Below are 44,433 nucleotides of genomic sequence, written 5' to 3' on the forward strand. Positions count from 1 at the left end.
TAGATGCTAGATGCTAGATGCTAGATGCTAGATGCTAGATGCTAGATGCTAGATGCTAGATGTGAAAAATGGAAGTGTTGCATTTACACTGTAAATAAATGGCGAACCAATATTTAGAGGTTTGCTTTAACTAAAATGAGATATTTTAAAATATCTAAAAGCTCTGAAAAAAGAGTGATCAACAATTAAAATATCGATACGTACTTAGTTGAAAGTGCACTTATTTGATCTGTCCAATTCAAGCTGTGATTCGATTGATTAAAATAAGGCAGAACCTTTACCTTGCCTTATTGATATTAAAAACCATGATAGCGGCTGTGTCATATGGTGAATCAGTTAGATAATAAATAGAAATAAAAAAACCAGTACCTCTGTACTGGTTTTTCATGAAAAACAATATTTACAGTGTAAATAATCTATACCGTTTCTAACTGTGTATATTTCTCAGTGATAAAGCCTTGATAACCACTGACAAATAAATCAGATAATCGCTCAAGTTGTGTTTCTGTTTCAACTCGAGTAGCAATGGCCTTAATATCTAAGCTATGTGCGGTTCGGCATATAGAAGACAACACGGCTGATTTTGTTTGGTCGTTTAATTGATAAGTATATGCGTAGTCGATTTTGACATAATCAGGATTAATTTCTTTTAAGTAATTTAATGATTGAAAATGACGTCCATAGTTATCTATTCCCACGCCGAAGTGGTAGCGTTTAATAATACTGCACAACAAGCTTGTCGCATCTGTGTTTCTGATACAACTGATTTCTTGTAATTCAAAAAATAGTCGAGAGGCTATCTGAGTATTATTACTTAATAGTTTATCTAACCAACGGGTAAAACTGGGATCTCCAATACTGCTATTAGTGATGTTAATTGCAAATGGACCTATTGTTCTGTCGGCATTTAGTCGGTTAACTATTGTTACAATGACATGGCGATCAAACCAACTTCCGATCTTCAAATCTTCGATGGCCCCTAAAAACTGACCAGCAGAATAAAAGTCTTTATTTTTTTGTATCGCAGTAAATACTTCATAGTGGTAAACACTTTTATTTTCTAATGTTGCAGGTTGAAATTTATATTGAAATAAATCTTCATTAATTGCTTGCTCCAACAATTGTTTCCATTGTTGTTTGCCTAAGCTGTTATGACTATTAGGATCTTTTATTAAAGCAATGGATTGATGAGGAGTAAGCTTTGCTTGCGTTAATGCGTTATCTAACTGTGTTAATAATTGGCTAGGAGTGATTTGTGCCTCGTTATAGACTAAACCAATATCTGTGGTTGATGGGCTATTTATTTTTGAATTATTAACGATATCGTCAAATATTTTAAGCACGATTTTTCCGAGTAATTCTAATTTTTCTGAAGAAAGGTTAGGGATGAGAATTGCAAACTCATCGCGAGATAACCGTGCAATCGTGGTGTAATTATAGCTAATGACATCATTTAAACGTGCTGAGATTTGTTTTATCAGTTTATCACCGGCTTGATAACCTTCATGCTCATAATAATCACTAATTAAGGTTGTTTGGATTAGCGCTAGACCACCTTTATGTGATTCATCCAACCAAGAGCTAATTTGGTGGATAAAGAAACTACGATTGCCCAATCCAGATATAGGATCAAGATAAGCTTGTTCTCGCAGTTTTACTGCTTCGTTTGCTTGGCTTTTGAAATTCACATCTAATTGATAACTAAGCTTATTAAATGCTCTTACAATTGTTTTAATATCTGACTCATCAGGCAGTGATAAAGGTGCTTGGTTTAAATTATCTATATTATAAGCACGATTTGTTAGCGTGCGTAATGATGTGAAATGTTTTTTACTGATAAAATAAATCGCACTGCTACCTATAAGCATGAGTATTAAATGAGAAATAATGGTATTGCTGAATAATTGCCAATATTTTGTATATGCCCAACGTGATGAGGCACTCAGCTCTAAAATGCCAACATCTAAGCTATCATTATTGATGGTTCTTTTTTCAAAATGTTCTGGGATCGTAATTAATGATTGAAACCACTGTGGAACATTATTGATATCACGGTTATTATCTATTCTTATTAAAGGTGTTGAATCTGCAAATAACAATGATGCGTGGTTATATTGCTGTGCGGGGAACAGATAATTAAGCGTATCAATGAGCTTGATTTCTTGTTGTTGTGAAATTATTAAACTATCAAGAATGGATAATTTATCCGGTAATGTAGAAAGTGCACGGTTTATATCTTCATGTGCAACTGTTATATGCTGATCATTAATTACATGGTAGCCAGTATATAACTGCGTACCTGCAGAAATGCCAAGTACTGAACACATGAGTGTTGTAATACTTATTATTTGTCGTTTAAAGAGTGTCATAGTCTGAGCACCAAGGTAGAGTACTAGCCCAACATAAACAGTAAAAGAGAGATATCTTATGCTGACTAAATCATTGTTTTTGTATTAGTCTAATTTATCAAAAGTCGCATCATGCAACTGTACTGTTTGTCATTTATTGTTGAATTTCGATAGATGTGTCTATTTGTTTTTGCAAATAAGACCTGTATTCATAAGAAAATAGTGTTTGCTTCCAAAAGGAAGTCACAATATTGTAGAGAATAAATCATTTATACTTGTTGGAGATGAAAATGGAATTATCAGATATTCGTAGGGAGTATGCCAAAGGAGGGCTACGACGAGATGATTTACCGAGTGATCCGCTAGTTTTATTTGAACGATGGTTAAAACAAGCAGTGGAAGCACAGCTACCAGATCCAACAGCAATGACAGTTGCAACCGTTGATGGTTCTGGTCAACCTTTTCAGCGTATCGTTTTACTTAAACATTTTGATGAGCAAGGTTTTGTTTTTTATACTAATCTTGGTAGCCGTAAAGCTCAGCAACTTGCTATTAATAACAAAATCAGCTTACATTTTCCTTGGCATATGATGGAAAGACAAGTACATATTACTGGTCATGTAGAAGCGTTATCAAAGCGAGAAGTGTTAACCTATTTTTCTTCGCGTCCTAAAGAGAGCCAAGTTGCCGCATGGGCCAGTAAGCAAAGCCAACGCTTAACGGCAAGACAAGCATTAGAAGGAAAGTATTTTGAGCTGAAGCAAAAGTTTCTTGCAGGAGAGATACCAGTCCCCACGTTTTGGGGAGGCTTTCGCGTTAAATTTAATTCGATTGAATTTTGGCAAGGTGGTGAACACCGTTTACATGATCGTTTTTTATATCATGATCAAGCGGAAGAGTGGATAATTGATCGATTAGCACCATAACAATAAAAGAGTAACTGACTACTCTTTTATTGTATTAATCTTTCAAAACAATAGATAGCTGAGTTTTCAACATACTTTCAGGTATATTTGAGCCATAACCTAACTCTAATGCCAAATCTAAAAGCTCTCCTTTAGAATTGGCATTAAACTTCTCACGTAAACGTAAGACGTAATTTTCAATTGTTTTTACTGCGACTCCTAACGTATTCGCAATATATTGTGGTTTCTTACCATACAGAAGAAGAAATAATACTTCGGACTCTCGTGTATTTAATCCAATCTCTTCTTTTTTGATGTTAATTCTTAGCTGAGTAGGATCTTTTTGCTGTTGAGTTATCCCTATAGCACGACATAACCAATGACCTACTTCTAATACAGCTGTATCTTTTAACTCTATGCCTGAAAAAATAGTCCCAATGACTTGGTTATTATGATCTCGCCATGGCGTTTTGGTAAAAAGGTGAGCACGCCACTTACCATCGTGATAAGGATGAATATCAAGAACACGGATTGTTTTTTCTGTTTCAATCACTATTTGATCTTGTTCTACATACTTAGCTGCACAATCTCTTGTTGTTGCAGGCATTTGATAATCAGTTTTACCTATACAGTCTAAATGATTATCAAACCCAATCATTTTTCCATATTCAGGATTTGCATAAACAAATGTTGAATTTATATCTTTGCAACCCCAACAACCGGGCAACTGATCAAAAATTTGGGGTGAAAATGGGGCGTTTTTATAATTCATATATTGCCTAAATATACAGCCAGCAAAGACATTTTAATAACTTTATTGGCTTTGTAAATATATAGGTAACAAGGTGCTTATATATTAGGCAAAAAATTAAAAAAAAGCCGGCCATTAAGGCCGGCAAAACAAGAATTGGCTCTTAGAGCATAATTCTGTACGACGTGTAGAAGAGGTAATCAGAAAAAGAAGTGAGGGTACATCTTCGATTTTTCTGATTTATCCTTTCGGATAATGTTCATTTTCTAGATGAAACCATCTGAACAACGAACGGGTGTAACTATAACTAAGCTTCTATTTACAAAATAGGGGGGAAATCACCTATTGACAAAATGATAGTTACAAGAACTATCCCAAAAAAGGATGGTTATGGGCTTATTTATAACTAAGTTCTTTGCCAATTTAGCTTAAATCCAAATTTTATATGATTATCGGTCATTTTTATTTCATTTAGGATTATCTTCCAGATTGAAGATGACATATTTTTAGCGATAGGAAATTTTTTATAATAAAGCTCTAAGGCTTGTTGTTCATTGCTTGAGGGGATTAATTCAATAGAGCCAGAAAACTGTACACCTTGAATATCACTAATTTCATGCGGTTCAGGTGCTATTGTACCAGCAATATTGCGATTCTTTAGCATCAGGCTTCCATGTCGGCTATCTGGTGAAGTCAGAATATACAATGCCATATTGTCACTATCGGCAATATAATAGCAGTTAGCACACCAAATATTATCGTTAAAACTAGCGCATAATGTCAGTAAATGATGTTCGGTAATAAAATGTTGAATATGCATTAATTCGTTCATCGTATCAGTACCCCTATTGTTTTATTTAGTTAACTTTACCCTGCCTTGTTTGGTAAGAACAATACACATAGGAGTCTCTTTCGTGACATAAATGATTTAACTCTTTGTTTTTATAACGGAACGATGATCATGTGAACTGAGTTAACGGTCATTGTCAAATGGACTGGAAAGATGATCAAGGATGATCTTGTGAGTAAATCAGACAAAAATAAAGGAAATCAGCGAGTTTTTGATACCTATTTTGTGTATATGAATTCAGTGAACTTTTTCTGTATGGAAGCATGATCATGGAATAATCTGACATTGATCATTTATATTTTACGGCATTTTAATTCAAGAAAATAATAACTTAGACAAGGATCTATTGGGTGAACCGTGTAGGTAAAACTTGTCGTGATCCTAAGATTATTCTTAAATGCGAAGGATATATCTCATAAATGAGATCACTCAATAATGTTAATTAAATATACTCAACGTTGCTGAGTTTATTTTCATAATAAAAATAAAATGAAAGAAAATAACATTAACTTATTGATTTATAGTCTTAGTGGATTTAATTATGCGACGCATTGTAAGAGTGATTGCTGCTCTATTTCTTTTTTCAAATATACTTCTTTCATTTCTTCCTTTCGCTTATTCAGCTGAAGATGGCAGTGTTACTGGCATGGCGAGCGTGCTTGATGATAATGACAATATTTCGAATCCTTCCTCTGTAAGTGGTCATTTAACATTGACGAAAACGGTACAAAATATTACTCAAAATATACCGGCAAGTATAAGTACGGTAGCAGATCCTGGTGATATTTTAGAATACCGTATCCAATTTACGAATACTGGCGTTAGTGATATTCGAGATATGATACTGCATGATAGCACGCCAGAATTTACCAGTACTCAGCAAGCAGTCACCTGCGACGCATTATTACTCCCTTCTTCATTGAGCTGTAAAATAGCAACACCTCATGGCAATAATCGTGTCGGCTATAAAGGCGATATTCTTTGGTCTTTAGAGGGCGCGCTCTCTGGTGGTGAATCAGGTTTAGTGGTGTACCGAGTGAAAATAAACAATTGAAGTAATTGTTTATATCGCAATATTGGCAATGAAAATACTGGAACAATGATCAAGGTCTAATGCTTATAGACAGTGACTTTAGTTTATTGTGACTTAGCCGATAATCACACATATGAGTCCGCTACTTGAGTTAGTGATTATGTTTGATGTTACTTGGCTGTTTATTATTCCTATTATCGTTTTAGGCTGGTTGATTTCACGTTACTTTGTAACCAGAAATATGCAGCAGCAAGAGAAGCAGCAGCAAAGACAGAAAGACATTAAATATAAACAAGTGTTAGAGAAGGCCAAACAGGCTGAACGAGAAGAAAAAATTTATAAAGCCAGTACAGGGCATATACCGAGTCAGTTATCTTTAGCAAAAGAATGTGAAGTGACGAATCCTGTTGCGGCAATTGAATGGTATGAAAAAGCGGCGGCGCAAGATAATGAAATGGCGCAATATGCCTTGGCACGTTTGTATCGTCGAGATCCGTTGGATCAACAAGCAATGCTAAAAGCTAATTACTGGCAAGCGTTTATTGATGTAAAGCAAAAATCACCTGAATCATTGTTTCATTTTGGCTTGTTACTGATCCAAGGTAAAGGGGTCGAGGCTGATCCTACTTCGGGTATTGATTATATTCAGCAAGCTGCAATTGACGGTTTTCTTCCTGCTTTACTGTTTCTTTCTGATTGGTATGTAGTTGAAGAAACCGATCATTACTTACCACAACAAGCCTTTTATTGGCGGATACAAGCAGCCAAACACAATGATCTTGATGGTTTAATGAAAACGGCATTTTGCTATAAAGCCGGGCTAGGTGTTGCAAGGGATGTGGAGCGCGTCAAATACTGGTTAGAGCGAGCAGCGGAACATAATCATTCTGAAGCGCAATATTTAGTAGGCAAGATGCATTTAGATTCTTGTGCTAATGATGCCGCCATTGCTTATATTTGGTTTTCAATGGCATATGCTGGCGGTTATAAAAAAGCAAGGGTAGCAAGAGATGAAGCTGCTCCTCTCATTGGTATTGAATCTATCCTAAATGTTCAAAATATAGCGAAGGAAGTCTATAAAGTATTAAAGAAACAGCCAGTTATTCCTCATTCAATTATTACTTTCTTAGACGATTGCTATGGTCGAAAAGGGTATCGTCCAACTCTCGCTGATATTGAATTACTAGGTGAGACTCAAGATGACATGAATGATGATCAAGAAATATCAATAAAGGAAGATATAGCAATATCGATGACAGAGCCTAACGCTATAGAAACGGATAACGCAGAGGAAAAGCCCACAATGAAACCAGATGATTGGACGACATCATGGGGATCATCATCGTCAGATATGATGCTTCAAACAACATCGATAGCTAGCGATGAAATAAAGAAGTAAAACGCAAACAGCCCAAACCATGTTGAGCTGTCTTTATTTAATATTATGACTCAGAGGACTAATATACTTTCGGGTGTTTATGATGGTGTTTTTTGCAAGTACCATTATAAAAGGATTTCAAGCTACATTGTGTACCTTGTTTATTAAAGTGGCACTTATTACCAATAGCAGTCCCTTTATGTTTTACACAATAGTTGACCCATTTTTGCTTCTTGTCTTGTTTATGCTGTGAACAGTTACCTTCTTTGTAAGCCCATTCATCACACATTTGACCGCTAGGTAGGCGACAGTAACCTTGACCGTCTACAATAACAGATTGACCACCATGGTGTTCACAATAGACAGAAGCAGGGTTACCGTGTGGGCCGCTAGCACAAGCGGTCGCTGAAATTAATAGTCCAATCAGTAATAAAAACTTTTTCATGTTAATTTTCTCTTTTTAATAATGACTGAAATTAGAATAAAATCGGTTTGTCAGTAGATGGTTTGCACTGACCACGTAGATACTCCCATCCATCACATTGGCTACCGTTCTTGAAATGACAAACGCCAGCTTGGCTACCATCTTTATTCGTTGTTATTTGGTAATTACCACCGTGTTCAACACAGTATGTTGCTGCAGGATTTGCCATGTTTGCAGTTGGTTGAGTAGGCAGTGTTTTACAACCAACCAATGAGGCTGAAGCAATAAGAGAAAGTAATAATAGTTTCTTTTTCATGATCTAATCCTAATTTAAACGATAGCTTCGTTTTACACGCCTATTCACGTGATGAATGATTTAGGAGTATTCTGTATTTAAAACACCGTTCAAATGTCAGGGGAATGACAAAAGACAATAATCAATAAGATTGTCGATTATTCATTAAAGGTGAATAGACAGGATTGATAGCTGATATACGGTAATAAGGTAAGGGCTAAAGATTTGAATAAAAAATACAGCTTAACATTTGCTAAGCTGTATTGTTTAAAAGTGATTAATCAGGGGGAAGAGACTAATCACTTAGTAAACGCGATTACCTTTTTTACGATTACACTTGTGATTATAGAAATCTTCTAGATCACATGTTGTATTCCATTTAGCAAATTTACATACGTCACCGGTAGCAAATCCACCTTTTTTAACACAGTGGTCGACTAATTTTTGCTTATGTGTTTTACCTGATGGCTTACATTGGCCTTTCATAAATGCATATTCTTCACATGTACTACCGTCGTTAAAGACGCAATAGCCTTTTTCTCCATCGCCACCCATCGGAGTACGGATTTCAACATGACCACCATGTTGAACACAGAAATCTGATGCTGGGTTACCGAATGCAAAAACAGAGCCTGAAAGCAGTAAACCAACAACAAGTAGTAATTTTTTCATCATTAACCTTCCGATATTAATAATAGAGTAATTGGTCGATTATTTATTGTGTGCACCGTAAACGAAGGAGCATCGTTTAAATAATGACGTTGTTCAATGACGAGCCATTCATAGAGTGAATGCATTAAGCGCATTGTTAATTAAAAACACTATGTAAATGTCAGGGGGATGAAAGGGACGGGTTATTAGATTGTTAGAAGTGTGTGCCGTTTTAGAAGGCTTTATTTTTATCATCGGTTATTAGAGCAAGATTAAACTGAAATCTTGCTCTAATAATATTAGGCATATTTTTTGATAAATGTCGTCAATATATCAAGGGCATTTTTATTCCCCTGTTGCTCTGCCAGCAAATAATCGTAAATTGCATTTTCATGATCTGCGACTAACGTAAATAAAGTGAGATGTTCTGTGGCTTCATCAGCCTGTTGTTGGTAGCGCTGCTGATAGGGAGCAACCCATGGCACCATGGTATCGACTAATTCTTTCCAAGGTAATGGCAGCCACTTGTTGGCATCTTCGAGGCCTTTTTTTTCCATATCTCGGTCATAATCAGGGCAAATTTGTCCAAGTGCTTCTAATCCATCTTTTAAGCGTTGTGCTGTTAGCTTTTCAACTTTTATTAATGTTTGCCATTTGTTGTTATGGCTATCGTCACTATACTTTTCAGCAAAGGCATTAAAAAAAACAATGCCATAAAGTTCACCTAAATAAGCGTTATAGAGTTGAGCAATCATTGTTGTTGTGTCCCAAAAGATTAATACATTTTAATAATACGCTTTTTATAAAAATAAGCACAAAGAAGGTTTTATATGGAGTCCTCTATTTTTCCCTCTTGGTTAGGAGGATATGAAATTAACCGCTATCTCACTAATCCTAATATAAAAGTTGGAGATCACAGTTATTATTCAGGTTATTACCATCAACATCATTTTGAAGATCAATGTGTTCATTATCTACTAGGTGATAAATCTAGCATTGAAGTTTGGCAGTCAGGCCTTTTTGGCGATGTTGATCAATTAATTATTGGTAGGTATTGCTCAATTGCCACGGGAGTCGTGTTTATGTTGTCGGGTAATCAAGGGCACCGAACTGATTGGATCTCGACGTTCCCTTTCGATTTTCAAGAATTTGGTGATGGTGTAAAAACTGGAATCCAACGTGCTGGTGATACTGTTGTTGGTAACGATGTTTGGTTTGGGGCTGAATGCGTTATTTTACCAGGAGTAAAGATAGCGGATGGTGCCGTTATTGGAACCCGTGCCGTAGTGACGAAAGATGTAGAACCCTACTCAGTTGTTGTGGGTAATCCCTCTCGCTGTGTTAAAAAACGATTTACTGAGCAGCAGATCGCTTTGTTGTTAGAAATGCAGTGGTGGAACTGGCCTAAATCGGCATTAAAAGCAGCAATGCCATTGATGTGTAGCGCTCAAGTTGATGATCTCTATCAATATTATCTAGCCAATATCAAATAATATTACAAATATTAAATTAATTACTTAATTATTTCATTAAGGCATTGGATATTTGGTGTCAGTTATTTCTATATGCTTTTTGGTTATTAAAATTCAGCTACTATTGAAATATTACATAGATTTACAATTATTTAATGCTGAAAATCCGTATTTTATGGTTAACTCTACGGTAAATGATCAACTAAATTTGAAACACTGATGCATTTTTATGCTAAAAAAATCGATTTATAGTTAAAAAGTTGATCTAAACCAGTGAAAATTCAATTTTTGAGTTTTTTTTAAAACAAAAGTTGAGACTTTCAAATTAAATTGAGTAAGATGGTTAGGCAAGCTTGTTGAGAGATATATTTTCTGACATTTTCAGTGAGCTAGCTTCAAAGTGGATAGTGATATCCGAAATTTGCCCTTAAAAATATTGATGAGATAACCATGAGCAATTCTTTAGTTCTTGTAATCAATTCTGGTAGTTCTTCACTTAAATTTGCTTTAATTGATACTGTCAACGGTGAAGCTACGTTAAGCGGCCTTGGTGAGTGCTTCGGCCTCCCTGAAGCAGTAGTTAGCTGGAAAGTAAATGGTGAAAAGCACGAATATAAACTTGATGGTTTAGAGCATCACCATCAGCAAGCGATTGACCGTATTGTAGATTTAGTAAATGAACTTGGTCTAAAAGAAGATATCGTTGCTGTGGGTCACCGTGTTGTTCAAGGTGGTAACTTATTTGATCATACTGTTAAGATTGATGAAAAAGTTATCGCTGATATTGAATCACTAAGCGATTTAGCGCCACTACATAACCCAGCACACGTTATTGGCATGCGTGCAGCAAGTAAGGCATTCCCAACTTTGTCTCAGTATGCAATCTTTGATACTGCATTCCACCAGACAATGCCTGAAAAAGCATATACATACGCAATTTCTCAAGAAGTTAGCAAAGAGTACAACATTCGTCGTTACGGTTTCCATGGTACTAGCCACTACTTTGTAACGCGCGAAGCGGCGAAAGTGGTTAATAAGCCAGTTGACGCATCAAGCTTTATTTCTGTTCACCTAGGTAACGGCGCATCAGTATGTGTGGTTAAAAATGGTGAAAGTATTGATACATCAATGGGTTTCACACCGTTAGCTGGCTTAATGATGGGTACACGTTGTGGTGATATCGATCCAAGTGTACTTGAGTACCTATTAAAGAAAGGCTGGACTAAAGAGCGTCTAGAGAAAGAGCTAGTGACTAATTCTGGCTTCCTAGGTGTATCTGGCTTTACAAGCGATTGTCGCGGCATTATTGAAGCAATGGAAGATGAAAACCATCCTCATTATCATGGTGCTAAGCTAGCGTTTGAGCTATTTACTTACCGTGTTGCAAAATACATTGCGTCATACATGGTTGCATTAGATGAATTAGATGCAATTATTTTCACTGGTGGTATTGGTGAAAATGCAATGCCTATCCGTAGTGAAATTCTTCGCTTAATGAAGATCTTCGGTTACCAAGAAGATGTAGAAGCAAACGCGGCAGCACGTTTTGGCGCTCAAGGTATTATTACTAAGCCAAACACACCACTTGCAATGGTGATCCCAACTAATGAAGAGTGGGTGATTGCAAAAGAATCAATGGCGCTATTGCACGCATAAGTGACAATGACGTACTAGATTTCCGAGTGGAACGGCTCGGATGATACTTTGGTTTGGAACCCCAAAGTATATGGAACGGAAAGACGGCTCTTTGCTTTTGCATCGAGCCGTTTTTTCGTTGTGATTGTTACCAGAAGATGTCATATATCCCCAAGAAGCTATGTACACCCACATTCGTTCTGATTATTACAAGAAGATGTCATATATCCCCCTAGAAGCTATGTACACCCAAAGTTTTGGTTACTATCAGGTAGTGTCATAAGCTTTTATAAGTTGTTATTTTTAAATATGACTGATTGATTGTTTTTATTGCTCTAAATGTAACTATTAATTCTCTTTATTCTTTTATTTTTAAAAAATAAGTTTTCGTTAACTTGTTTTTATCTATATTTCATTTTCTCGTTAATGATAAAAATATCATGATCCCAGAGATAACGGCGATCACAGGAGAAGATGCTTGTCCATATTGTTGAACAACAGACTGTTTGTGACTTCATTTTTAAGCTTATACCTAGTTGGTATTGATAATTATTTGCATTATCATGCGCTCCGCGACAAATTATGTGAATTTTTAAGGCTGTCTCTTTAATGAATACAAAAACACTCTCAGCTGTCACTTTAGCATTAACCTTTAATGCTTCTTCCTATGCCTTGGCAGATACTTCCAATGAACAAGATGTTGAACAACTAGATACCATGGTTGTTACAGCCTCAAGAATAAAACAACAAGCAGAGAAAATACCTGGTGCGGTAACAGTAATTACGGCAAAAGAAATTGAGCAACAAAAAATCGTTTCAGATGATTTGACTTCTATCATAGCGACGATGGTGCCAAGTATGACGCCTAGTCGTCAAAAAATGTCTAATCAAGGTGAAAGTCTACGTGGTCGAAACGCATTAATATTGGTTGATGGTGTCCCTCAAAATAATCCTTTGCGTAACGGTAATCGTTATGGTTATACCATCGATCCTGCAATGGTTGAAAAAATTGAGGTGATAGCTGGTGCCAGCGCAGCTCAAGGTATGGGGGCTACGGGGGGGATCATCAATTATGTGACGAAGTCAGCCAAGTCAGGTGATCATTGGAAACAAACTATTGGCACACGTTTTACAACCAATCTTCATGATGATGGTACTGGTGGTAAAGTTTATTACGCTTTGAGCCAGTTCGATAATATTTATGACTTCTACTTATCAGGATCATGGGATAGACAAGGGTTATATTATGATGGCAATAATAATCCTATTGGTATGAATTCTATCCAAGGTGAAACTCAAGATAGCACAGCAAGTGATATTTATTTTAAAGGTGGATATAACTTTGGCGAAGATTTAGATCAACGTATAGAAATGACTGTTAACCGCTATGACATTGGTAGTAATAATCATTATGTTGCTATTAAAGGCGATTTTGACCAAGGCATTCCGGGGTCCGTGGAAAAAGGGCATCCAGTAGGAGATGCTGTTTCTAATAAAGTCGCATTATACAACTTGAAATATGAGCACAACAATTTTGCAAACGGTATTTTAACTGCTCAAGTATTCTATCAAAATTATGATGCGGTATTTGGTGACGCTAACTGGGGAGCGACAAGTGCTGTTAAAAACGATCAGGGTATTATCTCTTCTGATAAATCAGGTTTTAAGCTCTCTTACGAGCGTTATGATTTATTAGACCTTGATGACTCATGGGTGTTTGGTTTCGATGGATTACAGGATAAGACGGTTCAGAAGCTGTCACATACTGGTCTCAATGTAACACCTAATATGGAGTATCAAAGTCTTGCTCCATTTATACAGGCCGACTTCCAAGCAACAGATGATTTACGTTTATCAATGGGGGCGCGCTATGAAAGTATGCGTGTTAAGTCTGCAAATGCAAAAACATTGTGGGGCTATGGCTATAACGATGTGGTTGGCGGTACGAATAATTACAGTGAAACTGTATTCAATGTGGGTGCTATCTATTCATTAACTGATCAAGTTAATGTATTTGCAGCTTTTAACCAAGGTTTTGGTTTACCTGATTATGGTCGAGTACTACGTGGTCGATGGGGGGATGATCCAACAGTTAATCACCCTATTAACTTTAACGATCTATCATCGGCTAAACCTGTCGTAACTGATAACTATGAACTTGGTGCGAACTATACTGGAGATAAGTTAAAGCTGAGTGCTAGTACATATTTATCGCTTGCTAAAAATGGTGCAAACTTGGTACTTCGTGGTGATAATTATGATGTTGATCGTCAAAAGACACAGGTCTTCGGTTATGAGCTATCTTCTAATTATCAATTATTTAATGACACAGCATTGCAACTAATGTACTCACATGTTGAAGGCCGTGTTGATACGAATGAAGATAGTCACTTAGATTCAGATATGGATCTTAAAAACCTAACGCCTGATCGTATATTGTTTGCGGTTGATCAGCGCTTTAATGACAAGTTATCGGGTCGCATGCAATATAATTATTTGTTTGATGCTAAAAAAGATAACAATGCTGTAGGTAAAGCCCAACACTTTGATGGTTATGGCCTTACTGATTTATCGGCAAGGTATGATTTGGGTAAACAAGGACGTGTGTCTCTTGGTATTGAAAACATATTCAATAAGCAATATGTGAATTATTTTAGCCAAATACGAGCTAGTGATGCTTATTATTTCTCAGGACGAGGTCGAACATTTAGTTTAAATTATGAACTCGATTTTTAAATACAGGTAGTCTTGTATAAAAATAAAGGCTAAGACAAGGGAATATCTTCTCTGAAATAAAATAGTAATTGATGAGCTGATTGTTTCATTAAACAATTAGCTCACTTTTATATGAGAAGTGAGCAAAAGTTGGTCTTGTAATACGTTGAAAGCATCTTTCTCCTATTGGCTATGAATAGCCATCAATTCTTCAATATTATAAAGGGTTATAACTTATCGAGACGTGAGTATCATGACTATTGTTTAATTATTATCTTGTGGTGTACTAAGCTTTGCGCCAGCCGTCATGATCCCATTGCTGTCGTTATTGTTATATAGCGCACAACTTTCCATTGATAAACAGCCACATTGAATACAACTGCCTAACTGGTTTTGTAGTTGTTTTAACTCATACATTTTATCTTCAAGCTTTTGATGCCAAAGTGTAGAAAGTTGTTCCCATTGTTCTTTTTTAACGTTTTCGTTTAAGGGAATATGAGCCAAGGCTTGCTTTATTTCTTGTAATGTTAAGCCTACATTTTGTGCTGCTTTGATTACGGCAATACGGCGAAGTACAGAGCGCTTATAACGGCGCTGGTTGCTCGCGGTTCTATAACTAAGAATGAGTTCTTTTTGTTCGTAAAAATGTAACGCCGAAACACTGACTCCTGCGCGTTTTGCAACTTGTCCTACACTCAATTCCATTTGATTCTCCACATCACATATCTATTTGTTCTTGTAGCCAGTTTTTAAAGGCAAGGTATTTAGGCCGTTTTTCCATCCCTTTCATGCAGGCAATATAGTAGTTTAAATCTGATGGTATAGCTGAAAAAGGGGTCACGAGTTGCCCTGATGCTAATGGTTTTTCTATTAACTGTTGACGTCCAATAGCAATGCCTAATGAGTTTATTGCCGCTGTTATATACAAATTACTTTGATTAAAACTATAGGTTTTTTGGTAACAATCAATATCACTATTGTTTGCTGTTAGCCATCTGGGCCAAGCTTTCGATTGTGTTCGGTGTATAAATGTTGCTTCTTCTAAACCCTCAATACCTTTCTCAATTAATCCTAACTGTTGTGCATATTGAGGGCTACAAACAGGGATCAGGTTTTCATTAAATAATAATTCGGTATGTAAATCAGGATGATTAGGCTTGATGTAATAAATCGCTAAGTCGATAGGCTCATACCTAAAGTCATGGATCGAGTCTTTAACTTGAATACGGACATCAAGGTTGGGGTAGCGCTTTTGAAAAGATGTTAAACGAGGGATAAGCCATGATGCCGCAAAATTATTTGAGGTACCAATAAACAACTCACCACTTAGTTCATTATGTTTGATGTCATTAAGCTCACTGTAAATAGCATCGAATGACTGTGATACAGCCATCTTTAGCCGTATACCTTCAGGAGTCAGTTCGAGTTTGCGAGTGAGCCGAATAAATAATTTAAACCCAAGCTGTTGTTCTAAATTTTTAATTCGATGACTTACCGCACTTTGAGACATATTTAAATATGATGCCGCTTTGGTAAAACTAAGCTCTCTGGCTGCAATATTAAATACATGCATATTTGCCATTAGAATTTGTTGTTTATCCATTTATCTTTCTTATGCATGAGTAAAACTCATTTATAGGCGATAACTCTTCGTTTGTTAAGGCTATTGAAACGGTTTTTAATGAATTTATCTAAACTGTGATGTTTTGCTAAAGGAAAAGAGAATGAACAAGCCATTAAAAATTGTTGTGATTGGTGCAGGCTCTAGTTATACCCCAGAACTTATTGAAGGCTTATTAGTCCGTAAAGATGAAATGCAGATTTCAGATTTATGGCTCGTTGATATTGAAGATGGATGGGAAAAAGCGCAAATCATTGCAGCGTTAGCGAAAAGAATGGTGGATCGTGCCGGTATCGATATGACAATTCACCTAACACAGGATCGACAATTAGCATTGAAAGATGCTGACTTTATTTGTTCTCAATTTCGAGCGGGTGGACTTGAAGGGCGGATAAGAGATGAAAAAATCGCTCTTAAATACGGCATGATTGGGCAAGAAACTAATGGACTTGGTGGCTTTGCTAATGCTTGTCGCACTATCCCTATTGCTCTCGATATCTGTCGGGACATTGAAGCACTATGTCCTGATGCGTGGCTTTTAAATTTCACTAACCCATCGGGTATGGTGACAGAGGCTATTTTGAAGCATACGAATGTTAAAACGGTAGGACTATGTAATGTGCCTGTAACGATGCAAAAAGGGGCGGCAGCAATCTTAGGCTGTAAAGAACAAGATTTAATGATCCAGATTGCAGGTTTGAATCACCTAGTTTGGGCAACTCAAATATTACATCAAGGGCAAGATAAACTTTCTGAAGTACTAGAGGCGGTATTAGCGGGGAACGACAGTATGGTGCCACAGAATATTCCAGCGTTCGCTTGGCCTGAAAATTTGGTTCGCTCGCTAGGTATGATCCCTTGTGCTTATCTTCGTTACTATTATCAAAGCCAAGATATGTTGGATGAAGAAGTGAAAGAGTTGCAACACCAAGATCAAGGTTGCCGTGCTGAAGTTGTAAAATCGATAGAGAAGAAATTATTTGATATTTATCGCGATCCTCACCTTGATGTAAAACCTAAAGAGTTAGAGCAACGTGGTGGTCAATATTATTCAGAAGCTGCGTGTGAATTAATGAATGCGATTCATAATGACAAGCGTTCAGTTATGCATGTTAATACTCGTAATAATGGGGCAATTTCAGGTCTTCCTGATGACTGTGCTGTTGAAGTGAGTGCGATGATCACCAGTGCTGGCCCTATTCCTTTTAATGTTGCGCCTCTGCCGACAGATACTCTGCGCTTAATTCAATTAATGAAAGAGTTTGAGACCTTAACGGTTAAAGCAGCAGTCGAAGGGGATATGAATGCGGCTATTCGCGGATTGATTTTAAACCCTATCGTACCAACAGGACATGTACTAGAGCAGGCATTAGTTGAAACGATTGAAGCGAATCGAGCATATATGCCTCAGTTTTTTCATCTGCATTAATCGTTAGTCGTATTGTTTAAGTCTCTGTAGAGGATTGGTAAATGAAATTAATAATGAATGCCGATGATTTTGGGTTAACAGAGGGGGTTAACCAAGCGATAATTCAGTGTTTACAGGCTGGCATTGTGCAATCAACAACATTAATGGTGAATCAACCGGGGACGTTAGATGCCATTGCCAGAATGAAAAAAGGTGAATGTGGCGATGCCGATGTTGGATTACATATTACATTAACGTCGGGTAAACCTGTGCTCGAACCTGAAAAGGTAAGGAGTTTAGTTGACAACAATGGCTATTTTCTTAAAAAGCCTGAGCTATTCTCTCGCCAGTTATCAGAGGTAGATCAAGAGCAAGCTTATCAAGAAATGCATGCGCAATATGCTTGTGCGTTGGCTTTAGGTTTAGAACCTAGCCATATTGATACTCACCATTTTGCAGCAACTATCCCATCGATTAAACATGCCTTTATTCGTTTTTTAAATGATATCGGTTTGCCAGCAAGACGTGTTGATGTGATGACGGAAGGAATGAGGGATTTAACGGTCGCAACACCAGATATCTTTGATATGGGCTTTTTTGATGAGGGGGTGTCGTTATCACGGTTAAAAGGTTATTTACTTGAATACCAGGCACAGTTTACTCATACATGCGTCGAATTTATGTGTCATCCTGGTTTAGCCGACGATCCATTATTACAATCATTATCAAGTTATAGTGATAAGCGCTTTGAAGAGTTACAAATTCTAACCGATCCTCAATTTAAGCTATGGTTAAAACAGCATAAGATCACGCCGACGAATTTCTCCGCATTATATTAATAAGTGATGAGCAATGTTGAGTACCGTGATAGTTACCGTTTTAATGAGTAACTATCACGGCGACTTATTTATTGCTCAATCGTGATATTCGATGTTGGGATTGAACAACAGGCTAGTACTACACCTTGTTGTTTTTCTTCTTCACTCAATGCTGCGCTGTCTTGTTGTAATACATTCCCTTTAGTCACTTTTACTTTACAGCGTCCACATAAACCTGCACGACAACCACTTTTTATTGGTAGCTCTGCCGCTTCAATTTGATCTAACAAGCTAGTTTGGTTGTTACCAGTAAATTGTTGCTGCTTATATTGGATGTTGAGTGATTGTTCTTGTTCTGGCTTGGTCAATGTTTTATTAAATAGCTCTTGATGAAAGCGATCGGTCGGTAAGCCTTGATTGCTTAGTAGCTCTTGTGCTATTTGGTTAAAACCACTGCTGCCGCATACATAAACATGGCAGTTATCTTGTACGTCAATGTTTGCAAAGTGCTCCACGCAAATACGTCCATGATAAGCATGAGATGTATCCTTATCTTGAGTTAAACAAATATGAAGACTAATTTCTGGGTGATTGCGTTGTATTTCAGCGAGCTCAGCAGAAAAAGGAATGTCTGCTTGTGTTTTACAGTAATGATAGAAAGTTAGTCCCTGAGTATTTCTCTCAGAAATTAAGCTGCGTAGCATCGACATCATAGGTGTAACGCCACTACCAGCAGAGAGCAGCAGGGTATTTTGTTGTTTGTGTGGCTTAAGGTAAAACTGACCTGATGGTTTTTCACTCCATATCGTATCACCGACTTGTAAGTTATCGTGAAGCCAGTTTGATACTGTTCCTTGCTCAATTCGTTTAACTGAAATAGTGTATTCTTGCTCTAGTGGTGATGAAGACAGCGTATAACAACGTTCAACGATATTGCCGTTAATCGCCATACGAATAGGAAGGTACTGTCCTGGCAAGTAAGGTGCTAAAGCGGTGTCTTTTTGTGCTTTAAAAGAAAAAGAAACAAAATCTTTTGCGATGATTTCACGCTTAACGCAGGTCAGGGCAACACGTTGGTCAGGGTATGTTTCTGGAGTGCGGTGCTCTAACACTTCAACCTGATCCCCCTGACGAACAATGCCTTCTTTCACCACAATGGCATTCATGCCAAAATTCACATTGGTTGGAATGACTTTATCTGAACGAAAGGTCATGAGTGTTGCAAGGGGTTCATTATTATCTGCTTTTTTTGCGGTACTAGGATCATAGTTTACTAATACACAGCGGCTACAAGGAGCCTTAATTTCAAGTTCTACTTCACCAATACGTATTCTTTTCCAGCGATCTTCAGCAAATGCGTTCACTCCAGAAACGACTAAATTGGCACGAAACTTATCCATCGAATGGATTTCCTGAGTACGCTCATTGAGCGCATTTAGTGATGCTTCAGAGACAATCATGACGGGAAAGTTATCAGCAAAACTGACTTTAACTTGTGCTTTGCCTCCTATACGCTGGCTTTCGACACCGTTATAAAGCAGTTGTGCTGGTTGCCCAATAATCTCACTGACCCATAGGTCTGCATCGCTCGATGTTGTGTAAGCTTGGCAATTATCATTCCATACTGCCGTAGAAGTCGACATAAGTGCTAATTATCCAAAGCTCAAAGAGAGTGGCGCTTTATTCGGGTAGTTAAAAAGTAAACCGTTAGACTCAATAGTTGTAGTGATCAGTAGTAGCTGAGGATAACGACGAGAGGTGATCATAGAGCCATCAGTGAGTGCAATCATAAAGCGTCGATCAAGATCAATACCCGCTGATTTAACATAAGCCTGAGATAGAGAGATTTTCTGAGTGGATTTGATGGGAAAGATATTGATTTGAGAAAGCATTTTCTTCACTGGAATGTCATCCTATTTGATAATTACGCAATTTGTAGGATGAATAGTGAGGAAGTAATGTCAGTTAAATGTCAGCTCATAGATAGCTGTTTGTTATGATCTTAAGGGTAATATTTGTTTTGTGAATATCTTTTGGGTGCTTTAAATTCATATATAGCTCGCTGAAAGTATAAGCTAAATTCTACTTTTTTCGGGTGCTTACTTTCTGTTTTAATTAACGTTGAACTAATTTTATTTGTCCTTAGATTTGTTTTTATCTTGTTTTATACAACATCCGCCAACACTGTCTTTTTTCGCTTTAATCGAAAGTTGTATGTACAAAAAGACGATAAAAAATACAAATAATACTAAAGATATAACAACATAGAGTGGAAATAATTCGCTAATACTCATGATATTCACCTGATTAATGGAAGTGCTTATCATTTAATATACTCGATTGAAACAAGAGTGATAGGTTATTTTGCATCTCATAAACGCAAACATAATAATCAAGTTATAGGTGAAATTATCACACAAAGATGCAGTTCTTTTGCTAGTGGGATAAACGTTTGAGCTTTTGTTATTTACTTAGTGGTAAGTAAACTATTGCGATTATTTATGCGTAGTTAAAGCGAATATTTAGTTTAACAATATGAATGATAGCCTAGTATTAAGTCAGTTTTATATGGTTGGTGTTATGATAGATAGATCGTATTTGGTATAGCGTTTCAATAAATGTCTAGCATTTATCATTCAAACAAAAGCGCTTATTTTCGGAAGATAAATAATCAGATTTAGAAAATATTATAAATAATTAAAGCCGATCTTGTGATCGGCTTTAATTATATTATCTCTTTGAGTGTTGTCATATCATTTTTTGTTTTTGACTGGCGACGAAATTGAGACGGTGTAATACCATATTTCTTTTTAAAAGCGTTACTGAAATAAGAAATACTGCAGAATCCTACCCGTTCAGATATTTCATTTATAGAATAATCAGTAAATGTTAAGTAGTTAAGAACGATTCCCATACGTATATCAATGATTAATTGACTAAATTTGTACCCTTCTTTTTCTAATTGACGTCGTAATGTTGATATTGTCATGTTAAGTGCATTAGCTACATCTTCTATATTCCATGACTGATGAGGTGCTTGTACAATTAGATCTGTAACAATAGTACGAATATCATTTTTACGACGAATATTAAAAATATTGGCAATGTTAATCCCGTTGCACATCAATGTATTAAGAATATATGGTAAACATTGTTTTACTAGTAATGCTTTTAAATCATGATTGAGATAAGGATAAGCGTGATTTAGTAACGTGATATTCTCCACGATAGATGATGGTATTTTATCTAGATGAAATTGATTTGAATCTTGATGTAGTGCCGGTGTCGTTTTACATAAACTAATAGCACGTTCTATTGAGGTTGAAAGATGATTATCATCAATTTCAATTTCATTAAATTTAATTCCTTCAAGCGTATATTGCGAGATATTACACGATATATGTGAGTATTTAGGAATAACCGCAATAACTTGATTGTGACAAGGAATTGAATAACCATTGATTTCTAGTGTTCCCCACGCATTATCAAAAATTAAAATACAATGTTTTTGCAGATGGAATCTTTCTAAAATGACTTTGTTATTTATGAGACCTTGTTTGAATATCATGATAAAACCGTCTTTTTATATACTGTGTATTTATAGTAATACCCATATAGACAATAGGTAAACTACTGATATTAAAAAATATAAATGAATAGAGACTTTATACCTAATGATGAGTATGAGTGATATCTCTAGTATTTGTTATGGTGAGGATTATATATAAAACAATATCTTTTAAAAGCAATTTATATGCGTTAAAAATAAAGTTTAAAAATTCCCTATGTAAGGTGTTGTTATATATATTTATTTTGTTGTCGACTTTTAATGTACTGTTTTGATTTTATTTAATTTTAATTTTAGTTTTTTTTAATAAAAATTGTTGTTTTTTTTATGTATATCTAAGATTAATTATATAAATAATAACTGTTTTTTATTTAATAATGTATTTAACTAGACATTAAATTTTTATTGGATGTATTATTATTTTATTAATGCTATGGAGGTATCATAGTATAGCTATATTTACTTTTTGTTTTAAACATATTTACTTACCTGTTGGGTAAAAAACATAACTATAAATCATTTACAGATTGAACTGGATAATAAGTAAAAACTATGTACTTAGCTAATGATTTTATATTTCTTAACATATTAATACCTAAGATGATTATAATTGGATTCATTTCAGTTATGATTTTTTTTGTAATTAAAAAAGTCATAGAAAAAACAAATTTATTAAATGAATTATGGCATCCAAGACTAATGCTTTGGTCATTATTATGTTCCTTATATGCACTTATAGTAATTTTTTCGAGTAAATAACATGAAAATAATAAATAGTATTTTAATTATTGTTGTAACGATAGGTTTTTTTATCTTAGCCATAGATAAATATAATCAAAAACTTAGTACTCGTCATGGTGTTGTGAGAGCTAATATTATTGAGATTTCTCCTGAGGTAAGTGGAAGGATAGAGTCAGTTAAAGTTAATGATAATCAAGTTGTAAAAAAAGGTGATATTCTTTTTATCATTAATAATGACGATTATTTATTAGAGGTGAAACAAGCTAGAGATAATTATAGATTAGTTAAAAAACATCTGGATGAATTAGATTTGGAAATTATATCAGCTAAAGCTTATTTAAGAAAAGCAGAGCAACAATATGAATATGCATCCAAAAGATATAAGAGGATCCAATCGTTGCATAGTAAAGAGTATATTTCTACAGATAACTTGGATAAAATAAAAACAGAGTTTTACGATGCAAAAAATAATTTCATATCAGCTAACTCAACACTACAGAAGATATCTATTGAACGTGGTGCTATAGGGAAAAATAATATTGATTTAAAAAAAGCACAATTAGATTTAGATAAAGCATTACTTAATTTAGATAGAACCGTAATTTATGCACCTACGGATGGTCGTATTGTTTCAGTGAATATTCATACAGGAGATTATGTTAATACTGGAAAAGCTGTAGTAGCAGAAGTAGATTCTGATAGTATTTGGATTGAAGGCGTTTTCCCTGAAACTGTCATCGATAAGATCAAAGTAGGAGAATTTGCCAATATTAGTTTAATGAGTAATGAAGATGTTTCTTATACTGGTTATGTTGCAAGTATTGGGACTGCAATTAACTCAAAGGAATTACCACTATCCTCTGCTCTGATACCCGATTTACCACAAGTTTTTAAGTGGGTACGATTAGCTGAAAATATCCCTGTGCATATTAAGTTAGATAACTATGTTGATACCACGGCATTTATTGTTGGACAAACTGCAACTGTAACTATATTAAAGTGATAAAATAATGCGACTACAGATATTTAAAGCATTAAGGCTTACGCTAGCGATATTGGTATCACTTTATATAGCAATGCTATTAGGTTTTAAAGAAGCTGGTTGGGCTATTACTAGTGTTCTGATTGTATCTCTTGGTTTAATTGGTGAGATACGTCGTAAATGGTGGCAACGTATTGCTGGGCATTTTTGGGGCTGTATTAGTGGTTTCTTCTTCATATGGACTCAGGGAGAACAACATTATGGTGTATTAATAATGCTTCCTTTTATTGTTGCGGTTCTTAGCTATTTATCTTTCACTCAATTTCTATTAAAAGACTTTTTTAAATGGGGGTGTGTTGGTTTTATTATTATAGTAGCAGCAAGTATTGATAATCCTTATATTGCATTCGATGTGGCTATTGAGCGTTTTTCTTGTATTGTGATTGGGTCGACAACTGCTTACCTACTATTCACTTTGGTTCCCTTAGATAGTGAAGCTAATATAGAACAATATTATAAAAGCATAATTGTTCTTGTTTCTAATTTGGCAAATATAGCAGATGAAGAACTTTTATCTACCTATGTGATATTTTCATTGAAACAATCAGCTATTAAAATGCTAATTACAGTTAATTATAAAAGTTATATTTATGAGGATAAAGAATATAGGATGATAGCTAATCGTTTATCATCTCTTGAGCAAATAGCGCGACATATTTATGTTCTTAAATACAAAAAAGAATGTACAGAAAAAATTTCAGAATGGATAAATCAATGTTTTGACGATATAAAGATTAATAAGAAATGTAGACCTTACAACAGTAGCAATGAAAACGTACTCGTTGAACTTCTCTATAAAGATTTAGTCAAGTTTCAACAAGGTTACACCTATGATAAATTAAGCCAATATCGTTGGCGTTGGCAAAATCGTATCTTTGGTGTTGGGGCTGATTCACCACTTTTTAGTGCGATTATACAATTCATTGGATCTTTTATAGCATTATTACTATGGCAAAATGGTTGGCCTAATGGGCAATCTATATTCATATTAACTTTCGTTATTTTACTTTTATGTCAATATGGTGAACGTATAAGTCCTACTATTGTTCTGAAAGGATTTATTCTAGGAACATTTTATTCATTTCCATTATTTATATTAGTTTTTCCATATATTTTAACATCTGGTGCATTTTGGATTTTCATAATTTTACTCTATTTACCATTAAGTTATTTTTACTATGGTAATTATAAAAGTAAATTTTCAAACTTTACTATTTTTGCTGCCGTCATTATTGTGAATACAAATAGTAATAATTATATTCAAAGTAATGGAAGTTTTATTGACTATATTAACTTTTTTTTATCATTAATTGCAGTAATGTTGATAAGTTGCTTTTTGTTAAGTTCTCTTGTTATTAAAAATACAGATTATAGATTAAACCAACAGTATTCTAATTGGCATAATTTAGCTATTTCATTGTTAACAAGTTCCAAACCTGATATAAAAAATATCGCTATTTTAGAGCGACAATTAGAATTAATAATGAGTTTATATAGTAAGCTTGATTATACACAAAAAATAAAATGGAAAAATAAAGTTTCATATATTCCATTAATAATGAATAAAGTTAGATGTGAAAGATGTTATTATTAACGTTCTTGTTAAAACCACTGATTATAGTTATGTGGATAATTACATCATTTATGTTTAAAAGAAGTTTAATTATTAGAGTGTTAGTTAAAAGTGGAAATATTATAAAGCCCTAATGTTTAGGGCTTTTTTTTACTTCAATATCTTGTTTTTCACATGAATTATTTTAAATAAATAATATTTTCCATTCTCTTTAACAGTAAACTCATCTCCCACTCTGCGACCAATAAGTTCTGATCCTAATGGTGATAATATCGATAAACATCGAGATGTGTTTGTGACATAACCAGGGATGCTAAGTTGATAACAATGTTCTTGATTACTAACAAGATCTTTTACTGTAATTATTGAATCAACATAAACCATATTTGAATCAAAATATTCTTTTTCAGTTCTTTCTATTTTATTTAAAAGACTTTCAAGCATGTGTGGTCTTATTGCTAATGAAAGTGAGTTCTTAATTAAACTGAGCATAATTAATCCTTTTCGATACCCAGTTATTTCAACTTTATTGAAATTAATGGGTTGTGTTAATAATAATGAGTGCGTATTCAGTTAAATACTGGAAGAGAAGAATATAACCTTTCATAAATAATCCTAATGACTTTATGGATATAGCTTATCAAATAGATAAATATATTCAAATTTGAAGGTTTTTATATTTATTAATGTGTTTGATTAAAAGTTAAGAAGTAGGTGTTGAAGTCGTTTTAATTTACAATATTTAAAACTATTTATTATATTTTTCTAGTTTTAAATAAAAAGTAACTGGTATTTGTACTTTCTATTGTTATTTAACTTAAATAAAATGAATTGAAATCTATATTAGGTTTGAGTTTTAGATAGATAATGTTAAGAGCAGTAAAGAAGAATATATGGAATGATTAAATTAATAGACTTAATAAGGTTATCGTGCTTATTTTTTATAGGTATGATGTGTTGAAAATAAAACTAGCTGTTATTAGATAAGATAATAAGGCCAAGTACTATGTACTTAGCCTATGTTAAAAGTCAGCAATCGTCTTTTTGGGGACGATATTAATTATCTAAACGGGCTTTCAGCCACACCATACGGTGGTCGGAAGAAATATCTTTGCCTTTTCCTTTACCAATGCGTTCATCGTTCATCAGCAAGTATCCCGTTTCATTCGGTGCCGGCCAGTAAACACCAGAATCAACAATGTTTAGATTACTTGATGGGATAGCGTGATCCACTTGTAAACCAAACGTGCTGGTTATGCGCTCTGGGTGTGGATTATCTTGACGACATTCACCACTTGGGAAGCAGTATTCAGCACCAAAGCTTGTCGGAACATAAGCGCCATTAGTGGCTTCTTGATTCACACGCTGGTGCTTTAATAGGGTATCAAAATCTCAAAATTTAATGTGGCAGATTTAGAAGTAATGGAAGTTAAAACCGGAACAGTCTCTTTTTTTGTTCCGTTTTTAAATGGCTTAAAGCTCCTAAAATAGAATCATCAAATAACAGGAGCTAAATCATGAAATTTTATAATCAAATTAAAGAAATCATTAACTCATCAAAACGTTACGATAAAAAAACAGGATGGTTTGCCCGTTTGATATATATTAGTCCTGAGCAGCGATTAGAAAGGCTGAACACTATTTTTGGATCAGAGCTATTAACTCAGCCCAAACCATTAACGCTCAGCCAGCAAATGAAGTTTAACGATAGTTATCTAAAGTAATGTAAGGATCTCTCTGTATGAGCCGACGAAAACTGGAACTATATGAAAATATATTTAATCGTGTCGGTCCTGGTAAAAGTAAGGTAACCATCGTAGAGATAGCCGCTTATCTTCATTGCAGTGAGCGCCATGCAAGAACCTTATTAAATCAAATGACAACATTAGGTTGGTTAACGTGGTCACCTACTGTAGGGCGAGGTAATAAAGGGATCCTCAATTGTTTATTGGAACCGATACAGGCGTGCCACAAAGAGATTGATAAAGCGACCGACAATAGTAATTTAGATTTGGTCTATAAGCTGGTGGGCTTTAATGGGCGGGATACGGCTGCCGGCTTATGGCAATATTTATCACAAGCGGTGACAGAGAAACACAACACGATCCTTGCGCCTTTTCATCGCTGTATGAAAACGTTACATCCACATTTTGTTACTGAGCGTTCTGAGCGTCATTTTATATCGGAGATTTATCAAACCTTAGTTGAAGAAAAAACCAATAAAGTGGCTGGCAATTTAGCGCATTTTTGGGAAAGTAATAGCAACCATACCGTTTGGACCTTCTACCTTCGTCCTGAAACTCAGTTTCATGATCTATCTGTCCTGACGGCGGATGATGTTGTTGCAAGCTTTAAAGGGCTTATCCATTCAGCGCAATGGCAGCGATTGTATGATCATATAGAAAAGGTTATTGCCGTTTCTTTTGATGTGGTTGAAATTCATTTATCTACCCCAGATCCTCTTTTTATTAAATTATTGTGTCGTGCTGAAACTGTAATCATGCCAAAACAGTTCGTATTTGCTAATGAATCACATTTTAAAGCCATTGGCTCGGGACCTTTCTTGTTAGCTGTAAATTCGAACAAACTATTACGCTTACAACGCTTTTCACAATATAACCGTACATCTGCATTAATTGAGAAAATTGAATTTTGGATCCACGAGAATTGGGCAGAAAGAAAGAAGTGTTATCAGAACTTTTTCTTTTTAAATGACAGTTTAAATGTGTATGAGACAGCCTGTGATTATGTCGGTTCGTTTTATTGTTTGATCGCAAATAAACAATTACAGACACAAGACGTTAAACAAAACCTAGAATCGGCATTTTTAGGAAATAAGACTCAAACAGATGCGGAATATTCTGTATATACGATAAGTCATGAGAATAATCGAGAATGTCGAGAGTATTCTAAACAGTTATTTACCTATTTTGATAAACCTGAAACATTGCAGATGAAAGAAGTAAAGTTTGGTCAGTTTCTTGATGGACTTGATATGTCGATTTTAGGAGTAAGAAAGGAAGATAATAAGTACACCAGTTTGTTTGCTTTCTTTAAATTATACCCGCACTGGGCATCGGTATTGACCTTTACACAGCAAGATTATTTACAACAGCAGATCGCTGCGATCCGTATTGAAGTGGATGCGTTACGTCAACAAGCATTGATTAGTCAGGTTATGACGTGGTTAGAACAACAACATATTTTATTTGAAATTAAGCGTGAAGGCTTAACCCTCTCGGTACCAGAGCAAATACGAGGCGTGGAGATCAACGCGAATGGGTGGTGCGATTTTTCTAAGCTTTGGATCAAACCAATGAAAGTGAAATCGGATGTTACAGCGTCAATGGAAAGTTTGATCGCCAAATATTAATAAGACGAGGAATTAGAACTCCTCGTCTTCATATATTAACGGATATTGCTATTGGTGAGGCGTACAGTGTTTTACTTCTTGCCAAGGTGAGTTTTGATATAAGGCTGGGATTTGATGGCTTGTCCACCATTTGGCGACATAGTTTTTCTCATTAAACATCACTGAATCGCCTTTTTGATAGGTATGATGTGCTTGCCATTGCTCATCTGCACATAGTGTAAGTGGTTCAGGTTTAACCATCCAATCAATCAGTTGTTTATGATTAATGAACCTTACTTCAGGTTTACTTAAGGCATAAACAATAAACTGTTCAAGTACATAACGGCGAGATTTTACTGTGGTTTCTGGTTTATCAGTATGCTCTTCACCGTTTAAATAACCATAGAAATCAGAGTGTAAGCCTAGAACTAATGGCGCTTTATTTCCAGCGAGACGTAAATCTAGGTTGTATTTATAAATTGCCAGTACATCGTTAGCATTTAGACCTGCGGCAAAGTAGGTAGGTGTTGAGTAGAGATTCCAGTCAAAGTTATCTCCCTTACCTGATTGTGTATCAAACCAAGGCACACGCGATGAGATTTTGTCACGTAATGAATATGTTAAGCCGTAATCAGCAACAACATCGTTAGGTGGCACAATCAACGTGTGTAGTGGTATTTCCCAAAGCCCTGGATAATGATTAATAGCAGGTTTCCAGCCACCATTAACCGCAGCATTATGATCTGGGCTACCGTTATCTAAAGTGTATGGCCAAAGGTTATTGGTGCCATTTTGATCTCCTGATATGCCCGCTGGAAAGCTGACATCATAACTAATACCGTTATTGACTAGTGCGGTTAATACATTGTCGTTATAAGTTAAAAATGGCGCTCGATAGCCATAAACTCTCTCCACTCCTATACCACCATCTTGCTCAGAGGTAGTTAAAAAACGGTTACATGTTTCAATTTCGTTATTCCATTGTTCTGCAGTCATGGTGCCTGCACCATCATGTGGATGGTTTTCACTATGGTTACCAATATCATGGCCTTTATATTTCATAAGCTTCCATAGATTGGTGATTGATTCATTGTCTCTTGCGGTTGCGCAGTTAACAAAGAAACTGGCTGTTAGCGGCTTACCTGCATAACTGTCATGGCCTTGTGGGTTGTTATATGACGCCAGCATATTAACAACCCAAGCTAAACCATTTTCGGTGACATTATCGTCAAATCCAAAACTGACAAACATTGGTGTTTTATCAGTATCGATGGGGGATTGTTGTGATGGCGCAATATTGTTTGTATCAGCAAAAGAGGGAAGTGCTGTTAATAATAAAGAGCATGCAAGAGTGATTTTTCTATGGTGTTGTTTGATGTAGGTGTGAAGTGTATTTTTCATTTATATCCTTTAATTTCATAGTATTGATTTTCTAGAAAGTAAGATAGCGATGTAGTTTTATAAAAAGCGAATCAGAAAGCTTTTTTAACGTTTCTTTTATTAACGTGTAGACATTCTGCTGATCGTATTTTCAGTAGTGTTATTATTTTTGTTGAAGTCGCTCGAAAGTATTTTTAAAGGGAATAAGCCATTCTTTTTTGATGCGTTACTTAAAATAAAATCTTTCTTGACCTCAAGTTAACTTGAGGAATTAAAGTACTCACATATTTTAAAACAAGAAGGAAAAAACAATGAAAGGATATGTAGAGCACATCAATATACAAGTGGCTCAGCCAGAAAAAACGATCCATTTTTTATTAACAGCGCTACCTGAATGGACGATTCGCGGGGAGGGGAAAATTGATGACTGGTTTGGTCAGCCAATGCATTGGTATCACATTGGCGATCAGGATAGCTATGTGGCGATAGGATCAGGGGGAGAAGGTCTGGTTCCTGATTGGAAGGGAAGTGCATCAGGCATTAAGCATGTTGGTATTGTGGTTGAAAGTATTGATGATACGGTAGAAAAGCTGATGAATGCTGGTTATGAAGTGGATCATTGGAGTGGTGATCATCCTTATCGTCGCAGTGTTTATTTTATCGATGATAATAATTTCGAGATCGAGTTTATTGAATATTTTACCGATGATCGAGTACTTAGAAATGATTACAGCCAATAAAGGTGAAATGAAATAAGAAAGGAGAGCACCCTTCTCTCCTTTATGGATTGAATACAAGTAAAGCGTTATAAGTATACGTTTCCACGCAGATATAAAACCGCTGATCCGGCAATAATAATGCGATCATTATCGATCATTTTACACTGTAAAACACCACCACGTTGTGAGGCTTGGTAAGCGGTTAATTCTCGTTTACCGAGCTGTTCAGCCCAATATGGCGCTAAAGCAGTGTGGATTGAACCTGTTACGGGATCTTCGTCACCGCCATTGGCTGGCCAGAAATAACGAGACACAAAATCGTATTGTGACGATTGTGCAGTGACGACTATATCGTGAGGGGCGAGCTGTTTAAGTTGCTCTGAATCGTAAACGACATCTTGTACTGCTTGTTCACTGGGCAAAACAGCAATGTAGGCTTGGCGATTTTTTAGCACCTTGGTGGGCGTAATAGATAATCCCTTGAGTAAGGCGGCTGGTGGTTCAACTTCTTCACCGGGCTGGCAAGGGAAGTTCATTTCAATATTACCATTTGTGGCTTGTTTTACTGTTAGTGTACCGACTTGCTCCGTGGTAAAAGTGATCTCGCCTTTAAGCTGGTAAAACTGATACAGAACAAAGGCAGAGGCAAGCGTTGCATGGCCACAAAAGTCAATTTCAGTCAGAGGAGAAAACCAACGTATCGCATAGGTATTATCGCCCGTTGGTTTAATAAAAGCCGTTTCAGACAGATTATTTTCAGCAGCAATATGCTGCATTAATGAGGCTTCTGGAAAAGTGGTAACTGGCATGATTGCCGCAGAATTACCTTTGAAATGTTGGTCGGTAAAAGTATCGACAACGAAAATATCCATATTATATTTTTCCCTGAATTTGATTACGAATTGACGAGTATATCGTGTCGAATCAATTTCTTGTTAATGTTGAATAAAAGTTCGCGTTCTTCATTTGTTAGTGGAGCAAAGAAGTCTTGATTGATATTAGCAATACACACGGTGGCTTTTTGCTCAATATCTTTACCTTTCTCAGTGATGACAAGATAGCGGGCTTTTTTGTTTTGTTCTGATTTATGGACGGTGATTAATTCACGTTTAATACAGTTATCGATTAAACGTTTAGTCACTGAACGTTCGCGGTGCAGTGCATCAGAAACGGCTTGTTGCGGCACTTCGCCTAAATGACTGAGCACGCGTAGTGCACCTAACATTTCTAACGTAATATCAAATTCCGTCGCCAAAGCAGAGGTGGCAATACTACGAAATTGTTTATAGGCTAATCCCATTGTAAAAGACAAACTCTCATTAAGAGAAGGGATATCAGTGTAGTTCTGTGACATGACGTTTCTTCGCCGTAGTAATGAAATAAAACAGAGCCAATATACCTAAAGTACAGCTAAGTTCCCATCCTCGAAGGAAAGTACTACTTAATCCTAACTCACTATTGGTCATATAAAGTTGGATTGGTAGCATGGTTGCGAGCAAAATATCGGGATGTAACTCTTGGTGTGGGCCTTCATCGGTATAAATTTTGTAACTGATCGCGTAAATCAGTGCAAATAACCCCAAACTATAAACAATAATATCACTTTGATAACCGGCAATAAGCAGCATAAATATCGCCGCAATGGCACATCCGCCAACTTGAGTAATAAAGCGTGATTTAACAATTTTTAAATATGTTTCTCGGCTGGTTTGGGTTGCTGCTGCAATGACTGGCACCATACAAAATGCGCCAGAAATTAGATTTACAATCATTAAAAAACCAAGTCCTAAACCAATCAAACTCACTGATATTAAGCGTTGTTGAGCGGTGACAGGGGTTGTTTTCGGTTTGAAAAAGCCAGATGTTGTTTTCGGTGGTAGTAGCCAAAAAAACAGCTTGGTTACACAGATACTAACAACAATTGCTAACCCCACTTCGTGTAAACGCTGCGGCATATCCATATTGGTATGTAGCGCAAAAACGATATTTAAAATCCAGTTTATCGTTGGCATAAACAGCGCACCCACTTTTGCGTGAGAATCTGCCCGTTTTCTTAGTTGATCGAACAGTACAATACTGATCGTCCAAATAATAAAAGGATGATCGCTAAAAACTTCAGACACGAAAACTGCACAATAAGCGGAGAGCAACACTAAGCCTAATGTTTTGCTTAATCCTTTCCAACTGTAGTCTTTTACTTTCGTCGCAATAATTATTGGAAATAGCGCAAAATAAACGTGTGAATTTATATGAAAAATCTTACCGAACATCATACAGATGCACACAATGCATGTGGTGCGCAGTACATCTGTATTCATTGAATGTTTCATATCCTACCTGTATTGTTTTTCTGCTTAGTAGATGTAGCGGAATAAGGCAATAACATGGATCCATACTGAGCTGATCACATCTAATACGGGATTACCATTCAGCACAATGACACTTGCGCGAGAGCCTGAAATAACATCTTGTTGCGGTACATTGACAGCAATACGAGTACGGATTTTTTGTTGTTCGCGGATCCAACGTGTGTCATTGGTAACGGTTGATAGTTGTGTTAATGGGTTACTCGCATCAAAAATAGCGCGATCTTGATTTTCTATTTCGCCTTTAAATACCCGACCAGGTTGAGAATCAAAACTTATCAACACATGGTTTTTAGGTTGTAAATGGGCAATGCCTTTTTCGTTAAAGTCCGCACTTAGCCAACTGTTTTTCTCATTAACGAGGAAAAGGATCGGTGTGCCTTTATTTACATAAGTCCCTGCATCTAATTGCAAGTTACTGACCGTTCCTGCTGTGTTAGTCATCACTGTTGTATTTGCGAGATCCCACTCTGCGCGATCTAATTTTGCCTGTGCGAGTTCAACGGCAGCAGTGTTTTTTTTACCTGATAACGTCGCTTTTATTTTTAGAACATCAGCTTGTGCTGCAGCAATACCACTTTTTGCTACATCCGTGGCACTGATAGCATCATCCAGTTCTTGGCGGGTTGTTAACCCTTTACGGCTGAGTGTTTGGTAGCGCTCCAATTTATGTTGCGCATTTTTCCACAATGTTTTTTTCTGTAGCACCACTTGTTGTGCTGCTGCGAGTTGCTGCCATATTCCAGCATTGGCTTCTTTTGCTTGTTGTAACTCGGCTTGTGCTTGATCGACAGCAATTTGATAAGGCTTTGCATCAATAGAAAATAACGGTTGGTTAGCGTTAACGTGTTGACCATTAATGACATAAACATGGGCGATATTTCCCGATACTTCAGGAGCAATATTCACCACTGATTTATAGAAAGTGGCTTGTGTGGTAAATGGCGACACATTATCAGCCATTAAAAGAAAAGCTGATAATGATAAAGCGAAACCGATCACGGTATATAAGAGGACTGAATAAATGTTCGTTTTCATTTTTTTGTTACCCATACAACAAAATATCTGAGCAATCATACCTCTTATAATGTTGTATGTGCAACGTTAAATATTGTTGTGTATTGTTTGGTATGGCGTTGAAAGAGGGGGTTCGAGTGTGGAGTAACAAAAAATGGCAGCTCTAACCGATAAATTTAATTGGGTAATTTGTTTTATAAATAAGACGTTAGTAGTGTTTTAGGTTGTTTTTAAATTTTTTTCCGTGTGGAAATTTGCCTAATCGGCATTTATCTACCATATTTAACTTAACCTGTATTGAGATAGTTACTCGAGCTTACGGAGGATTGGAGCTGTTTTTAAAGACTCACGGATACAGGTATCAGTGATTATTAATAGACCTCTTTGACCCGTTATTGGTAATCACTCAGTTGCATCGCGCAACATGTGAAAAGTAGACAAAGCAATACATGTAAGAGCAACAAAGTAACACCGTAAAAATTACACAGTAAAAGCTACACATGTAAAAGCTTCTAAGTGATAACTTAGTTGTTAACAATTTGGTAAGTTACACCTTTTAAAAATTTGCTTCTTCGCCAATATATAGCGGTCCGCACAAATATTGTGGGACACGGCAAGCTCAACGTAATGAGTGGCGAAGCGTAACAATATTGGTGTGCCGAGTAAGTACACTAATAGCAACACCAAGCCGCACTGCAATAGTGCGGCTTTTTATTTTTAGAGATTTATTAATAATTCAGAAAATCACAATAATTATTAATTATTCCTATTGAAAATTTTAAGATATTGAAAATAAAGTAAAAATAAATGTTATCCACAAATTCAGTGGGTAACTCTAACCAATCATCAAATATGGTTGATGGTTTTTTGTTCATTTTTGGAATGAGAGGAGATAACCATTTGACTTGTGTTATGCGTATTGTTGTATTTGGTGGTTTAATCGACAACCACTAAATAATTTAATTTGTGATAAGTTTTATAGATTTGATAATGCCTAATAGGTATTGGTAAGTGCTGCACTTGTATTCGTGATATAGATACTTTGACTGTATACGTGCACCGCGATTATTTTTTATTTGCAATAAAGTGATGGGGTGATAGGTAGCAAGTGATCTGATGACAAGGAATAAAGGAGAATTCGATGGAACACGCAGTGACAACATTTAATATCGTAAGCCTTTCTGATTCGATGACTCATCACGCTCATAATTACCACCAAATAGTAGTCGGCCTTTCTGGTCAAAGTGAATTTGATATTAAAGGGGTGAAAAAGAGTGTACTTGCTGGTGCAGGGTGTGCAGTGAGTGCTAATGTAGAACACAGTTTTTATGGTGATCAAGATAATCAGGTATTAGTCGTTAATACATCGTCACGGTGTTCAGATAATAGTATGGCTTTATTTGCAGAATCATCACGTTCTGGCTATTTCAATCTTGATTTGCGTACTCAACAACTCATCTCTTTACTTACTGCTGAAGCACAGCAATCTAAAACAGATACAGGGTTGTGTAATAGTATAAGCCAAACAATATTTTACTTATTAAAGCGCAGTCTTATTTCACCTACTCAAGAGAGACCAACCCCAAGGTTAGATATCAGTTTAATTGATAGCTATATTCAACAACACCTCGATAAGAAAATTTCGGTTGCTGAGTTAGCCAGTTTGTCTTTTTTAGCACAAAGTCAGTTTTATTTACTCTTTAAAGAGCAGGTAGGTATTACTCCCCACCAATATGTTTTACGTAAACGGCTGGAATTCGCCAAACAACTGATCCTTGTGCAACGGATGCCTCTATCTCAAGTAGCGCAGTTATGTGGTTTCTCTAGTCAAAGTAGTTTCAGTCAGGCTTTTCGTCGTTTATATGGTCAACCTCCTGCTCGTTATCAATTTCTTATTTGATCTTATTTTTTACCAGTCTTAACTACCTGCTTTAGATCTCGTATTACTGATGTACGGAGGATAACTAAAATACCTCGTAGGAATGGATAAGACGGCATTGATGTTTAACCATAATATTCTTTTCCAATAACAGTTTAATAACATTGCTATTGGGGGACATTGTATCTCAATAGCAATGTCATAGAGGAAACCTGATGTTTAAAGCCGTTGATGTACTCGATCCTTCCTTTATAGAGCAGCCCTTAGCTCAATTATGGGCATTAATATCACCACTGTATGCTGTTGATGAGTCAGAGTGGCTGACACAGTTACTGCCATTAGCAGAACCAACCGAAAAAGAACGTTTATATAGTGCTGAGCAAGCCAGTGATCTTATTGCTCGTGTTCGTGCGGATAAAAATGCGGTGCAAATGATTGATGCACTGTTATTGGAATACAGTCTAGAGACCAAAGAAGGGATCTTATTAATGTGCTTAGCTGAAGCACTGATGCGTATTCCTGATCCTGCAACTGCCGATGCCCTTATTCGCGATAAATTAAGTGTTGCTGATTGGAAATCTCACCTGAAAAACTCTGATTCGTTGTTTGTGAATGCCTCAACATGGGGGCTCATGCTAACAGGGAAAGTGGTAACGTTAGATGCCAAACAAGACGGTACACCAACGAATGTGATTAACCGCTTGGTTAATAAAATGTCAGAGCCAATGATCAGACAAGCCATGCATCAAGCGATGAAAATCATGGGGCACCAATTTGTTCTAGGGCGAGATATATCTGAGGCGATGAAAAACGGCAAACCTAAACGAGAGCAAGGGTTTACTTATTCATTCGACATGCTAGGTGAAGCAGCGCTAACCGCTCAAGATGCCGAAAAATATTACAATGACTACCTTACGGCGATTAAAGCGGTAGGGAAGGTCAATAGTGCCATTTCGACTCAATCGGTTCGTCAATCATCAGATCCTACCGTATCCATTAAGCTATCAGCATTGCATCCTCGTTACGAAGTCGCCAATGAAACGCGTGTGTTAGAGGAAATGTACCATTCTGTACTTGAGCTACTAATTTTTGCCCGAGAGCATAACGTTGGGATCACGATTGATGCTGAAGAAGCAGACAGATTAGAATTGTCATTAAAGCTGTTTGAAAAACTGTATCGCGCAAAAGAAGTGAAAGGTTGGGGGCGTTTCGGTTTAGTTGTACAAGCGTATTCGAAACGTGCTCTACCTGTATTAGCGTGGCTTGCTGCCCTTGCAAAACAACAAGCTGATGTGATTCCACTTCGATTGGTAAAAGGCGCCTATTGGGATAGTGAACTGAAACTTTGTCAGCAAGCAGGCTTTAATGGTTATCCTGTTTTTACGCGTAAAGAAGCGACAGACAGTTCTTATTTAGCCTGTGCGAGGTTTCTACTATCTGAGCCTCTAAAAGGACTGATCTACCCACAATTTGCGACTCATAATGCTCACACGATAAGTGCTATTGTCACGATGGCGAAGCATCCTTGCTTTGAATTCCAACGCCTGCATGGTATGGGGGATGCGTTATATAACCATGTGATGGATATGCATAAAACACAGGTACGTATTTATGCTCCAGTGGGGAGCCATAAAGACTTACTGCCATACCTTGTTCGTCGTTTATTAGAAAATGGTGCGAATAGTTCGTTTGTTCATCGCTTGGTTGATGCTAATTGTCCTATTGCCGATCTCACACAACATCCTGTTGATGTGCTTAAGCAACGCAAAACACTGCACAATAGCTTGATCCCATTACCGATAGATATTTTTGGCTCTGAACGTAAAAACTCATCAAGTATCAATATTGATATCGAATCACAGTGGCAGCCATTTTATCAGGCGGTACGTGCCTTTGATAAGGTGAGGTGGAAAGCATCATCGATTTTGAATGGAAAACCGACGGCTATTTTGGCTGCCGAGCGAGTTTGCGTGACAGCACCTTATGATCGTGAGGAAGTGGTTGGTGAACTGATCTATGCCACATCATTGCAAGTGGATATAGCAATAGCATCTGCCCATGACGCTTTTGCTGATTGGTCACAACGCTCTGCAAGCGAGCGTGCGAATTACTTATTACTATTAGCCGATAAACTTGAATTACATCAAGCGGAATTAGTGGCGTTGTGTCATCTCGAAGCGGGAAAAACCATCCACGATGCGATTGATGAAATTCGTGAAGCGGTGGATTTTTGCCGTTATTACGCAGAGCAAGCTCAAACGAATTTTAACAAGCCTAAACGTATCACTAGCTTTGATGGTGTCGATCAAGAGATGACCTATCAAGGGCGGGGGGTCTTTGTTTGTATTAGTCCTTGGAATTTCCCATTAGCCATTTTCTTAGGTCAAGTGTGTGCTGCTTTAGTTGCAGGTAATACGGTAGTGGCGAAACCTGCAGAGCAAACCTCATTAATAGCTTGCCGTGCTATTGAATTGCTACTGCTTACAGGTATTCCACAAGGTGTTATTCAAGTTGTAACGGGGTTGGGACGTGAAATCGGTCATCAATTGACATCTAACGAGCGTGTTGCTGGTGTAGCCTTTACAGGTTCAACACCCACAGCCCAATTGATTAATCGTACATTAATGGCACGTGATTGTGCGCCAGTCCCATTTATTGCCGAAACTGGCGGTCAAAATGCAATGATCGTTGATAGTACAGCGCTACCTGAACAAGTTGTACGTGATGTATTACGTTCAGCGTTTGCCTCTGCAGGTCAACGTTGCTCAGCATTACGTGTACTCTTTATTCAACAAGATATTGCAGAACGTGTGATCACCTTGATCAAAGGGGCGATGGCTGAGCTTAAGGTTGGGGATCCGCAATTACATGCTACCGATGTGGGACCTGTCATTGATCTTGCTGCGAAACAAAAGCTGCTTACTCATATCGAGTCGTTAAAAAACCAAGCACGATTGATTTGCCAAACGCCGCTACCTGACAGTTGTGCGAATGGCGATTTTGTTCCGCCGACGGCCATTGAAATTCAACATATTGATCTATTAGAGCAAGAGCACTTTGGCCCAATTCTCCATATTGTGCGTTTTAAGGCGAGCGAGATCGATCAAGTCGTTAATCAAATAAATCAAACGGGATTTGGTTTAACGATGGGGATACATAGTCGAAATGAGCGTACCTATAGTGAAATAGCGTCACGTGCCAAAGTTGGCAATTGTTATATCAACCGCGATCAAGTGGGAGCCGTTGTTGGTGTTCAGCCTTTTGGTGGTCGGGGGTTATCGGGGACAGGGCCAAAAGCGGGCGGGCCTCACTATTTGTATCGTTTTATGCAGTCAACGATTACGTCAATCAACGTCACTAATCAATGCGAGATGGAAGGAGTAAACAATGAAAAATGATCCGCAGTTAATGGCGTTATCTCCACAATTACAAAAATCGCTGCAAAGTAGCATTTTTGCTTCTTCTGTATGGAATGATCTGGACTTTGAAACGCGAATCGCTATTCTACGCCGCTGGGCAAAATCGCTAGATAATTCATCTGCGATGATGGTGAATTTTCAGTGTAATAATGCACAGGAAATGGTCGCTGAGATGCAAGTAATGCCAGGACCAACAGGAGAAAGTAACACGCTTTATTGTGTTGGCCGCGGTGTGTTTGTTGTTACTGCAAGTGATGATGTGGCTAACCATGTGGTGATTGCTCAAATTGCCACAGCATTGGTGTGTGGTAACAGCGTTATGTTGTGTTTATCGCCTGATCACCCTTTAAATACTAGTGTCATTCTTAGTCAACTAGAGCAAGCAGGATGTGTTGCCAATGTACTTAGTGTTATTGACTGCGCTGACTTTGATGCATTAATTCAAGCTGAAGAGGTTACAGCAGTCGCTTATAGCGGTACAGCGGATCGTGCTTTGAGCTTAGCGCGTCAATTAGCAGCGAGAAATGGACAGTTAGCACAATTAGTAGCGGAAACCGATCTTGATGATCTACCTGTTATTGGTAGCCCAAGTTACTGTTTACGCTTTATCACCGAGCGTACCAGCACTATTAATATTACAGCCGTTGGCGGTAATGCAACGTTATTAGAGCTTGGTTGTGGAGAATCAGACTAACCAGACCTTGCTTAACATGATAATAGGCCTTTGCCATGAACAAAGGCCGTTAAAAGGAAGTACGACATATGATTGAAAATAACTTCGCGATTACAGCAACCTTTGTAGCCTATCTACTAGGGATGCTAGCGATTGGTTATATTGCCTATAAACGCACATCAAGCTCCAGTGATTACTTTCTCGGTGGGCGTTCATTAGGTCCTTGGCCTTCTGCTATATCTGCAGGAGCATCGGATATGAGTGGCTGGTTATTATTAGGGTTACCGGGATACGCATATCTAGCAGGTTTTGAGTCATTATGGCTAGCTGGTGGCCTATTACTGGGGACGTGGTTGAACTGGCTGATCTGTGCTAAACGCTTACGCACGTATAGCATAACAGCAGACAACTCACTGACTTTACCTGAGTTTTTATCACGTCGATTTGATGATAATTCAAAGCTTATCCAAACGATTTCCGCCTTCTTTATTTTGCTCTTTTTCCTTTTCTATACCAGTGCTGGTTTAGTGGCAGGCGGCAAACTGTTTGAAACCGTTTTTGGTTTAGATTACACGCTCGCGCTATTTATCGGTACTTTGTGTGTTGTAACGTATACCTTATTTGGGGGATTCCTTGCGGTATCTTGGACTGATTTAGTGCAAGGTCTATTGATGTCAGCTGCACTGCTTATTGTGCCAATCGCAGCGATGAATGCCGATCCTGTTCAGCTAATGGAAACGCTTCATAACAAGAACCCTGAATTGCTCACGTTCTGGCATGATATTAAAGGTCAGCCATTATCATTTATGGTTATCTTGTCACTATTAGGTTGGGGACTCGGTTACTTTGGTCAGCCTCATATTCTTGCGCGTTTTAAAGCGACACGCTCTAACAAAGACATTGGTACAGCACGTCGTATTGCCGTGGTGTGGACGGCTTTGTCGATGATTGGTGCGTTGTTAGTTGGCTTAACGGGTATTGTTTATGTTGATGGTAACCTTGGTGGTGAATTAGCGGATAGTGAAAAGGTATTCATGTTGCTAGTGAATGCGATTTTCCATCCAGTGATGGCCGGTATTTTATTAGCGGCAATTTTGGCGGCGATCATGAGTACTGCGGATTCTCAGTTGTTAGTCTCTTCATCGGCACTGGCTGAAGATTTCTATAAACAAGTATTTCGACCACAAGCGTCAAGTAACGAAATTGTTATGGTTGGGCGTATTGCGGTGATTGCATTATCAATTGTTGCCTTTGTTTTAGCACTAAACCCTGATAGCTCTGTATTAGGCCTAGTGTCTTATGCTTGGGCGGGATTTGGTGCGGCATTTGGCCCTGTATTGTTATTAAGTTTGTACTGGAGTGGTATGAACCGTTATGGCGCGATTGCAGGTATCGTGACGGGGGCGGTAACCGTTGTGGTATGGAAGCAACTAACAGGTGGAATGTTTGACTTATATGAGATCATTCCTGGCTTTATCTTTGCTGGTGTTGCGGTTGTGGTTGTGAGTAAAGCAACAGGTCGTCCGTCAGAAGCGGTACAACAGCAATACCTGCAATATCAAAAAAATCTGGTTGAATTCGATTAATATTATCTAATATTACGCAATAAAAAATCCCTGTATCAGCTTAGCAGTACAGGGATTTTTTTATCATAGATGGCAGTGTTCGTTGCACTGGCTATACACGTAATGTTTTAGTCAATGAGTGGATACACACCGTTTTCATCATGTGTTTCTTTGCCTGTGATTGGTGGGTTAAACACACAAGCCATCACCATTTCTTTGTCTTTATAAGCACGTAAATAATGCTCATCGTGTTTATCAAGGATATATAGTGTGCCAGGTTTAATTGGGTAAGTTTCACCACCAACAACTTCAATTTCACCTTCGCCACTCATGCAGTAAACAGACTCTAAATGATTTTGATAATGAATATGGGTTTCAGTGTTCTCAAAGATTGTCGTAATGTGAAAAGAAAAACCCATCTTGTCATCTTTAAGTAGCATACGAACACTCTCCCAAGTTTCAGAAGCTACACGGCGCTCGCTATCACGACATTCATCAAGTGTTCTAACAATCATTATTTCGTCCTTAAATTATGATGCTTGTTTAAAGTCTTCTGCTACGACTTGTTCTACCGCATTTTCAAAAATACTTAAGCCTTGTTTTAGCTCTGCTGTTGTGATCGTCAGTGGGCTGAAGAACTTGACGACTTCATCGTTAGGGCCTGCTGTTTCAATGATCAAACCATTTTCAAAACAAAGCGTTGTTATTTGATCGGCTAAATCACCATCCGAGCACTCGATACCAATCATCATACCGCGACCTTTTTTCTGTACGAAGAGATCTGGGTGATCATGCAGGCATTTATCAATAACAGTTGAGATGATGTCAGAACATTCTGCAACGTGCTTTTCTAATTGGTCATCAGCCCAATAGGTTTCTAATGCTTTTGTCGCTGTCACGAATGCATGGTTGTTGCCACGGAATGTACCGTTATGTTCACCTGGATTCCAAATATCGAGTTCCGGTTTTAATAGCACGATAGCCATGGGTAAGCCGTAACCACCAATAGATTTTGAAAGGGTAACAATATCGGGTTTAATACCTGAAGGCTCAAAGCTAAAGAAAGTACCGGTACGACCACAACCTGCTTGAATATCATCAACAATCAGTAAGATATCGTTTTGCTTACAGATTGTTTCTAAACGTTGTAACCACGAGGTCGATGCAACGTTCAACCCACCTTCGCCTTGTACTGTTTCAATCAATACAGCGGCAGGCTTGTCCATTCCTGCAGAGTTATCAGCAAGCATGGTTTCAAATAACTTTAGCCCATCAATATCGGCGTAGCCTTCAAATGGGATACGCGTAACATTATTCAAGCTCATGCCTGAACCTTGGCGATGATGTTGATTGCCCGTTGCCGCAAGCGCCCCAGCAGTACAGCCGTGGAAACCATTGGTGAAAGCAACAATAGAGCTACGTTTTTTAACTTTACGTGCAAGTTTGAGTGCGGCTTCTACAGCATTAGTACCTGTAGGGCCTGTAAATTGGGTAACGTAATTAAGTTGACGAGGTGACAGAATATTACGCTCTAATACTTCAAGGAAATCAGCCTTTGCTGTAGAGTGCATATCTAAACCATGAGTGATCCCATCTTGTTCGATATAGTCGAGCAAAGCCTGTTTAAAAATAGGGTTATTATGGCCGTAGTTCAGTGATCCAGCACCGGCTAGAAAATCTAAGTAACGATCTCCTTGTTCGGTTTCAAGCCAACTCCCTTTTGCTTTAGTAAAAACGACGGGAAAACTGTTTGAGTAAGAACGAACTTTAGATTCCTGCTTCTTAAAAATATCCATAATATGGCCGTTTATTATCCTTTTTGTTTAATTTGAGTTAAAGGGATGCGATACAACAATTCCGTATCGTGCTTACCTTTAAAATGTATATTCTTGTCTAAAAATGTGCTGACTTCGCCATTGTTACTATTACGTGCATCGAGTTTTTTAAATAACGCCCATGAGGCATCGTTTTCTTCCGTAATAGTTGTTTCTATAGCGTTAATATTATTTAGAGAATCACGGTTTAACAGGTGCTCTAACATGGTATATGCGAGCCCTTTTCCTCGAAACTGAGGAGCAACGGCAACTTGCCATATAAATAGGGTATTTGGTTGATTAGGTTTTTGATAACCAGAGATAAAACCTGCTATTTCACCATCATATTTTGTTATCACACTCGTATTACTAAAGTGAGTTGTTTGAAGAAAATTACAATAAGATGAATTGGTATCGAGAGGGGGACAGTTTGCTATCAACGTAAAAACGTCATCGCCATCTTTAGCTGTTGGTTGTAAAAATGTCCATTTTTGACTCTGGTCTTCACCTGTCTCGGAAATGATTACCGAAGGTGTTGATATGTCCATATTAAGAGTCTATTCCTTTGAGCTCTAAATAATTTGACAGGTATTATTACCTACTATGATGACGTGCGATTGATTAATTGCTAAATATCTGTGCTTTATGTGAGCGTTGTCGCGTTATCTCATGTATGTGGCATGATAATAAGTGGTTAGAGTACTAAATTAATTCGTTGTGTTAAGCGCGAAGAATAAAGAAAAAAAGCAGGATTGAATATTAATATGCAAGTTGTTTTTTATTGTTTTATAGAACGCGAAAGGTGTATTGAGTGAAAATTTTGTATTTATATTGGGGTGAAAAAATTCTGTAATTAGTGAGTTATTTTATCCAAATGTCTATTTTTATATGTCGTTATTATTAGCATTATATTTCCTGATTACCACTATTTAACAGCTACTGTTAAATTATCTCCTATACTTCAAGATATTGAAGTATAGGAGTGACGTTATGCCTAAGAATTCAATCCAATTTCAGAAAG

General features: G+C 37.0%; 38 protein-coding genes and 1 pseudogene. 17 read left to right on the plus strand and 22 right to left on the minus strand.

Annotation, left to right across the window (positions count from 1 at the left end; genetic code table 11):
• Window positions 1-416: 416 nt before the first annotated feature.
• Window positions 417-2,369: an EAL domain-containing protein gene (locus I3259_RS11525; RefSeq protein WP_238029761.1), complete on the minus strand. Its 1,953-nt coding sequence runs from the start codon at window positions 2,367-2,369 to the stop codon at window positions 417-419.
• Window positions 2,370-2,638: 269 nt separating this feature from the next.
• Between I3259_RS11525 and pdxH the strand changes: the two genes are divergently transcribed.
• Entirely contained in the window at window positions 2,639-3,274 is a 636-nt protein-coding gene (pdxH, locus tag I3259_RS11530) for a pyridoxamine 5'-phosphate oxidase (RefSeq protein ID WP_238029762.1), read from the plus strand.
• A gap of 34 nt (window positions 3,275-3,308) precedes the next feature.
• On the opposite strand, the gene I3259_RS11535 is transcribed toward pdxH, so the two are convergent.
• Window positions 3,309-4,025 carry a helix-turn-helix transcriptional regulator gene (locus I3259_RS11535; protein WP_238029763.1) on the minus strand — a complete coding sequence of 239 codons (717 nt, stop codon included), beginning with the start codon at window positions 4,023-4,025 and terminating at the stop codon, window positions 3,309-3,311.
• A 385-nt stretch (window positions 4,026-4,410) separates the two neighbouring features.
• Window positions 4,411-4,836 (minus strand): hypothetical protein, encoded by a 426-nt coding sequence (locus tag I3259_RS11540; RefSeq protein WP_238029764.1) that lies wholly within the window; start codon window positions 4,834-4,836, stop codon window positions 4,411-4,413.
• Window positions 4,837-5,395: 559 nt separating this feature from the next.
• Here I3259_RS11540 and I3259_RS11545 point away from each other — a divergent pair.
• Together I3259_RS11545 and I3259_RS11550 are read left to right on the plus strand one after the other, a co-directional pair.
• A complete protein-coding gene (locus I3259_RS11545) occupies window positions 5,396-5,908 on the plus strand; it encodes a DUF11 domain-containing protein (RefSeq protein ID WP_238029765.1) in 513 nt (170 codons plus the stop codon).
• 112 nt (window positions 5,909-6,020) lie between these two features.
• On the plus strand, window positions 6,021-7,286 hold the full coding sequence (locus I3259_RS11550) for a tetratricopeptide repeat protein (protein WP_238029766.1): 1,266 nt from the start codon (window positions 6,021-6,023) through the stop codon (window positions 7,284-7,286).
• A gap of 58 nt (window positions 7,287-7,344) precedes the next feature.
• On the opposite strand, the gene I3259_RS11555 is transcribed toward I3259_RS11550, so the two are convergent.
• From I3259_RS11555 to I3259_RS11570, 4 genes are all read right to left on the minus strand, one after another.
• Window positions 7,345-7,710 (minus strand): DUF333 domain-containing protein, encoded by a 366-nt coding sequence (locus I3259_RS11555; protein ID WP_238029767.1) that lies wholly within the window; start codon window positions 7,708-7,710, stop codon window positions 7,345-7,347.
• A 31-nt stretch (window positions 7,711-7,741) separates the two neighbouring features.
• Window positions 7,742-8,005 carry a DUF333 domain-containing protein gene (locus I3259_RS11560; RefSeq protein ID WP_238029768.1) on the minus strand — a complete coding sequence of 88 codons (264 nt, stop codon included), beginning with the start codon at window positions 8,003-8,005 and terminating at the stop codon, window positions 7,742-7,744.
• A 282-nt stretch (window positions 8,006-8,287) separates the two neighbouring features.
• Complete coding sequence (locus I3259_RS11565) at window positions 8,288-8,659, minus strand: DUF333 domain-containing protein (RefSeq protein WP_238029769.1); 372 nt, start codon at window positions 8,657-8,659, stop codon at window positions 8,288-8,290.
• A gap of 275 nt (window positions 8,660-8,934) precedes the next feature.
• A complete protein-coding gene (locus tag I3259_RS11570) occupies window positions 8,935-9,390 on the minus strand; it encodes a hypothetical protein (protein WP_238029770.1) in 456 nt (151 codons plus the stop codon).
• Window positions 9,391-9,465: 75 nt separating this feature from the next.
• Here I3259_RS11570 and I3259_RS11575 point away from each other — a divergent pair, with 75 nt between their 5' ends.
• The 3 genes from I3259_RS11575 (at window position 9,466) to I3259_RS11585 (ending at window position 14,478) form a co-directional block, all read left to right on the plus strand.
• A complete protein-coding gene (locus I3259_RS11575) occupies window positions 9,466-10,128 on the plus strand; it encodes a CatB-related O-acetyltransferase (RefSeq protein WP_238029771.1) in 663 nt (220 codons plus the stop codon).
• Window positions 10,129-10,557: 429 nt separating this feature from the next.
• The gene (locus I3259_RS11580) at window positions 10,558-11,763 is read left to right on the plus strand and encodes an acetate/propionate family kinase (protein ID WP_238029772.1); all 1,206 of its coding nucleotides are present in this window, start codon (window positions 10,558-10,560) and stop codon (window positions 11,761-11,763) included.
• Between the two features lie 588 nt (window positions 11,764-12,351).
• A complete protein-coding gene (locus I3259_RS11585) occupies window positions 12,352-14,478 on the plus strand; it encodes a TonB-dependent receptor (RefSeq protein WP_238029773.1) in 2,127 nt (708 codons plus the stop codon).
• Between the two features lie 243 nt (window positions 14,479-14,721).
• Here the strand turns inward: I3259_RS11585 and soxR are convergent, their stop codons facing one another.
• Both soxR and I3259_RS11595 read right to left on the minus strand, forming a co-directional pair.
• Window positions 14,722-15,162, minus strand: a complete 441-nt coding sequence (soxR, locus tag I3259_RS11590) for a redox-sensitive transcriptional activator SoxR (RefSeq protein WP_238029774.1) — start codon at window positions 15,160-15,162, stop codon at window positions 14,722-14,724.
• Window positions 15,163-15,175: 13 nt separating this feature from the next.
• Window positions 15,176-16,060 (minus strand): LysR substrate-binding domain-containing protein, encoded by an 885-nt coding sequence (locus tag I3259_RS11595; protein ID WP_238029775.1) that lies wholly within the window; start codon window positions 16,058-16,060, stop codon window positions 15,176-15,178.
• 121 nt (window positions 16,061-16,181) lie between these two features.
• On the opposite strand from I3259_RS11595, the gene I3259_RS11600 reads away from it, so the two are divergent.
• Both I3259_RS11600 and I3259_RS11605 read left to right on the plus strand, forming a co-directional pair.
• Window positions 16,182-17,507 carry a 6-phospho-beta-glucosidase gene (locus tag I3259_RS11600; protein WP_238029776.1) on the plus strand — a complete coding sequence of 442 codons (1,326 nt, stop codon included), beginning with the start codon at window positions 16,182-16,184 and terminating at the stop codon, window positions 17,505-17,507.
• 41 nt (window positions 17,508-17,548) lie between these two features.
• Entirely contained in the window at window positions 17,549-18,325 is a 777-nt protein-coding gene (locus tag I3259_RS11605; RefSeq protein WP_238029777.1) for a carbohydrate deacetylase, read from the plus strand.
• A gap of 68 nt (window positions 18,326-18,393) precedes the next feature.
• Here I3259_RS11605 and I3259_RS11610 read toward each other — a convergent pair whose 3' ends face one another.
• The 3 genes from I3259_RS11610 to I3259_RS11620 form a co-directional block, all read right to left on the minus strand.
• Complete coding sequence (locus tag I3259_RS11610) at window positions 18,394-19,947, minus strand: MOSC domain-containing protein (RefSeq protein ID WP_238029778.1); 1,554 nt, start codon at window positions 19,945-19,947, stop codon at window positions 18,394-18,396.
• Between the two features lie 9 nt (window positions 19,948-19,956).
• Window positions 19,957-20,196 carry an MOSC N-terminal beta barrel domain-containing protein gene (locus I3259_RS11615; RefSeq protein WP_238029798.1) on the minus strand — a complete coding sequence of 80 codons (240 nt, stop codon included), beginning with the start codon at window positions 20,194-20,196 and terminating at the stop codon, window positions 19,957-19,959.
• Between the two features lie 833 nt (window positions 20,197-21,029).
• Complete coding sequence (locus tag I3259_RS11620; RefSeq protein ID WP_238029779.1) at window positions 21,030-21,872, minus strand: AraC family transcriptional regulator; 843 nt, start codon at window positions 21,870-21,872, stop codon at window positions 21,030-21,032.
• A gap of 760 nt (window positions 21,873-22,632) precedes the next feature.
• Here I3259_RS11620 and I3259_RS11625 point away from each other — a divergent pair.
• Together I3259_RS11625 and I3259_RS11630 are read left to right on the plus strand one after the other, a co-directional pair.
• Window positions 22,633-23,616 (plus strand): HlyD family secretion protein, encoded by a 984-nt coding sequence (locus tag I3259_RS11625; RefSeq protein WP_238029780.1) that lies wholly within the window; start codon window positions 22,633-22,635, stop codon window positions 23,614-23,616.
• Window positions 23,617-23,623: 7 nt separating this feature from the next.
• Window positions 23,624-25,249, plus strand: a complete 1,626-nt coding sequence (locus I3259_RS11630; RefSeq protein WP_238029781.1) for an FUSC family protein — start codon at window positions 23,624-23,626, stop codon at window positions 25,247-25,249.
• 129 nt (window positions 25,250-25,378) lie between these two features.
• On the opposite strand, the gene I3259_RS11635 is transcribed toward I3259_RS11630, so the two are convergent.
• Together I3259_RS11635 and I3259_RS11640 are read right to left on the minus strand one after the other, a co-directional pair.
• Window positions 25,379-25,720: a GreA/GreB family elongation factor gene (locus I3259_RS11635; RefSeq protein ID WP_238029782.1), complete on the minus strand. Its 342-nt coding sequence runs from the start codon at window positions 25,718-25,720 to the stop codon at window positions 25,379-25,381.
• A gap of 564 nt (window positions 25,721-26,284) precedes the next feature.
• Window positions 26,285-26,608 (minus strand): annotated as a pseudogene (locus I3259_RS11640) (endonuclease/exonuclease/phosphatase family protein); the annotation flags it as partial.
• 137 nt (window positions 26,609-26,745) lie between these two features.
• Here I3259_RS11640 and I3259_RS11645 point away from each other — a divergent pair.
• The gene (locus tag I3259_RS11645) at window positions 26,746-26,952 is read left to right on the plus strand and encodes a hypothetical protein (RefSeq protein WP_238029783.1); all 207 of its coding nucleotides are present in this window, start codon (window positions 26,746-26,748) and stop codon (window positions 26,950-26,952) included.
• Between the two features lie 17 nt (window positions 26,953-26,969).
• Window positions 26,970-28,601 carry an SgrR family transcriptional regulator gene (locus I3259_RS11650; RefSeq protein ID WP_238029784.1) on the plus strand — a complete coding sequence of 544 codons (1,632 nt, stop codon included), beginning with the start codon at window positions 26,970-26,972 and terminating at the stop codon, window positions 28,599-28,601.
• Window positions 28,602-28,649: 48 nt separating this feature from the next.
• Here the strand turns inward: I3259_RS11650 and I3259_RS11655 are convergent, their stop codons facing one another.
• Window positions 28,650-29,981 (minus strand): polysaccharide deacetylase family protein, encoded by a 1,332-nt coding sequence (locus I3259_RS11655; RefSeq protein ID WP_238029785.1) that lies wholly within the window; start codon window positions 29,979-29,981, stop codon window positions 28,650-28,652.
• A 290-nt stretch (window positions 29,982-30,271) separates the two neighbouring features.
• Here I3259_RS11655 and I3259_RS11660 point away from each other — a divergent pair, with 290 nt between their 5' ends.
• On the plus strand, window positions 30,272-30,700 hold the full coding sequence (locus I3259_RS11660) for a VOC family protein (RefSeq protein WP_238029786.1): 429 nt from the start codon (window positions 30,272-30,274) through the stop codon (window positions 30,698-30,700).
• 65 nt (window positions 30,701-30,765) lie between these two features.
• On the opposite strand, the gene I3259_RS11665 is transcribed toward I3259_RS11660, so the two are convergent.
• The 4 genes from I3259_RS11665 to I3259_RS11680 are packed head-to-tail and all read right to left on the minus strand — an operon-like array spanning window position 30,766 to window position 34,083.
• Window positions 30,766-31,551 (minus strand): PhzF family phenazine biosynthesis protein, encoded by a 786-nt coding sequence (locus I3259_RS11665; protein WP_238029787.1) that lies wholly within the window; start codon window positions 31,549-31,551, stop codon window positions 30,766-30,768.
• Between the two features lie 23 nt (window positions 31,552-31,574).
• Window positions 31,575-32,033 (minus strand): MarR family winged helix-turn-helix transcriptional regulator, encoded by a 459-nt coding sequence (locus I3259_RS11670; RefSeq protein WP_238029788.1) that lies wholly within the window; start codon window positions 32,031-32,033, stop codon window positions 31,575-31,577.
• A complete protein-coding gene (locus tag I3259_RS11675; protein ID WP_269130215.1) occupies window positions 32,014-33,009 on the minus strand; it encodes a DUF2955 domain-containing protein in 996 nt (331 codons plus the stop codon). The genes I3259_RS11670 and I3259_RS11675 overlap by 20 nt, the downstream gene beginning before the upstream one ends.
• A 24-nt stretch (window positions 33,010-33,033) precedes the next feature.
• A complete protein-coding gene (locus I3259_RS11680; RefSeq protein WP_238029790.1) occupies window positions 33,034-34,083 on the minus strand; it encodes an HlyD family secretion protein in 1,050 nt (349 codons plus the stop codon).
• A 1,120-nt stretch (window positions 34,084-35,203) separates the two neighbouring features.
• On the opposite strand from I3259_RS11680, the gene I3259_RS11685 reads away from it, so the two are divergent.
• The 4 genes from I3259_RS11685 (at window position 35,204) to putP (ending at window position 41,619) form a co-directional block, all read left to right on the plus strand.
• Window positions 35,204-35,962, plus strand: a complete 759-nt coding sequence (locus I3259_RS11685; protein WP_238029791.1) for an AraC family transcriptional regulator — start codon at window positions 35,204-35,206, stop codon at window positions 35,960-35,962.
• Window positions 35,963-36,156: 194 nt separating this feature from the next.
• Window positions 36,157-39,339: a bifunctional proline dehydrogenase/L-glutamate gamma-semialdehyde dehydrogenase PutA gene (putA, locus tag I3259_RS11690; RefSeq protein WP_238029792.1), complete on the plus strand. Its 3,183-nt coding sequence runs from the start codon at window positions 36,157-36,159 to the stop codon at window positions 39,337-39,339.
• Window positions 39,329-40,054, plus strand: a complete 726-nt coding sequence (locus tag I3259_RS11695; protein ID WP_238029793.1) for an aldehyde dehydrogenase family protein — start codon at window positions 39,329-39,331, stop codon at window positions 40,052-40,054. The genes putA and I3259_RS11695 overlap by 11 nt, the downstream gene beginning before the upstream one ends.
• 68 nt (window positions 40,055-40,122) lie before the next feature.
• Window positions 40,123-41,619 carry a sodium/proline symporter PutP gene (gene putP / locus I3259_RS11700; RefSeq protein WP_238029794.1) on the plus strand — a complete coding sequence of 499 codons (1,497 nt, stop codon included), beginning with the start codon at window positions 40,123-40,125 and terminating at the stop codon, window positions 41,617-41,619.
• A gap of 107 nt (window positions 41,620-41,726) precedes the next feature.
• Here putP and I3259_RS11705 read toward each other — a convergent pair whose 3' ends face one another.
• The 3 genes from I3259_RS11705 to ectA are packed head-to-tail and all read right to left on the minus strand — an operon-like array spanning window position 41,727 to window position 43,960.
• The gene (locus tag I3259_RS11705; protein WP_238029795.1) at window positions 41,727-42,113 is read right to left on the minus strand and encodes an ectoine synthase; all 387 of its coding nucleotides are present in this window, start codon (window positions 42,111-42,113) and stop codon (window positions 41,727-41,729) included.
• A gap of 15 nt (window positions 42,114-42,128) precedes the next feature.
• The gene (ectB, locus tag I3259_RS11710) at window positions 42,129-43,394 is read right to left on the minus strand and encodes a diaminobutyrate--2-oxoglutarate transaminase (RefSeq protein ID WP_238029796.1); all 1,266 of its coding nucleotides are present in this window, start codon (window positions 43,392-43,394) and stop codon (window positions 42,129-42,131) included.
• A 14-nt stretch (window positions 43,395-43,408) separates the two neighbouring features.
• Window positions 43,409-43,960 (minus strand): diaminobutyrate acetyltransferase, encoded by a 552-nt coding sequence (gene ectA, locus I3259_RS11715; RefSeq protein ID WP_238029797.1) that lies wholly within the window; start codon window positions 43,958-43,960, stop codon window positions 43,409-43,411.
• Between the last annotated feature and the right edge of the window lie 473 nt (window positions 43,961-44,433).

The sequence above is a fragment of the Photobacterium sp. Ph5 genome (assembly GCF_022129445.1).
Classification (GTDB): Bacteria; Pseudomonadota; Gammaproteobacteria; order Enterobacterales; family Vibrionaceae; genus Photobacterium.

Bases quoted from the DNA above. Each gene is read 5' to 3' on its own strand.
- I3259_RS11525 (WP_238029761.1), bottom strand. From the start codon at position 2,369: ATGACACTCTTTAAACGACAAATAATAAGTATTACAACACTCATGTGT.
- pdxH (WP_238029762.1), top strand. From the start codon at position 2,639: ATGGAATTATCAGATATTCGTAGGGAGTATGCCAAAGGAGGGCTACGA.
- I3259_RS11535 (WP_238029763.1), bottom strand. From the start codon at position 4,025: ATGAATTATAAAAACGCCCCATTTTCACCCCAAATTTTTGATCAGTTG.
- I3259_RS11540 (WP_238029764.1), bottom strand. From the start codon at position 4,836: ATGAACGAATTAATGCATATTCAACATTTTATTACCGAACATCATTTA.
- I3259_RS11545 (WP_238029765.1), top strand. From the start codon at position 5,396: ATGCGACGCATTGTAAGAGTGATTGCTGCTCTATTTCTTTTTTCAAAT.
- I3259_RS11550 (WP_238029766.1), top strand. From the start codon at position 6,021: ATGAGTCCGCTACTTGAGTTAGTGATTATGTTTGATGTTACTTGGCTG.
- I3259_RS11555 (WP_238029767.1), bottom strand. From the start codon at position 7,710: ATGAAAAAGTTTTTATTACTGATTGGACTATTAATTTCAGCGACCGCT.
- I3259_RS11560 (WP_238029768.1), bottom strand. From the start codon at position 8,005: ATGAAAAAGAAACTATTATTACTTTCTCTTATTGCTTCAGCCTCATTG.
- I3259_RS11565 (WP_238029769.1), bottom strand. From the start codon at position 8,659: ATGATGAAAAAATTACTACTTGTTGTTGGTTTACTGCTTTCAGGCTCT.
- I3259_RS11570 (WP_238029770.1), bottom strand. From the start codon at position 9,390: ATGATTGCTCAACTCTATAACGCTTATTTAGGTGAACTTTATGGCATT.
- I3259_RS11575 (WP_238029771.1), top strand. From the start codon at position 9,466: ATGGAGTCCTCTATTTTTCCCTCTTGGTTAGGAGGATATGAAATTAAC.
- I3259_RS11580 (WP_238029772.1), top strand. From the start codon at position 10,558: ATGAGCAATTCTTTAGTTCTTGTAATCAATTCTGGTAGTTCTTCACTT.
- I3259_RS11585 (WP_238029773.1), top strand. From the start codon at position 12,352: ATGAATACAAAAACACTCTCAGCTGTCACTTTAGCATTAACCTTTAAT.
- soxR (WP_238029774.1), bottom strand. From the start codon at position 15,162: ATGGAATTGAGTGTAGGACAAGTTGCAAAACGCGCAGGAGTCAGTGTT.
- I3259_RS11595 (WP_238029775.1), bottom strand. From the start codon at position 16,060: ATGGATAAACAACAAATTCTAATGGCAAATATGCATGTATTTAATATT.
- I3259_RS11600 (WP_238029776.1), top strand. From the start codon at position 16,182: ATGAACAAGCCATTAAAAATTGTTGTGATTGGTGCAGGCTCTAGTTAT.
- I3259_RS11605 (WP_238029777.1), top strand. From the start codon at position 17,549: ATGAAATTAATAATGAATGCCGATGATTTTGGGTTAACAGAGGGGGTT.
- I3259_RS11610 (WP_238029778.1), bottom strand. From the start codon at position 19,947: ATGTCGACTTCTACGGCAGTATGGAATGATAATTGCCAAGCTTACACA.
- I3259_RS11615 (WP_238029798.1), bottom strand. From the start codon at position 20,196: ATGCTTTCTCAAATCAATATCTTTCCCATCAAATCCACTCAGAAAATC.
- I3259_RS11620 (WP_238029779.1), bottom strand. From the start codon at position 21,872: ATGATATTCAAACAAGGTCTCATAAATAACAAAGTCATTTTAGAAAGA.
- I3259_RS11625 (WP_238029780.1), top strand. From the start codon at position 22,633: ATGAAAATAATAAATAGTATTTTAATTATTGTTGTAACGATAGGTTTT.
- I3259_RS11630 (WP_238029781.1), top strand. From the start codon at position 23,624: ATGCGACTACAGATATTTAAAGCATTAAGGCTTACGCTAGCGATATTG.
- I3259_RS11635 (WP_238029782.1), bottom strand. From the start codon at position 25,720: ATGCTCAGTTTAATTAAGAACTCACTTTCATTAGCAATAAGACCACAC.
- I3259_RS11645 (WP_238029783.1), top strand. From the start codon at position 26,746: ATGAAATTTTATAATCAAATTAAAGAAATCATTAACTCATCAAAACGT.
- I3259_RS11650 (WP_238029784.1), top strand. From the start codon at position 26,970: ATGAGCCGACGAAAACTGGAACTATATGAAAATATATTTAATCGTGTC.
- I3259_RS11655 (WP_238029785.1), bottom strand. From the start codon at position 29,981: ATGAAAAATACACTTCACACCTACATCAAACAACACCATAGAAAAATC.
- I3259_RS11660 (WP_238029786.1), top strand. From the start codon at position 30,272: ATGAAAGGATATGTAGAGCACATCAATATACAAGTGGCTCAGCCAGAA.
- I3259_RS11665 (WP_238029787.1), bottom strand. From the start codon at position 31,551: ATGGATATTTTCGTTGTCGATACTTTTACCGACCAACATTTCAAAGGT.
- I3259_RS11670 (WP_238029788.1), bottom strand. From the start codon at position 32,033: ATGTCACAGAACTACACTGATATCCCTTCTCTTAATGAGAGTTTGTCT.
- I3259_RS11675 (WP_269130215.1), bottom strand. From the start codon at position 33,009: ATGAAACATTCAATGAATACAGATGTACTGCGCACCACATGCATTGTG.
- I3259_RS11680 (WP_238029790.1), bottom strand. From the start codon at position 34,083: ATGAAAACGAACATTTATTCAGTCCTCTTATATACCGTGATCGGTTTC.
- I3259_RS11685 (WP_238029791.1), top strand. From the start codon at position 35,204: ATGGAACACGCAGTGACAACATTTAATATCGTAAGCCTTTCTGATTCG.
- putA (WP_238029792.1), top strand. From the start codon at position 36,157: ATGTTTAAAGCCGTTGATGTACTCGATCCTTCCTTTATAGAGCAGCCC.
- I3259_RS11695 (WP_238029793.1), top strand. From the start codon at position 39,329: ATGAAAAATGATCCGCAGTTAATGGCGTTATCTCCACAATTACAAAAA.
- putP (WP_238029794.1), top strand. From the start codon at position 40,123: ATGATTGAAAATAACTTCGCGATTACAGCAACCTTTGTAGCCTATCTA.
- I3259_RS11705 (WP_238029795.1), bottom strand. From the start codon at position 42,113: ATGATTGTTAGAACACTTGATGAATGTCGTGATAGCGAGCGCCGTGTA.
- ectB (WP_238029796.1), bottom strand. From the start codon at position 43,394: ATGGATATTTTTAAGAAGCAGGAATCTAAAGTTCGTTCTTACTCAAAC.
- ectA (WP_238029797.1), bottom strand. From the start codon at position 43,960: ATGGACATATCAACACCTTCGGTAATCATTTCCGAGACAGGTGAAGAC.